General features: G+C 40.5%; 51 protein-coding genes, 10 tRNA genes and 1 pseudogene (1 of these 62 running past the window's edge). 33 read left to right on the top strand and 29 right to left on the bottom strand.

Annotated elements, in window-relative coordinates; all coding sequences use genetic code 11:
* Positions 1-149, top strand: partial view of an exonuclease domain-containing protein gene (locus ACSSVW_RS06960; protein ID WP_454179058.1) — the 3' end only. 2,026 nt of this gene lie to the left of the window's left edge; the window shows 149 of its 2,175 coding nt (coding positions 2,027-2,175); its start codon lies beyond the left edge, outside the window; the stop codon is at positions 147-149.
* Between the two features lie 29 nt (positions 150-178).
* On the opposite strand, the gene queC is transcribed toward ACSSVW_RS06960, so the two are convergent.
* A complete protein-coding gene (queC, locus tag ACSSVW_RS06955; protein ID WP_141687275.1) occupies positions 179-850 on the bottom strand; it encodes a 7-cyano-7-deazaguanine synthase QueC in 672 nt (223 codons plus the stop codon).
* 131 nt (positions 851-981) lie between these two features.
* Between queC and queE the strand changes: the two genes are divergently transcribed.
* Positions 982-1,647 (top strand): 7-carboxy-7-deazaguanine synthase QueE, encoded by a 666-nt coding sequence (queE, locus tag ACSSVW_RS06950; RefSeq protein ID WP_036969649.1) that lies wholly within the window; start codon positions 982-984, stop codon positions 1,645-1,647.
* A gap of 94 nt (positions 1,648-1,741) precedes the next feature.
* Here the strand turns inward: queE and ACSSVW_RS06945 are convergent.
* A pseudogene (locus ACSSVW_RS06945) lies at positions 1,742-1,855 on the bottom strand (thioredoxin-dependent thiol peroxidase); the annotation flags it as partial.
* 385 nt (positions 1,856-2,240) lie between these two features.
* On the opposite strand from ACSSVW_RS06945, the gene ACSSVW_RS06940 reads away from it, so the two are divergent.
* Together ACSSVW_RS06940 and ACSSVW_RS06935 are read left to right on the top strand one after the other, a co-directional pair.
* Positions 2,241-2,936 (top strand): hypothetical protein, encoded by a 696-nt coding sequence (locus ACSSVW_RS06940; protein ID WP_454179057.1) that lies wholly within the window; start codon positions 2,241-2,243, stop codon positions 2,934-2,936.
* Positions 2,937-3,184: 248 nt separating this feature from the next.
* Positions 3,185-4,585, top strand: coding sequence for a DUF4145 domain-containing protein (locus ACSSVW_RS06935; protein WP_454179056.1), 1,401 nt, complete (start codon positions 3,185-3,187; stop codon positions 4,583-4,585).
* A gap of 515 nt (positions 4,586-5,100) precedes the next feature.
* On the opposite strand, the gene bcp is transcribed toward ACSSVW_RS06935, so the two are convergent.
* On the bottom strand, positions 5,101-5,583 hold the full coding sequence (bcp, locus tag ACSSVW_RS06930) for a thioredoxin-dependent thiol peroxidase (protein WP_454179055.1): 483 nt from the start codon (positions 5,581-5,583) through the stop codon (positions 5,101-5,103).
* A 10-nt stretch (positions 5,584-5,593) separates the two neighbouring features.
* The gene (locus ACSSVW_RS06925) at positions 5,594-6,127 is read right to left on the bottom strand and encodes a glycine cleavage system protein R (RefSeq protein ID WP_036969643.1); all 534 of its coding nucleotides are present in this window, start codon (positions 6,125-6,127) and stop codon (positions 5,594-5,596) included.
* Positions 6,128-6,494: 367 nt separating this feature from the next.
* Here ACSSVW_RS06925 and bamC point away from each other — a divergent pair, with 367 nt between their 5' ends.
* Together bamC and ACSSVW_RS06915 are read left to right on the top strand one after the other, a co-directional pair.
* The gene (gene bamC, locus ACSSVW_RS06920; protein WP_036969641.1) at positions 6,495-7,556 is read left to right on the top strand and encodes an outer membrane protein assembly factor BamC; all 1,062 of its coding nucleotides are present in this window, start codon (positions 6,495-6,497) and stop codon (positions 7,554-7,556) included.
* A 71-nt stretch (positions 7,557-7,627) separates the two neighbouring features.
* Positions 7,628-8,995, top strand: a complete 1,368-nt coding sequence (locus tag ACSSVW_RS06915) for a YjiH family protein (RefSeq protein WP_036969639.1) — start codon at positions 7,628-7,630, stop codon at positions 8,993-8,995.
* 31 nt (positions 8,996-9,026) lie between these two features.
* On the opposite strand, the gene ACSSVW_RS06910 is transcribed toward ACSSVW_RS06915, so the two are convergent.
* Both ACSSVW_RS06910 and ACSSVW_RS06905 read right to left on the bottom strand, forming a co-directional pair.
* Positions 9,027-9,170 carry a DUF2897 family protein gene (locus tag ACSSVW_RS06910; RefSeq protein ID WP_074988602.1) on the bottom strand — a complete coding sequence of 48 codons (144 nt, stop codon included), beginning with the start codon at positions 9,168-9,170 and terminating at the stop codon, positions 9,027-9,029.
* A 232-nt stretch (positions 9,171-9,402) separates the two neighbouring features.
* Entirely contained in the window at positions 9,403-9,939 is a 537-nt protein-coding gene (locus ACSSVW_RS06905) for an acyloxyacyl hydrolase (RefSeq protein ID WP_454179054.1), read from the bottom strand.
* Positions 9,940-10,176: 237 nt separating this feature from the next.
* On the opposite strand from ACSSVW_RS06905, the gene ACSSVW_RS06900 reads away from it, so the two are divergent.
* Both ACSSVW_RS06900 and ACSSVW_RS06895 read left to right on the top strand, forming a co-directional pair.
* On the top strand, positions 10,177-10,770 hold the full coding sequence (locus ACSSVW_RS06900) for an MlaC/ttg2D family ABC transporter substrate-binding protein (protein ID WP_036969635.1): 594 nt from the start codon (positions 10,177-10,179) through the stop codon (positions 10,768-10,770).
* Between the two features lie 256 nt (positions 10,771-11,026).
* A complete protein-coding gene (locus ACSSVW_RS06895) occupies positions 11,027-12,364 on the top strand; it encodes an ankyrin repeat domain-containing protein (RefSeq protein WP_036969633.1) in 1,338 nt (445 codons plus the stop codon).
* A 280-nt stretch (positions 12,365-12,644) separates the two neighbouring features.
* Here the strand turns inward: ACSSVW_RS06895 and ACSSVW_RS06890 are convergent, their stop codons facing one another.
* The 5 genes from ACSSVW_RS06890 to ACSSVW_RS06870 are packed head-to-tail and all read right to left on the bottom strand — an operon-like array spanning position 12,645 to position 16,184.
* On the bottom strand, positions 12,645-13,106 hold the full coding sequence (locus tag ACSSVW_RS06890) for a DUF2069 domain-containing protein (protein WP_036969630.1): 462 nt from the start codon (positions 13,104-13,106) through the stop codon (positions 12,645-12,647).
* Positions 13,103-13,657: an NAD(P)H:quinone oxidoreductase gene (gene wrbA / locus ACSSVW_RS06885; protein ID WP_074988598.1), complete on the bottom strand. Its 555-nt coding sequence runs from the start codon at positions 13,655-13,657 to the stop codon at positions 13,103-13,105. Before wrbA ends, ACSSVW_RS06890 begins: the two co-directional genes overlap by 4 nt.
* Positions 13,657-14,004, bottom strand: a complete 348-nt coding sequence (gene arsC, locus ACSSVW_RS06880) for an arsenate reductase (glutaredoxin) (RefSeq protein ID WP_074988597.1) — start codon at positions 14,002-14,004, stop codon at positions 13,657-13,659. The genes wrbA and arsC overlap by 1 nt, the downstream gene beginning before the upstream one ends.
* A gap of 55 nt (positions 14,005-14,059) precedes the next feature.
* A complete protein-coding gene (bepA, locus tag ACSSVW_RS06875) occupies positions 14,060-15,517 on the bottom strand; it encodes a beta-barrel assembly-enhancing protease (RefSeq protein WP_075594284.1) in 1,458 nt (485 codons plus the stop codon).
* 1 nt (position 15,518) lies between these two features.
* Positions 15,519-16,184 carry a hypothetical protein gene (locus ACSSVW_RS06870; RefSeq protein WP_036969618.1) on the bottom strand — a complete coding sequence of 222 codons (666 nt, stop codon included), beginning with the start codon at positions 16,182-16,184 and terminating at the stop codon, positions 15,519-15,521.
* A gap of 367 nt (positions 16,185-16,551) precedes the next feature.
* Between ACSSVW_RS06870 and ACSSVW_RS06865 the strand changes: the two genes are divergently transcribed.
* Both ACSSVW_RS06865 and ACSSVW_RS06860 read left to right on the top strand, forming a co-directional pair.
* On the top strand, positions 16,552-17,619 hold the full coding sequence (locus ACSSVW_RS06865; RefSeq protein WP_036969615.1) for an AI-2E family transporter: 1,068 nt from the start codon (positions 16,552-16,554) through the stop codon (positions 17,617-17,619).
* Between the two features lie 118 nt (positions 17,620-17,737).
* A complete protein-coding gene (locus tag ACSSVW_RS06860; RefSeq protein ID WP_454179053.1) occupies positions 17,738-20,008 on the top strand; it encodes an aminotransferase class V-fold PLP-dependent enzyme in 2,271 nt (756 codons plus the stop codon).
* A 261-nt stretch (positions 20,009-20,269) separates the two neighbouring features.
* Here the strand turns inward: ACSSVW_RS06860 and ACSSVW_RS06855 are convergent, their stop codons facing one another.
* Positions 20,270-21,304 carry a LacI family DNA-binding transcriptional regulator gene (locus ACSSVW_RS06855; RefSeq protein WP_036969611.1) on the bottom strand — a complete coding sequence of 345 codons (1,035 nt, stop codon included), beginning with the start codon at positions 21,302-21,304 and terminating at the stop codon, positions 20,270-20,272.
* 349 nt (positions 21,305-21,653) lie between these two features.
* Between ACSSVW_RS06855 and pgi the strand changes: the two genes are divergently transcribed.
* The 5 genes from pgi (at position 21,654) to ACSSVW_RS06830 (ending at position 30,552) form a co-directional block, all read left to right on the top strand.
* Complete coding sequence (pgi, locus tag ACSSVW_RS06850; protein WP_454179052.1) at positions 21,654-23,300, top strand: glucose-6-phosphate isomerase; 1,647 nt, start codon at positions 21,654-21,656, stop codon at positions 23,298-23,300.
* A gap of 267 nt (positions 23,301-23,567) precedes the next feature.
* Positions 23,568-25,040: a glucose-6-phosphate dehydrogenase gene (zwf, locus tag ACSSVW_RS06845; protein WP_036969609.1), complete on the top strand. Its 1,473-nt coding sequence runs from the start codon at positions 23,568-23,570 to the stop codon at positions 25,038-25,040.
* Positions 25,041-25,045: 5 nt separating this feature from the next.
* Complete coding sequence (pgl, locus tag ACSSVW_RS06840; protein ID WP_036969607.1) at positions 25,046-25,756, top strand: 6-phosphogluconolactonase; 711 nt, start codon at positions 25,046-25,048, stop codon at positions 25,754-25,756.
* Positions 25,757-26,418: 662 nt separating this feature from the next.
* Positions 26,419-28,959 (top strand): TonB-dependent receptor, encoded by a 2,541-nt coding sequence (locus ACSSVW_RS06835; RefSeq protein ID WP_180311623.1) that lies wholly within the window; start codon positions 26,419-26,421, stop codon positions 28,957-28,959.
* A 75-nt stretch (positions 28,960-29,034) separates the two neighbouring features.
* The gene (locus ACSSVW_RS06830) at positions 29,035-30,552 is read left to right on the top strand and encodes a tryptophan halogenase family protein (RefSeq protein WP_421419488.1); all 1,518 of its coding nucleotides are present in this window, start codon (positions 29,035-29,037) and stop codon (positions 30,550-30,552) included.
* Positions 30,553-30,611: 59 nt separating this feature from the next.
* Here ACSSVW_RS06830 and ACSSVW_RS06825 read toward each other — a convergent pair whose 3' ends face one another.
* Entirely contained in the window at positions 30,612-31,322 is a 711-nt protein-coding gene (locus ACSSVW_RS06825) for a DUF6445 family protein (protein WP_182396244.1), read from the bottom strand.
* A gap of 248 nt (positions 31,323-31,570) precedes the next feature.
* On the opposite strand from ACSSVW_RS06825, the gene ACSSVW_RS06820 reads away from it, so the two are divergent.
* Both ACSSVW_RS06820 and ACSSVW_RS06815 read left to right on the top strand, forming a co-directional pair.
* Positions 31,571-32,275, top strand: a complete 705-nt coding sequence (locus tag ACSSVW_RS06820; protein WP_036969596.1) for a SapC family protein — start codon at positions 31,571-31,573, stop codon at positions 32,273-32,275.
* Between the two features lie 127 nt (positions 32,276-32,402).
* Entirely contained in the window at positions 32,403-33,437 is a 1,035-nt protein-coding gene (locus ACSSVW_RS06815) for an isoaspartyl peptidase/L-asparaginase family protein (RefSeq protein WP_036969594.1), read from the top strand.
* Positions 33,438-33,555: 118 nt separating this feature from the next.
* Here the strand turns inward: ACSSVW_RS06815 and queF are convergent, their stop codons facing one another.
* Positions 33,556-34,401, bottom strand: coding sequence for an NADPH-dependent 7-cyano-7-deazaguanine reductase QueF (gene queF, locus ACSSVW_RS06810; protein ID WP_454179051.1), 846 nt, complete (start codon positions 34,399-34,401; stop codon positions 33,556-33,558).
* A 59-nt stretch (positions 34,402-34,460) separates the two neighbouring features.
* Here queF and syd point away from each other — a divergent pair, with 59 nt between their 5' ends.
* Positions 34,461-35,000, top strand: coding sequence for a SecY-interacting protein (gene syd / locus ACSSVW_RS06805; protein ID WP_118844162.1), 540 nt, complete (start codon positions 34,461-34,463; stop codon positions 34,998-35,000).
* Between the two features lie 241 nt (positions 35,001-35,241).
* Here the strand turns inward: syd and ACSSVW_RS06800 are convergent, their stop codons facing one another.
* The 3 genes from ACSSVW_RS06800 to ACSSVW_RS06790 all read right to left on the bottom strand — a co-directional run bounded on the left by ACSSVW_RS06800 (position 35,242) and on the right by ACSSVW_RS06790 (position 36,667).
* Entirely contained in the window at positions 35,242-36,015 is a 774-nt protein-coding gene (locus ACSSVW_RS06800) for a Zn-ribbon-containing protein (RefSeq protein ID WP_036969585.1), read from the bottom strand.
* Positions 36,015-36,281 carry a hypothetical protein gene (locus tag ACSSVW_RS06795; protein ID WP_036969583.1) on the bottom strand — a complete coding sequence of 89 codons (267 nt, stop codon included), beginning with the start codon at positions 36,279-36,281 and terminating at the stop codon, positions 36,015-36,017. Before ACSSVW_RS06795 ends, ACSSVW_RS06800 begins: the two co-directional genes overlap by 1 nt.
* A 155-nt stretch (positions 36,282-36,436) precedes the next feature.
* On the bottom strand, positions 36,437-36,667 hold the full coding sequence (locus tag ACSSVW_RS06790) for a DUF2789 domain-containing protein (RefSeq protein WP_036969581.1): 231 nt from the start codon (positions 36,665-36,667) through the stop codon (positions 36,437-36,439).
* A gap of 148 nt (positions 36,668-36,815) precedes the next feature.
* Here ACSSVW_RS06790 and ACSSVW_RS06785 point away from each other — a divergent pair, with 148 nt between their 5' ends.
* Positions 36,816-37,466, top strand: coding sequence for a GNAT family N-acetyltransferase (locus ACSSVW_RS06785; RefSeq protein ID WP_118844163.1), 651 nt, complete (start codon positions 36,816-36,818; stop codon positions 37,464-37,466).
* 696 nt (positions 37,467-38,162) lie between these two features.
* On the opposite strand, the gene ACSSVW_RS06780 is transcribed toward ACSSVW_RS06785, so the two are convergent.
* Positions 38,163-38,462 carry a DUF3301 domain-containing protein gene (locus tag ACSSVW_RS06780; RefSeq protein WP_036969572.1) on the bottom strand — a complete coding sequence of 100 codons (300 nt, stop codon included), beginning with the start codon at positions 38,460-38,462 and terminating at the stop codon, positions 38,163-38,165.
* Positions 38,463-39,491, bottom strand: coding sequence for a DUF3549 family protein (locus ACSSVW_RS06775; RefSeq protein ID WP_036969569.1), 1,029 nt, complete (start codon positions 39,489-39,491; stop codon positions 38,463-38,465).
* A 107-nt stretch (positions 39,492-39,598) separates the two neighbouring features.
* Between ACSSVW_RS06775 and ACSSVW_RS06770 the strand changes: the two genes are divergently transcribed.
* The 11 genes from ACSSVW_RS06770 (at position 39,599) to msrB (ending at position 50,424) form a co-directional block, all read left to right on the top strand.
* Positions 39,599-39,922 carry a YqcC family protein gene (locus ACSSVW_RS06770; RefSeq protein ID WP_454179050.1) on the top strand — a complete coding sequence of 108 codons (324 nt, stop codon included), beginning with the start codon at positions 39,599-39,601 and terminating at the stop codon, positions 39,920-39,922.
* Complete coding sequence (gene truC, locus ACSSVW_RS06765) at positions 39,915-40,688, top strand: tRNA pseudouridine(65) synthase TruC (RefSeq protein WP_454179049.1); 774 nt, start codon at positions 39,915-39,917, stop codon at positions 40,686-40,688. The genes ACSSVW_RS06770 and truC overlap by 8 nt, the downstream gene beginning before the upstream one ends.
* On the top strand, positions 40,675-41,121 hold the full coding sequence (locus ACSSVW_RS06760; RefSeq protein WP_036969555.1) for a flavodoxin: 447 nt from the start codon (positions 40,675-40,677) through the stop codon (positions 41,119-41,121). The genes truC and ACSSVW_RS06760 overlap by 14 nt, the downstream gene beginning before the upstream one ends.
* Positions 41,122-41,388: 267 nt before the next feature.
* The gene (locus tag ACSSVW_RS06755; protein WP_454179048.1) at positions 41,389-42,120 is read left to right on the top strand and encodes a TrmH family RNA methyltransferase; all 732 of its coding nucleotides are present in this window, start codon (positions 41,389-41,391) and stop codon (positions 42,118-42,120) included.
* A 60-nt stretch (positions 42,121-42,180) separates the two neighbouring features.
* Positions 42,181-45,576 (top strand): chromosome segregation SMC family protein, encoded by a 3,396-nt coding sequence (locus ACSSVW_RS06750; RefSeq protein WP_454179047.1) that lies wholly within the window; start codon positions 42,181-42,183, stop codon positions 45,574-45,576.
* Positions 45,577-45,612: 36 nt separating this feature from the next.
* Complete coding sequence (zipA, locus tag ACSSVW_RS06745; RefSeq protein WP_036969545.1) at positions 45,613-46,317, top strand: cell division protein ZipA; 705 nt, start codon at positions 45,613-45,615, stop codon at positions 46,315-46,317.
* An 84-nt stretch (positions 46,318-46,401) separates the two neighbouring features.
* Complete coding sequence (ligA, locus tag ACSSVW_RS06740; protein WP_182396251.1) at positions 46,402-48,423, top strand: NAD-dependent DNA ligase LigA; 2,022 nt, start codon at positions 46,402-46,404, stop codon at positions 48,421-48,423.
* Positions 48,416-48,760: a DUF3392 family protein gene (locus tag ACSSVW_RS06735; RefSeq protein ID WP_036969540.1), complete on the top strand. Its 345-nt coding sequence runs from the start codon at positions 48,416-48,418 to the stop codon at positions 48,758-48,760. The genes ligA and ACSSVW_RS06735 overlap by 8 nt, the downstream gene beginning before the upstream one ends.
* Positions 48,757-49,251, top strand: a complete 495-nt coding sequence (locus ACSSVW_RS06730; RefSeq protein WP_454179046.1) for a DUF2919 domain-containing protein — start codon at positions 48,757-48,759, stop codon at positions 49,249-49,251. Before ACSSVW_RS06735 ends, ACSSVW_RS06730 begins: the two co-directional genes overlap by 4 nt.
* Before the next feature lie 2 nt (positions 49,252-49,253).
* Positions 49,254-49,712, top strand: a complete 459-nt coding sequence (locus tag ACSSVW_RS06725) for a hypothetical protein (RefSeq protein ID WP_036969534.1) — start codon at positions 49,254-49,256, stop codon at positions 49,710-49,712.
* A gap of 268 nt (positions 49,713-49,980) precedes the next feature.
* Positions 49,981-50,424, top strand: coding sequence for a peptide-methionine (R)-S-oxide reductase MsrB (gene msrB, locus ACSSVW_RS06720; protein WP_036969532.1), 444 nt, complete (start codon positions 49,981-49,983; stop codon positions 50,422-50,424).
* A gap of 5 nt (positions 50,425-50,429) precedes the next feature.
* Here msrB and ACSSVW_RS06715 read toward each other — a convergent pair whose 3' ends face one another.
* From ACSSVW_RS06715 to ACSSVW_RS06670, 10 genes are all read right to left on the bottom strand, one after another.
* Positions 50,430-52,379, bottom strand: coding sequence for an ATP-binding protein (locus ACSSVW_RS06715; protein WP_454179045.1), 1,950 nt, complete (start codon positions 52,377-52,379; stop codon positions 50,430-50,432).
* A complete protein-coding gene (locus ACSSVW_RS06710) occupies positions 52,376-53,734 on the bottom strand; it encodes an extracellular solute-binding protein (protein WP_167330958.1) in 1,359 nt (452 codons plus the stop codon). The genes ACSSVW_RS06715 and ACSSVW_RS06710 overlap by 4 nt, the downstream gene beginning before the upstream one ends.
* Before the next feature lie 26 nt (positions 53,735-53,760).
* Positions 53,761-55,395 (bottom strand): response regulator, encoded by a 1,635-nt coding sequence (locus ACSSVW_RS06705; RefSeq protein ID WP_065979792.1) that lies wholly within the window; start codon positions 55,393-55,395, stop codon positions 53,761-53,763.
* Positions 55,396-55,849: 454 nt separating this feature from the next.
* Positions 55,850-55,925, bottom strand: a tRNA-Val gene (locus ACSSVW_RS06700).
* A gap of 38 nt (positions 55,926-55,963) precedes the next feature.
* Positions 55,964-56,039, bottom strand: a tRNA-Val gene (locus tag ACSSVW_RS06695).
* A 35-nt stretch (positions 56,040-56,074) separates the two neighbouring features.
* Positions 56,075-56,150 (bottom strand) — tRNA-Val (locus ACSSVW_RS06690).
* A gap of 43 nt (positions 56,151-56,193) precedes the next feature.
* A tRNA-Val gene (locus ACSSVW_RS06685) sits at positions 56,194-56,269 on the bottom strand.
* 38 nt (positions 56,270-56,307) lie between these two features.
* Positions 56,308-56,383: transfer RNA gene (locus ACSSVW_RS06680), tRNA-Val, on the bottom strand.
* Between the two features lie 46 nt (positions 56,384-56,429).
* A tRNA-Val gene (locus tag ACSSVW_RS06675) sits at positions 56,430-56,505 on the bottom strand.
* 34 nt (positions 56,506-56,539) lie between these two features.
* A tRNA-Val gene (locus ACSSVW_RS06670) sits at positions 56,540-56,615 on the bottom strand.
* Positions 56,616-57,261: 646 nt separating this feature from the next.
* Between ACSSVW_RS06670 and ACSSVW_RS06665 the strand changes: the two genes are divergently transcribed.
* The 3 genes from ACSSVW_RS06665 (at position 57,262) to ACSSVW_RS06655 (ending at position 57,656) form a co-directional block, all read left to right on the top strand.
* Positions 57,262-57,337, top strand: a tRNA-Ala gene (locus ACSSVW_RS06665).
* A 38-nt stretch (positions 57,338-57,375) separates the two neighbouring features.
* Positions 57,376-57,451 (top strand) — tRNA-Glu (locus tag ACSSVW_RS06660).
* 129 nt (positions 57,452-57,580) lie between these two features.
* Positions 57,581-57,656, top strand: a tRNA-Glu gene (locus tag ACSSVW_RS06655).
* Positions 57,657-57,671 lie beyond the last annotated feature (15 nt).

The following is a 57,671-nucleotide window of genomic DNA, read 5'->3' as shown; positions in this document are numbered from 1 at the left end:
TTCCGAAACTTCCCTCATACTCGCTTGGTAATTTAGCTGCGCATTTTGAACTGAATTTAACGAATCATCACCGTGCGCTGGCTGATGCTACCGCCACAGCCCAGTTGTTAAAACTTATTCAGCAAACACAATCAAAAAAGGCGAGTTAAACTCGCCTTTTATCATTTTGCGTTTGCGGTTATTCGTACTCAATAGGGTCTGTTACGTTATTAAGTGCGAAGGCTTCTAAACGCTCTTGGCATGCACCACATTTACCACAGGCTTTGTCGCGGCCGTTGTAGCAGGTCCATGTTTGGCTGTAATCAAGGCCCATTTTTAAACCATCTGTCAAAATATCGATTTTCGTATTGTTTAAATAAGGGCTGAAAATTTCAACGGCGTCGTAGTTTGCAATACGGCATACATCATCCATTTTTTTAACGAACTCTGGACGACAATCTGGGTAAATTGCATGGTCACCTGAATGAGCACCGTAATACACTTTGCTGGCTTTTAGCGACACTGCGTAGCCAACAGCCAGTGATAATAAAATCATGTTACGGTTTGGCACGATCGTGCTCTTCATGCTCTCTTCTTCGTAATGACCTTCTGGCACGTCTATATCGTCGGTTAACGACGAGCCGCCAATCAGTTGATTAATCGCAGAAATATCAACGATTTTATGAGGAACACCAAGCTTTTCACACACTTGAGCCGCCACTTTAAGCTCTTTGACATGACGCTGGCCGTAGTCGAACGACAGGGCATACACTTCGTGGCCTTGCTGCAGGGCTTTATTTAATACGGTAAATGAGTCCATACCGCCGGAATAAATAACAACTACTTTTTGCGTCATAACTGTTTTGCTCATACTTTTGATAGAGGTTTACTTCAGGGCGCGATATACTACACGGCTCGGGCCTAAATAACAATTTTTGCCCGCGATTTTGGTTTTTAGGCGGCCAATTTTTACTGTCCGTCGCGTCGTAAGTGAGATGTCTTTTGTACAAAATTAACGAAGTGTTTGAAACAATTCAAGGTGAAGCAAGTTTTACAGGTACACCTTCAATCTTTTTACGTTTGCAAGGCTGCCCTGTGGGCTGTGCTTGGTGTGATACAAAACAAACATGGGACGTTGATAATGTGTATAGGGTGTCGCTTGATGACACGGTCGAAAAAAAAGCGGACTCTGATCATTGGGCCGAAGCCTCTGCAGAGCAAATATTAGCGCTATTTAAAGAACGCGGTTACAACGCAAAGCATGTGGTGATCACCGGTGGTGAACCTTGCATGTATGACTTAAACCCAGTGTGTGAGCTATTACATGCAAACGGTTATTCTACGCAAATAGAAACCAGCGGCACATTCGAGATTTTAGTCCCTGAGCAAACGTGGGTGACGGTTTCACCAAAAATTAATATGCGCGGCGGTTACAAAGTACTGCGCAGTGCAATGCAACGCGCCGATGAAATTAAACACCCAGTGGCCATGCAAAAGCATGTCGAAGAGCTTGAAGATTTGTTTTTAAAAACAGGCGTGAATCCGCGTTTAGTTTACCTTCAACCCATCAGCCAAAAAACATCAGCGACTAAACTGGCCATTGAAACCTGTATTGCAAAGAACTGGCGCTTATCAGTGCAAGTGCATAAGTATTTGGGAATTAGCTAAACACATAATTTTTGTGTACAGAAACAAAAAAAGCGTTGCACCATGGCAACGCTTTTTTACTATGTTCTCGTAACTCGTAACTCGTAACTCGTAACTATTTATTCTGCGCTAAATAATCAAGCACAACCTGATGATGATCTTTGGTTTTAAACTTATCAAACACGTGCTTGATTTTACCATCTTGGCCTACTAAAAAGCTGATGCGGTGCTGATTTATACCCCTAATAAAATGCACACTTAACTAAAATCTCTGCGTATGGCTAGATTTTATTGTGTGTGCAGGTTAATTTAAGCACACTTTTATTTCACAACTAAGAAACTTCCATTTGACTTGAACTTGTAAGAGCACACATACATTAAGAAATGTTGCTTTTAGAAGTAGGTATTTGAAAATTGACTCAATTATTTGAGGCTCAATGGAAAAATTGCTTATAAAAATATCTAAAGAAATAACAGTCATATTAACCTCCTAAAAATTGTTACTGTATCTATAGGGTAGGTTTAATGGTTTCACACTGTGAAACCTGACTATGTCTGTACTGTGAAATTTAGCACTGTAATTTATGGATAGATAAAATTTGAAGGAAAGGCTTATGAGCGGAATAATTACGATAACTGCACCATATTACTCAGAACTCAGTTACATCAGACCTTTAATCAAAAATGTACTGGAGACAATTGAAGAAACATACATAAAAAATACTAAAATCCCATGTTGTTTGTTACCAACATCAGGTAGAGAAATTTCAATTACCCCTTTGTTTTACCATGCAGCCTTTGAGGCTTATTCGGCAAAAAAGATTAGTTATATTCCATCAGCAGAGATACAAGTCAATAGAGGCAACAGTAAAGGCCGCTTAGATTTGGCTTTGATTGGAAAAAAGCATATTGAATTGATTGAGTTAAAAGCTAGTAGAGTTAAGCTATTTGGCCATATTACTACTATTACAAATAAAATCAGAGACAAGTTGAAAGAAGCGAGCGATCAGCTAGAGCAAATTGAGCAGGACGAAATATTGCAGTCTACAGAGTTAAATCTAAAAGGGCTCGCTATTGCGAATATTTTTTTATTAGTTCCTGAATCCAAGTCTAGTAATGCTGATTTAATACATGCAAGAGTAAACGAAATCATGAACGAAATAAAAGAGACTTTCATATACGCTTTAAGAGCGTCTCTGATATATAGTTATCAACATCATATTAATTTGGACAGTAGTAAAGGAAAGGGTGAAAGTTCTGTTGGTATGATTACTGTCGCTTCTCGTAAAGTGGATATAGATCAAATGTAATTTAAGAGGGTTGTCTATTTCAAGTTAACTTAACTCAAGATTTTCTGTTTAAATACTTCAACAATAAATTTATAGTTCCGTAAGAGGTACGTAGAACCTTGAGAGTATCTAGAAGTGTTTACAAAATGTAGCATCAAAAAATCATTATAAGGATATTGTTTGAAGTAATGTTTGCAATGGAAGAATATCATTTAATAAGAGCTTTCAAACTTTATTGTTTAATTAACTCACATAAAGAATAAGTTCATATGCAAGAAAAAATTACAGATTTGGAGCTTAGTCTAAAGCTTTCCAAAGAAATACAAGAATCTTATACCACAGCTTTAGAGTTTATCACTGCAAACCCTGACTATGCCCTTCAAAAATTTAGAGAAATAGTTGAAATGTTAGTTTTAATGCTTGAGAAAAAAAACCACCTTGAGCTTGTTACCAAAAACTTACAAGAGCGTATCAAAAACCTTAGTGTATGCCAGATCATTAGTAACCCACTCCAAAACCAGTTTCATGAAATTAGGAAGCTTGGAAATAAAGCAGTACATTATTCCAATGAAAACTCTGATGATAGTAACTTTACTAAAGAGAGGAAGCAAATCCTAACAGAAAAAGCTTTCGAAGCTAGGAAGTGTCTAATATCAGCGTTTGAAAACGTTTACTTTTGTATTAATGGTCATATTGCTGCAAAAGAAACAGAAGCAGTAGCTGCAGGACAGCAAGAGTTCAAAGAGCTTATATATAGTGCTTTAATAACCGACTGCTACAAGACAAAACTTAACGCAGGGGTGATGTGCGAATCAATATATAATGAGATCTATGCTGACTCCCCTTTACTTGCTTCAGAGTCAATAGTTTTACAGCTTAAAGGCATAGAAAACCATGCAATCCAGTTTTATGATTCAGCCTGTAGCATGTCGGCAAATTTTGACTTGCAGTTTCGGCTTGGTAGTAATTTAAAAGATAAAGAAAAAATAATTCAAGAAAAAAGCGATGTAGAAGCTCTTTTCAGATTTGCTTCGTTATCTTTAGGTAAAGAGGGTTTTATAGATAAAACCTTATCTTTGAATAGACTTAAATCATCAGCAGAGCGAGGGTTTGTTCCTGCACAAGCATTTTTAGGCACGTACTATTACGCTGAGGGGGAATATAGTCATGCAATAAGTTATCTGATAAAAGCTGGAGATCAAGAGGAGCCATTAGCTCTTAGATATTTATTTTATTATCATTCTGAGGGAAAAGCTTGTGATACGAATAGAGAAAAAGCATTAAGCTTTCTTTTACGTGGTATAGAGTTAGGTAATGCCGATTGTGAAGCGTTATTAGGTATAGAGTATCATAAGGGAAGTTTGATGGATAAAAATGACATTAAGGCAAGGGAGCTATTAGAAAAGTCCATAATCGCAGGAAGTATTATTGGTAAGAACTATATGATACTTCATTTTAATAACCTAGCTAAGAAAGTCGCTGGAGAAGCTTCAAAACTTGGTGAAAGTCTTCTAAAAATTATTGAAGAAAGAAAACCAAAACCTTTCAGAGCTGAGGGTAAAATTCCACCCAATTCATTATGTCCATGCGGTTCTAAATTAAAATACAAGAAGTGTTGCAAGAACGGCGTTTCAAAGAAAGGCTCTGATATACATCTTCCTTGGATATAAATTAATTATTATAGGTTCAATTTTTTGCAGTTAAATACAGTTGTAAATTAACAGTAGACACCTAGTTAGCCGATTTATATCGGATTTCATATTCTTGGGGATATTTATTTCACATAACACCTCCTATCTTACTTCATTTTGAAAATAAAAGATGTCTAGTTGTTTGAGGGAAGATCATGACAGTACTTTTATAAATAGAATCTTTGAAGGAGGTGGGCATAGTCATTACTTTGATCAAGATGGTTGCTTCATAGAAACTTACTGGTTACCTCTTTTTTATTAAGATTATGAAGTAGAACTGATTGATAATAGGAGAGATAGCTTTTTTCGACTTGGGATTCTTGATAAAACGAATACACTTCTTGGTGCTATTAAAGAGCTAACTTATATTTTCTTTATATTATGGGGCCTATATATTTTTTTAGTTAATAGCTCCTGCATAAACACCTAAAAGAGTTAGTGTGTTTATGCAGTTCACTCTAAATTTTTAACTTATCAAGAAAATGAAATCGTTTTCATAATTCGGTTTTCAAATAGTTTAGCACTACTTCATGATGATCTTTGGTTTTAAACTTATCAAACACGTGCTTGATTTTACCATCTTGGCCAACTAAAAAGCTGATGCGGTGAATACCTTCGTACTCTTTACCCATAAACTTTTTGTAACCCCAAATACCGAATGCATCGGCAATGGCGTGATCTTCATCGGCTAACAGATCAAAGTTAAGCTCTTTCTTTGTTTCAAAATTCTTTAGTCGTTTGATTGGATCAGGGCTAATACCAACAACGTGCGTATTGAACTTAGCAAGCTCTGCTTTTTCATCACGAAGGTTTTCAGCTTGCACTGTGCAACCAGGAGTTGATGCTTTAGGGTAAAAATAAACCAGTACTTGCTGCTCTTTTAAAAGATCAGCTAAGACAACGGTTTCGTCGTTTTGGTTTTGTAAACTAAAAGCAGGGGCTGTGTCGCCAGCTTGTAGTGGATTAATTTTCTTCATGCTTTGCTCCTTAGCGAATGCGTCTGAATATATAGTCTACGTTCAAACTACGAGAAAGATCTTCAAAGCTCACTTTAAAGTGATCAATATCGACTTCTACAGGGATATTAAACTCTAGTTCGCAGCGCATTTTAAGTTCGTCATTCTCTTCATAGGTATCTGATTTAAGAGAACAAATACTGATATGATTGTCAGCAAAAAAGCGCGTTACTTTGCTTAGTGTTCCCGGTGTGTCAATACCTGTGTATTCGAGGGTGTAACCAGCACAAAATTCACACGCAACATGACTTGCTGTGCGTTTCATCATGGTTAATAAGCCAAGCTCCATGCCTTTTGTAGGCAATGTATGCTCAATGCGGCTAATTGCTGACATATCGCCAGCCAATAACATGATAAAGGTAAATTCGTTGCCCAAAATAGCAATGCGACTGTCAATTATATTGCAATGGCAATCACTCACTAACTGAGTCAATTCGCTAACGATACCGGGTCTATCTTCGCCAATCGCAGTGAGCACTATCTGATGATTTGTAAAAACAGTCATGGAATTTTAAGTACCTAGTAATTAATAATACCAATAGATATAAGCCAGAATAAGCCTTGATTTCACGTGAGTTTAATAACGCACGGCGGCAAAGTTTAACATAATTTACTCAGTTAACGATAGCGACGATTAATTAAGCCGTGAATAAAGTGCGCTCTTTCTTGTTTTTAGGGGCATCAGAAAGTACCATAGTTAAAATTTTGCAAGGTGATAAGCAAACACATACGTTACGCTAACCCAAACCATTCGGGTTTTTTGCATAAAATAAAAAATGTAAAGTTAAAAGTGATTTTACAGTGAACCAAATCGGCATTACCCACTCATATATTTGTTAAAAAAATTAAGGGTTTGCTAAGGAGAAATATCTGTGCAGTATTGGATCTCAAAGGCGCTTGCTGTAAGCGTATTGGTAAGTTTAACTGGGTGCGGTGTATTTACCGATGAAGCACACCATAAACGTAATTATCGTGCTAACGAACCGGTTAAAGCGCCTGAAGGACTTGCGCAACCAGCTCAAGATCCGACTTATAAAATGGAAGTGGCTCAGTACGACAATAATCCTGAAGCGAAAAATTATCGTCCACCGGCGCAAGTGATCACCATTGCACAAGGTAGCTGGGTTGAAGAAGGCGATAAAGACGCACGTGTTTATTTTGATAAAAATGACGGTATCGTTGATTTAGATGAATTTATTTGGGATTCCGTTCACGCGGTACTGAATGAGAGTAATACCCGTGCCGTTAAAGAAGATAAGTTATTAGGCAGCATAGAAACTGATTGGTACACAATCATCAAGCCTGAAGATAGCTGGTTTTGGGAAAGCGAAACGGAAGTGTCACAGCAGCGTTTTCTTTTTACAATTGAAGAGAAATCGCATCAACGTACTGCATCTTTAAATGCAAAACTGGTTGATTATAAAAGTGACTCACAAGAATTAACACCGCTTCTACAACAACAATTAGAAGTGCGTGCTTTAAACCAAGTAATCGCTGAGTTTGACTATCGTTATCGTCAACTTGAGGTTGAAATGCGTAAACAACAAGGCATTATTTCGCTTGAAATGGGCTTTGATAACAAAGGTAACGCCGCATTAGTTACTGAGCAAGATTACTTTGTTGTGTTTGATCGTTTTTCTGGTTTCTTAGAGCGTTTATCTTTCACCATTGTTGAAATTGATCAAGAGCGCGGTTTGATCACGGCTGATTACAAAAAGCCAGAGTCAAGCGTGTGGGATTCTATTTGGGGTGAAGAGCTTGCAGAACTGCCTATTGAAGATGGCCAATACCAAATTCTTGTTAGTCGTACCAATGAAGGTGGCACAAGCCTGACTTGGATGGACTCAGAAGGCAATACACTTGAGCCGGGTACAATGAATGACCTACAACAAGCATTAGAAAATGCGCTGCGCCAACGCGGCATCAATATTTAATAATTAAAAAAGTTAAAACCACCACAAAAAGAGCCTAGCCGCTCTTTTTGTGGTTTTTACAGGTTGAAAATATGTCTAACTTAAACGCTGCAAACCGCAGTAACTTGCGAACTTTGTTTACCTTTTTCGTTCCTTCACTTATAGGTGTCTTCTTGTTTATGACGCCGGTACCCATAGGTGAAGCAATGACAATTCCAATTGCTGTTATGGCAAAAGCTGTGCAGGAGTGGATTGCGCCATTTGCATTGGGGTTAATTACCACAATTGTGTGTATCACAGGTGTTATGTCGTTAATAATAAAGTTTTTTAAGCCAAGAGCGCTGTTAAAAATATTTATTATTAAACATTTGTTTGATGTAAGTTGGCTGTGGTTGACTGTGCGTTTGCTCGGTATGATATTTATTATATTAACGTACACGAAGCAAGGTCCCGAAATGATTATTTCGGGTGATACAGGGGCATTAGTTTTAAACGACCTCCTGCCGGTACTTTTTTCGGTGTTTATTTTAGCGGGTTTACTGCTGCCATTATTACTCAACTTTGGTTTGTTGGAGCTTGTTGGTACGTTACTGACAAAGGTGATGCGCCCTTTATTTGGTGTACCAGGACGAAGCGCAGTTAACTGCGTAGCGTCGTGGCTTGGTGATGGTAGTGTCGGTATTTTAATGACCGCACGCCAATATGAAGACAAGCATTATACACAACGTGAAGCTGCGATTATTGGTACCACATTCTCTGCTGTATCAATTACTTTTTGTTTGGTTGTTATTGGCCAAGTAAAATTAGAACACTTGTTTGCTCCATTCTATTTGACCGTGTGTTTAGCGGGTTTTGTTGCCGCTTTAATTGTTCCGCGTTTACCGCCTTTACGTTTTAAGAAAGATTTGTATGTTGACGGCACAGAACCCGACAAGCACGCAGAGTCAGTGCCAGAAGGGAAAACTCTTATTACGCATTCTCTCGATGTTGCTTTAGCTAAAGCACGCACAGCTCCAGGCGTTGTAGGTACGCTTAAAGAAGGCTTACACAACGCATTTGACATGGTTTTTGCTGTATTACCCGTGGTGATGGCTGTGGGTACATTTGCCCTGATTATCGCTGAATACACTGCCATTTTTGAATACATGGGCAAACCATTTGTGCCATTTTTAGAATTACTGCAGGTCCCTGAAGCAGAAGCAGCGGCGCAAACTATTATGGTGGGTTTTGCCGATATGTTTATACCGTCAATATTAGCGGCGGGAAACATTGAGAGCGATGTCACCCGTTTCATTATTGCTGCTATGAGTGTCACGCAGTTAATTTACATGTCAGAAGTAGGGGCATTGTTATTAGGCAGCAAAATCCCGGTGAATATCGTTGAATTGTTTTTAATTTTTATTTTAAGAACATTGGTGACGCTGCCGGTCATTGTATTGATGGCGCATTGGTTAGTGTAAACTCGTTAGCGCATGATCAAAAAAGCCCTGATCAATCAGGGCTTTTTTGATCATTTTCGTCTTTTTTTTCGGGCTTTTTAAAGTCCATTTTTGCTGCATGTTTTAATAAAGCAAGGTTGCCAATGACAACCCCAAACACGGCCACGACGATTGCAATTTTTTGCCAGGTTTCCATAGGTACACTCAGCTAATTCACCAACCTAGATAGTAGCACTTATATCAATCCGCAAAAATACTTAATCATTTTGAGTGTTCAAACCAGTCGCTACCTGCGTTAAAAATGTCTGATTTACGACTGCATGGATGCAGGAGCAATTGCCGAGAACAACTAAATAACTAAATTTTTGCCTTGTTATCAACGCGGTTTTATTACCTCAAAATAGACCTCTTAATTAAGCACAATGGTATTAAAAGCGTTTTGCATAAGAAAGAGAAATAAAATCAAGTCCAGGGTTTGGGCTTTTGAATCCTGCATTAGAGTAGTGTAAATAGCGTAGTGCTAACGAACGGTTGTCACCTAAATCAGCAACCAAGCCTAACCTATCTTCAAACTGGTAGTGAGTGCTAACATTTTTTCCTGCAAAGTGGGTGTCATCTAAAATTGAGACGCCTATACCAAACTCAACCGACACCGGTATACCTTTAACATTGAACACGGGGTATTGAATCACGGGTGACATTGCTAACACTACGTTAGTTTGATGATTGTTTTCTTTACCGTATTGCCAAATGTTAAAACTCGATTCGAAGTATAAACGGCCGTACTTGAGTGGTAATTTCTCGCTCGGGATATGATATTGGTAGGCTAATTTAATGCCTCTCACGTCGCCTTCACCTTGAATATAATCAATTGCATAACCATGATTTGAAGCTGCATAAAGCGGGCCTGCGACCAAAGCCGTTGCGCAAAGTATGAGGGTTTTTAATTGATGTATTTTTTTCATATCGGTACTTCTCTTTGTGACTGTGAGAATGTAGATAAGGGCAGGGGGTAGTCGTTTTCAATGTGCGAAAATACACAGACGCTGTGCAGGCTCGTGGTTTTAGAAGTAATTATATGAAAATGCTAATAAAAACTGATTGGTGTCATTTTGGCATTAAAAAGGTGTCGTATTGGTTCTTTTTCTTTGGGGTAGTAATCGGTATATTAGCGAAAATTTTTTGATCCAGAAGCACACACAATGACCAGATTAGTTAATTCATTCTTGCTAATTGCAACACTCTTTACGGCCAGTGTAAGCGCCAGTAATGTGAGTTCGCCAAAGCAGTTATTAGAATCAGTAACAGCCGATTTATTTGTTGATATCGCCAATGTGAATGCCAAAGGTGATGCAAGCCCTGAAGCAATGAGCAGTATTGTAGAGCAACGTTTACTGCCACACATGGATATTAAGTTTGTATCTTACAAACTGCTAGGTAAGCATATTAAAGGTTTACGCCGCGAACAGGCTGTTGAGTTTATTGCTGCTGTTGAGCATTATTTAACGGTGACTTATGCGGGTGCGCTTATGAAGTACACCGGCCAAAAAGTTATTTTCGATCAATCTCAGTTAGTCGATGGTGATTATGCAACAGTGAAAACGCAAATTGTTGACGATAATGCCCCAGCCATTGATTTACACTTTAAGTTGCGTCAAGGCAAAGACAAGCAATGGAAAGTTTACGATATCGTTGCTGAAGGTATTTCGCTCTTAAGTGCAAAGCAAAAAGAAGTATTGCAACGCATTAGCCAAGTAGGCATCGACCAAGTAACACACGAATTAGCCAGTAAATAAGTTTATATAGTCTCCAACCAAGCAGTGTGCTCCGTGTGTGTGCCACTGCTTTTCTATTTTCTTTAAAAATCACCTACTTTGCGCTAGCACCTCGTACCCTCTGTGGTAGAATCAAGCTACTTTTCTTATTAACCTAAGTATCTGTCAAGATACTCGTTTTTTGGTCGCAATATTAAGCTCAGTGTCAGTTATATTTTGTTATAACTGAGTGCTTAATAAGACCTCGAATAATGTGCAGCGGAGTTGTGTTTTTTTAATGGAAAATGTACTGATTTGGCCGAAGGAATACCCGTTACTGATCAAAGGATTAGCTGAGCAAAACGGGGCTTATATTTTAGATGCTTTAGAAGCTTGGCCTGCATGTCGTTCAACAAATGAAGATGACGGTGTGTGCACGACGGTTCTGCCACCTATTTATTACCTTACTTGGTTAACACCGCTTGAGCCTTTTGAAGAGTGCTACTTTCAGCATATTTCTGAGTTTGATGAATCTGCGCAGCACTATATAAATGCAATGAAAACGCATTTTCTAGACAACGATTACACCCCAGAAAGCCTTGTACTTATGCTCTGCCAGCGTCTTGAAAAATACGCCAGTGCATTTGCGCAATCAGCGGTTAAAACACCGATTACACTTATTCACCAGCTATTCAATCGTCGCTATTTTACGGTGATTGAGCATGTGCTGAATCAAGGTGCAAAAATGTCTGCACAAGACGTGCTTGAGCTGTGGACTGAAGTGGATTTTAGAGATCGTCTTAGTGGCTTTATCCCTGAAACGGTTGCTGACCTGGAACATTTAACCAGCCTTGCAGCAGATAAAGTCGCGCAAGGGGAAGACTACTTTACGTTATTGAAGTTGGTCTCGCCAGACGTTGATTCTGTCGCGTTACTTGAGCAAGCGCTGTTAGCGCATTTAAGTCATGAAAGTGCAAAGCAAACAATGGCAAAGCGCTTTATTGAGCAAGGGGCAACAGGCACACTTGCTGACGAAAACGGTAAAACTGCGTTTATGTGGGCGATAGAAAAAGGCTACGTAAATGTTGTTGAAACGATACTCGAACATCAAGATAAAACGCGACAAGATAACAAAGGTAATACCGCATTACATTATGCCGTGTTTGCCCAAAGTGAACCTTTGTTAGTGTTTTTGTTAAAATCGGGGTTTGATTTTCGTGTCCGTAATAACGAAGGTTTAAGTTGTTATCGCTTAGCCGTCAGTATAAAAGCAGATAACTTGGTAAAATGCCTAGAGCGCGATTTTGGGATTAAAGAACTTTCACCAGAAGGGCAGTTCGAACGTGTGAAAAAAGTGCATTTGCTGCATGCCATCGTCACTTTGCTTTTCCCTGTGCAGTTGTTCTTCTTTTTTGATGATAGCATTGCTATAAAAAGTGAATTAACGCTGAGCTTTACCTTGCTTGCCATCATGTGCTTTTTCTTTGCAACGAGCTTAAAGCGTTGCGCGCTTTACCCACATTTACGCCACCCTTGGGGACTCTTTCTACTGCGTATGTTTTCGTTGTTTAGTTTGGTCGCACAAGTTGGTTTGGCAAGCATTGTGGCATTAGCGACACTTTCAGAGCTTGTTTAATACCATTAATTCGTAATAATACTTAATCATTTTGAGGGTTTAACCTGTCGCTATCTGCGTTAAAAATTGCTGATTTACGACTGCATGGATGCAGGAGGTAGAGCAATGCAGGAGCCATTGCCGAGAACAACTAAATAACGATTTTTTTGCTTTGTTATCAGCGACGTTTTAGCCTCAACACTGCTCATTTAATTAACCGAATTGAATTGGGATAAGTATAGAAGTGTGGAGTTTCCGCTTTTATTTCAATAAAAAACGGCAACCTTGGTTGCCGTTTTTGCTATTTTTTAGACTCGCTTTCGTGGGCGGCTTTTTCTTCTGCTAACTCTTCTTTGAGCTTACGAATTTTCAATCCTAACTCTTGCCCTCTATGGCGTGCATAATAAGTGCAACCAATAAACATGAGGCTTGCAAAGGTTAACTCAAGTAACACCCAAATAAGCTGATCTTGGGCTACCCAAAGCAAGGTAAAGCCATGAATAAAATAGAACATGACAATAAAGTTAGCCCATGCGTAGGTGTAGGGCTTGTCTTGAATAATTCCTTTTAATGGCAATAGCAATGGCACAATATAAACAACAAATATAAATGCGTTGCTGTGGCCTTCTCGTGGTGCAATTAAAAACAACCAAATTGGCATTAAAATTAATAAACCAATGTAACCAATTAATGCAAAACGTTGAAAACGCTTTGTAATCGGTTTTTTGGCTACAGGGTGGTTTAACTCAGACTCTGAGCTCATTGTAATTTACTCGCAATCAGTGCCAGACGTTTTCCAACACTCTGACAAATTTTTATTTCGTCTTTACTTAGAATATTGCTGTTATTACTACCCGCGACATGTGTTGCGCCATAAGGCGTACCCCCTGTTTCGGTGCCAAGCAGTTCAGGTACGTCATAGGGAACACCAAGCAACATCATACCGTGATGTAACAGTGGTAATGATAAATTAAGCAGTGTGGCTTCGTTTCCGCCATGCATACTACTTGATGACGAGAAGACACAAGCAGGTTTATCAATCAGCTGGCCTTTAAGCCATAAATCGCTGGTTGTTTCCCAAAAGCTTTTTGCTTGTGAGGCCATCATACCAAAGCGTGTAGGAGTGCCAAACGCAAGGCCATCACAGTTAATCAAATCCTCTTTACTGATCACGATGTCGTGCGGTTGACGTTGTACAAACGTACGCAATAAGGCGTTTGCCCCTTGCTGCTCAATAGCATCGCAAATCTCATGGGCCATGGCTTCTAAAGAACCATGGCTTGAGTGGTATAAAACAACAATATTGGTTGTCATTAAAGCACGCTTAATACGTTTTCAGGTGGACGACCTAGGGCTGCTTTGTTGTTATTTACAACAATTGGACGCTCAATTAATTTAGGGTTAGCAACCATTGCAGCACGCAGTTTGCTTTCATCTTGCTCGTTCTTTAAATCAAGTTCTTTATAGATATCTTCTTTGGTGCGCATTAATTCTCGCGCAGAAGAAAAACCAAGCTGGTCTACAAGCGTTGCGATTTGCGCTTCATCTAGTGGCGTTTTTAAGTATTCAACCACGGTAGGTTGTACGTTATTGCTTTCGAGTAGGGCAAGTGTCTCACGTGACTTTGAACAACGTGGGTTATGATAAATAGTAACAGACATGGTGTGTTCTCTAAATTTATGAATTTGGTTTATTTTAGGGCAAGCGTGGCGAGACTTAAAGTCTCGCTAGTTCTTTTTGCAGTTGACGATATTGTGTTAGAAGTGCTTTTAAGCGTTGTTGCTTAACGAGCTCTTCAGGCTCAACAAAATTAAGCGCTTTTTGAATTTCGTCAGCGGCTTTTAAATAGGCTCCATACTGGGCAAGTACATCGGCATTTGCTTCATGATATGACGCCATATTTTCTTGTTTTTTATAAACAGAGGCAATTAATTGCTTCCCTAAGTTATGTTCTGGCTTTGCTAATAAAAACGATTTTAAAATACGCTCAGCGAGTTCGTATTGTTCTGCTTCAATTGCTGCATTTGCGTAGTTTAGGGTAATTACTTGATTGTTTGGCCTATCAACATCCAGTTTTGCTAAATACGTCACAGCCTCAGCGGCTTTGCCTTGCGCAATAAGTAAATCAGTGTGGGTGTCGATATAAAATAGGTTTTTAGGGTCTTCCTTCAGTAAAGGCTCAAGAATACTGGCCGCTTCATCCAGCTTTTTTTGATCTAACAAACTAATGCCTAATCCGTATTTCAGTGCGGTGTTGTGTACGGTATTTTCACGCATTAACTTACGAAATAAGTCCTCAGCAGCTTTTGATTTCTGGTAATAGCGAGCAATAACTCGGCTTTTTGCTAAATTGAACTCGAGGCTGTCTTCGAAATGTTTTTTTGGATATTGCTCGGCACGTAGGCGGACATCAGACACCCTGCTTTCAGGTAATGGGTGAGTTAACAAAAACGCCGGTGGCTTATACTTGTAACGAATTTGTGCAGCCAGTTTAGTTAAAAATTCACTCGATTGGCGCGGATCGAAGCCGGCATTATTGAGTGTTTGCATACCAATACGGTCTGCCTCTTGTTCTGCAGCTCGGCTGTGTGTTAGTTGGCTAAATGCCGCTTGTGTTTGGTTAGCTGAAATAATAGCAATACCGGCATCGGGAGCAACGACGGTTGCTAAAATACCAGCAATCATACCGGCAATGGTTAAAGCATTATTGTCTTGTTGTTGTTGAATACGACGCGCTAAGTGGCGTTGTGTTACGTGTGCAATCTCGTGACCTAGTACCGAGGCAAATTGACTTTCATTATCGGCTTGTGCAATGAGACCCGTGTGTACACCAACATGGCCACCGTAAAAAGCAAACGCATTTATTTCGGGGTTGTCGATCCAAAAAAATGAAAAGGGGAAACGCACATCATTGGCATTGGCCACTAATCGACGGCCTAAAGTGGTGAGGTATTCATCAAGTACCGGATCAGATACGACAGGGGATGAACCGCGAATTTGCATCATCATAACTTCGCCGATTGCTTGCTCTTTTTCAATCGGCAATGCTTGCAGTGCTGAGGTACCTAAATCTGGAAGCTTAAAATTTGTTTGTGCCTTCAACGGCTCACTATGCAGTATCGAAAACGTTAATAATGCACTGCATAGTGTAATAAAGGCTGATTTTATTCGCATTTTATTCCTTGTTGATTTGTTCACCTAGCATGACTTTGGCTATATCAATTTCGTCGCTGCATGCACGGCTATCTTTTTCGCACAATTGATAGAAATCTTTTATTGTGACTCCATCTAGCTTAACAACGTTCAACTCCCGTTGTAAAAAAGTTATGATTTTATGCACAACTTTATGAGCATGAAGGATCAGTGCTTTATCTGCTTTATCGCCTCGTTCAAAGTAAAATGCAATAAATTTATGTAGCTGATTGATACGAATCAGATTTTTCATAGTATGTGGATCCCACACACGAAACTCCATAAAGCGATTATCTTTAATATACTGATCGACCGTGACATCTTTTGCATAAGGATAAGCCCACAGCTCGAACCCTCGGTCCGTGAAGCTTTGGTGCAAAGCAAGGCGCGGCTTATTATTACACACTATTTCGCCTAATTCTGTTTCGTGTCCATCAAGTATATCAAGATTCCAATTTCGCGGGTCGATAAGCCGCTTTACTGCATTGTCAAAACCATGATCTAAAATACCTTCCGATTCGCTGACCGAAGATGCCACCATGTGATAAAATGGAGGCAATTCCCCCCAATTTATTTGTTTTTTAAACCAATTAATCTCTTTAAGAGTTGGATTCGCTGGTAATTGCGCTTTATTATGCGAGCCAGGCATCGTGTTTCCTTTACTATCCGGTATCCGATAAGGATAAACTATTGCTTTGCGTGTTTTAAGAAAAAAATGACTTATTACTCATTATAAAGACTTATTTTTTAATGAGTGCTGTGATCTAATACTTATTATTCATATTAATTACGTAGTTGATTCGTTATGTTGATGTGTGATTTGCGGCCATTTAAATGCCCGCAACAGTTTATTCAGTTTAAATTAGGGTTAAATAAGGCAGTATCTGCCAATCAATCAGTTACTTTTACATTTAATGCTGCTGAGTCGAGTGAGGATATGCAGCGATTTTTAGAAAAACATCATTACCATTTTAAAATTGACCTAAAATTAGGTGTACTCATTGTGGAGCCAATTCGTGTTTGAATATGTAAAAGCTTGGTACGAAAATAAATTTTCCGACCCCCATTCGGTCACCTTATTGTTGCTGCTAATTGCAACGGTGGCGCTGTTTTACTTTTTTGGCTCTCTTATTGTGCCGGTGTTGGTTGCGCTGGTCATTGCATATTTACTTGATTGGCCTGTTGTTCATTTAGAAAAGCTAGGCATGAAGCGCTTTACGGCCTCTATTTTAGTGATGCTGTTATTTAGCGGTTTGATGATCATGATTTTAATTGGGATGGGGCCTGTACTTTGGCAGCAAACCAGTAATTTAGTGCAAGAAACCCCCTACATGATAGAAAAAGGGAAAGCGCTGCTGCTACATTTACCTGAAGATTACCCCAGTTTAATTACCTCTGAACAAGTTAAGTCGATAGTCAGTAGCGTTGAAGCAAAAGTGATTGAATTTGGTCAACTTGCGCTGTCGGTTTCGTTAACGTCGTTAAAAGATGTGGCTGCTTGGCTTATTTATCTGATTTTGGTGCCACTGTTAGTTTTCTTTATGCTTAAAGACAAGCAAGAATTAACACAAAGTGCTGAACGATTAATTCCAAAACAACGCCGCCTTATTATCCAAGTATGGCAAGAGATGAATCAGCAAATCATGAACTACATTCGTGGCAAGGTGTTTGAAATTTTAATTGTTGGTACTGCTTCATTTATTGCATTTGCGGTGCTTGATTTACGTTATGCAGCATTACTTGGCGTTTTAGTGGGCTTATCGGTGCTTATTCCATTTGTTGGCGCTGCTTTGGTGACGATTCCGGTTGCGGCTGTTGCGCTATTCCAATTTGGTTTAGAGACTCAATTTTGGACAATCCTTATTATTTATGGGGTTATTCAGGCGCTCGATGGCAATGTGTTAGTTCCGCTGTTATTTTCGGAAGCTGTTGATCTGAATCCTGTATTTATAATCGTTGCGGTTTTATTTTTTGGTGGCTTATGGGGATTCTGGGGCGTGTTTTTTGCGATACCGCTGGCATCGCTTGTTAAAGCACTAATTAATGCTTGGTCATCGAAGCAGGTCGACCTTACTCCTAGCTAGCTTAGTATTAAAAGCTATATAAAACGCACTTTACTGACTAATTGATTATTATAATTTACACGTGAAAAATGTAAAATAGGTTATAAGATATATCTTTTAGTAATATGGTGCGTTTTTCATGGCAAATTTTTTTCTTCCAGACGATGCTAATCAGCAGATTTATTTAGATGCAAACGCAACGACACCGGTACTTCCACAAATTGCAGATGTTGTGTCTCATACTATGCAAGTCTGTTTTGGTAACCCATCGAGTTCACACATCACAGGTATTCAAGCAAAATATCTATTAGAACAAACACGAAGCAAAGCACGTGATGTGATTGGGGCGTCTGATGGCGACATATTGTTTACCTCGGGAGCAACCGAAGGTATTCAGACTGCTGTTGTATCGACATTAATAGCGGCAAAAAATCATCAAATTGAAAATCCAGTGTTGCTTTATGGCGCCACAGAGCACAAAGCGGTTCCAAATACACTAAAGCACTGGAACAATGTGCTGGATATTAATGCGCAAGTGTTGGCTATTCCGGTTGATAAATACGGCATTTTAGATCATGAGTTCATCCGCAAGCATGCTGCAAATGCTCTAATGATCTGCACTATGGCAGTCAATAATGAAACGGGTGTGTTTCAAGACTTAGCGGCTATCGAGCAAGTGATCCGCAGTGAAAACACGCGCGTCGCTTGGATGGTCGATTGTGTTCAAGCTTTAGGTAAAACCCGTTTGGCTTTAAGCCAAACCACAATAGACTATGCGCCTTTTTCTGGCCATAAACTGTATGCACCCAAAGGCATTGGGGTGCTATATATTCGTAAAGGCAGTGCATACACTCCGTTTATTGCCGGTGGTGGTCAAGAAAGCGGCATGCGGTCTGGCACAGAAAACTTACCGGGTATTGCTGGCCTGAACGAGTTGTTTTCGTTATTGCTTGATAAAGATAATCACACCTTTAAACCACTAGAGCAGTTACATGCTTTTCGCAAGCAGCTGCATGAAGCACTGATTGATACGTTTGGCAGTATTACGTTTAATCATGAATTTGAGTATTCAGTGCCAACGACATTAAATTTTGCTGTGAACGAATTAACCAGCAAAGAGGTGATGGACTTATTTGATGCTGCGGGTATTCGTGTTAGTGGTGGATCTGCGTGTAGCTCTGGTGCGAATCGCAGCTTTGTACTTGATGCAATGGGCGCATCTGATTGGCAGAGTGAAAATGCAATTCGGATGTCATTTGGTCCAGCGGTAACCGAGCAAGAAATTAATTATGCCTGCGATAAGATCCGCTCGCTTAAACCTATTCTTGAAGCAAATTGCTTGGTGGTTTCGGACAGCACTTCACCGCAACAAGAGGTCTGTGCAATTGGTTTGACTCAATTGCGTCATCAAGCGGCTTGTTGTTGGTTATACGTTGATAGCAATAAGCACGCAGTTGTGATTGATCCAATTATTGAGCTGATACCGCGAATGGCTAAAATTGTCGCAACACAAGGTTTGTTAGTTAAAGCTATTTTAGATACACACAAACATCAAGAACGCTTATCTGCTCGCTGTTTACTTGCTAAAGAACTAGCAGAGCAGTACGTAGGCAATGAAACAGACGAATTAGGCTGGCCTGTTAATGATGAAACAATACCACTTAATACCGCGCGTTTACGTAAAGTTGCGACACCGGGTCACAGCCAAGACAGTGTGAGCTATTTACTCGAAAATAGCCTAACAAATGATGTTAGCTATTGTTTCTGCGGTGATTTAATTCTTCCTGGTGGGTTAGGTAACACAGTAATTAGTGGCAGTGATACGGCACAAATGGTGCAATCATTAAAATCTCTCGCTACGCTGATTGATGATACTACGCTGATTTGCTCGGGACATGATGACCAGCAATGCTTTGCGATGGATTGGCATGCACAAAAAGCGACGACTCCTTTATTAGCGACGTTGCTTAATGGGCAGTTAAGTGAGGCTGAATTTATTGAATTAAAGCAGCAAGCCGATCAACAAAAGCAGCACACAAGTCACCCATTGTGTGGTTACGTTGATGTGCTTGAAAGCACGCCAATGAAACAGCTTACGTCAACGGATGCTAAAGCTATGTTAGGCGATCAAGCAACCTATTTGATTGATACCCGTGAACCTTACGAACATGGTGTGGCTAATCTTGCTGAGGTATTTAATGTTGAGAACGCGAAAGTTATCAATATTCCATTGAGCCGTATGGCAAATGCGATAGTGCAAGGACAACTCGATAAAGCGAAAAATTATATTTTAGTGTGCCGCAGCGGTAATCGCTCAAAGCAGGCTGCAAATAATTTATCGCAATTAGGGTTTGAACATGTTTATAACTTGAATGGCGGACTCGCACTGATCAATTCCAATCAGCAATAATACTTAATTTTTGAGGAATTAAACCTGTCGCGACCTGCGTTAAAAATGCCTGATTTACGACTGCATGTATGCAGAGCAATGCAGAAGCAATTGCCGAGAACATCTATATAACGACATTTTTGCCTTGTTATCAACGCGGTTTTATTGCCTCAAAATAGGCCACTTAATTAAGCGAATTGCTATTAGCGCGACACAGCACCATTGAGTTATAAAAAACAAAGCCGCTATTTATAGCGGCTTTTGTATAGTTGATGTGTTTTATCAGGAGGCGCTGTTAGGCCCTGAGCTTTCACGTATCACCAACGAAGGGGTGAATGTGGTAATAATGTCTTTATCTTGATTGCGCGCACCACGTGTTTTTCTGAATAACAGGCGCGCTGCATGTTGTGAAATCACATCATTAGCCTGATGCGCGGTTGTTAGTTTAGGCCATGTCTGGCGCGAGAATGGTGAATCCTCGAACCCGGTGATTGATAATTGCTCTGGAATTTCAATTCCCATTAGCCGAGACGCGAACAACGCACCGGCTGCCATTTCATCGTTTCCGCCTAAAAGCGCAGTAATTTTCAGTGGGTTGTTCTCACCAAGTAACGCTTTGGCTCCTTCAACGCCTGATTCAAATGAATATTGGCCTTCATAAACCAGTGCATTGTTGAGCGTGATGTTGTGATCTTTTAGCGCAGCTTGATAGCCTTCTAAGCGCTCAGTGGTTGACTTATGCTCTTTGTCGCCGCATAAAAAGCCAATGTTTTTATGACCAAGCGATAATAAATGAGCAGTAATTTCATACGCAGCTTCATAATCGTTCACATAAATACACGTATCTTGGTCTTCGTCTGTAGGGCGGCCAGATAATACACGCACATAATGGATACCCATTTCATCGAGCATATCAATAATACTATTTTGCTCGGATAGTGGGGGAGTGAGGACTAAACCAGCTAAACGAGAGCGTTTTATCATGGTCTTAAAATCTGCTTCCATATTGCTGTCTGTGTAGCTACATGGGTGGATTACAAGTTCATAGCCCTCTTCTTTACAACGAGATAAAACCCCATTTTGCATATCGATAACGTAATAGGCATTCGGGTTGTCATACACTAAGCCGACAGTGAAAGAAGATGTACCCGCAAGATTTCGAGCTGCAAGATTAGGTTGGTAGTTAAGCGTATTAACAGCGTCCATCACGATGTCATACGTTTTTTTTCTGACCGATGGCTCTTTATTGATCACTCGCGAAACGGTTTTCATAGAAACACCCGCAAGTTTAGCTACATCATTTATGGTTACTTTCATACGGTTACTTTATAGTTCGTTATAATTGTATTATAATATTACTCGAAAGATGTGCTCCTGCACGCTTTTCTTACTTAAGTACATTAATATTTAATATAAGTTGTTTAGTGTATCTAATGTTCTACCAAATTAGCAGTAAAATAATTGAGATAATTTTTATGATACCGGTGTCAAAAGAGAAAAATTGCGCTATTATCTCGACTATAAAATGTAAAAGTAGAACATTGACAGCGTTGTCATTTTAACTTAGTGTTATTTTACTTCGTGTTTTTAGTTGCTGTCTTTATTCTAAATTAATAAAAAGATAGTTTTAAATCAGTTTGTTGCAAGTTTTTAGGGGATTATGTTTATGAGCAGCCGTTCGCAATTAGCTAGTTGGCAAGCACTGTCAGAAAGTGCAAAGAAGATGAAACAAATTCATCTTAAAAATTTATTTGCCGAAGATAGTGCGCGTTTCGAACAATTCTCTACTCAAATCCCAGGCTTATTATTTGATTATTCAAAGCAACATATTGATAAAACGGTTTTTGAGCAGCTCATTTCATTAGCCAAAGAGTGCAATGTGAGTGCATGGCGTGAAAAAATGTTCAGTGGTGAAAAAATTAATATCACTGAAGATCGTGCCGTACTTCATACCGCTCTTCGTAATCGTGCAAACACGGCTATTGTGGTTGATGGTGAGAATGTGACCGATGCAGTCAACGCAGAACTGGCTAAAATGAAGACCTTTGTAAATAAGGTGCGCAGCGGTGAGTGGCGTGGTTACACTGGCAAAGCAGTGAAAGATGTTGTCGCGATTGGTGTCGGGGGTTCTAACTTAGGACCGCAAATGGCAACTGAAGCATTGGCCGCTTACGCTGACGATACGTTAAACGTGCATTATGTATCGAATGTTGATGGTGTACAGATTGCATCTGTTTTAAAAGAATTAGACGCAGAAACCACGCTTTTTGTGATTTCTTCGAAAACATTTACAACGTCTGAAACGATGACGAATGCTAAAACGGCTGTTGAGTGGTTTTTACAAGCGGCAGAGGCACAAGCGCATATCGCTAAGCACTTTGTAGCAGTGAGCACAAATTTAGAAAAAACAGCTGCATTTGGTATTGCTGATGAAAACGTATTCACAATGTGGGATTGGGTCGGTGGTCGCTTTTCTTTATGGAGTGCGATAGGATTACCAATCGCGTTGTACCTAGGCTTCGACGCGTTTGAAGCGATATTAGAAGGTGCGTTTGAAGTTGATGAGCATTTTAAAAATGCTGACTTTGAAACTAATATTCCTTTATTAATGGCACTTTTAAGTGTGTGGAATACAAGCTTTTTAGGTCATACGTCGCACGCTATTTTACCGTATGATCAAGCACTGCATATGCTACCTGCGTACTTACAGCAAGGCGAAATGGAAAGTAACGGTAAGCATGTTAACTTTGCAGGGGACACTGTACCGTATACAACCGTTCCAATCATTTGGGGTATGACAGGTATTAATGGCCAACACGCATTTTACCAATGTTTACACCAAGGTAATGTGATTGTGCCAGCTGACTTTATTGCGTCAATTGAGCCGCAAGTGAATGTTGGCAAACACCATGATATTTTATTATCAAACTTCTTTGCACAAACAGAAGCCATGATGGCCGGTGTCGATGCAGAGCAAGTAACAGCAGATTTGACCGCGAAAGGTAAATCTGAAGCCGAAATTGCAGAATTACTGAATCATAAGATTCATCAAGGCAATCGCCCAACAACGTCAATGCTACTAGACAAAGTAGATGCAAAAACAGTGGGTCGTTTAATTGCGCTTTATGAGCATAAGATTTTCTGCCAAGGCATTATTTTAGAAATTTGTTCATTTGACCAATGGGGCGTTGAACTAGGTAAAGGACTTGCCTCTAAAATTGAAGCTGAATTATGTGATGACTCAGTGAGCCATCCTCATGACAGCTCAACCAACGGATTGATCGCTTACTACAAAACACATCGTAAGCAGTAACAGATTCGCAGCATTGCTGCAAAAAAATACCTTTGAACGGGTAGCGCTGGAGTTCTTAGGGCCTGTATTTTTGTGAGAGGATTTACAGAGCCCCTAAGACTCATTTACTTCAGCACACTATAAGAATAATGAGTAAGCTACTTACAAAAAATTCAACAGGCTTTGTTAAGGGAACCTGCTAACACGGCCAAATCATCCGTATAACAATACGCACTGCCATACAACATGAAGTGAACTAAATGGCATTGCCAATGTAGAGAGTGATATATGCTAAATCCATTTGATATCGTAATTTTTGGGGGCGGTGGTGATCTTGCGTTACGCAAATTACTTCCTGCCATGTATCGCGCTTATCAAGAGGGCAACCTTCCTCAAGGTTCACGTATCCTTCCTACCGTACGTGAGCAAAGCAAATGTGAAGAATACATAGAAACTGCGCACAAAGCATTACAAGACTTCTTAGGAAAAGGCGAGTTTAACGCAAAAGACTGGAAAGCCTTTTCAGCATATTTAGTACCCGTTGTCTCTAATGTGACAGAAGCCGATGATGACTGGGATAAATTAAGAGATATTTTAGATGAACACGATACCGACAAGTCTCGTGTTTTTTATCTTTCGCTTCCTCCTGCCGTGTACGGTAGTTGTTGTGAAATTTTATCTAAAAAAGGGCTTATCACGGAAACTTCACGTGTTGTTGTAGAAAAGCCAATTGGTTATTGCGGTGCGTCTGCAGAAGAAATTAATGCCAAAATCGCTGAGTATTTTACTGAAGAGCAAATTTTCCGTATCGATCATTATTTAGGTAAAGAAACCGTACAAAACTTAATGGCGCTGCGTTTTTCAAATTCATTATTTGAAAATATGTGGGATGCAAAGTCTATCGACAATATTCAAATTAGCTTATCTGAAACTGTGGGTCTTGAAAGCCGAGCTGGTTTTTATGATAAAGCAGGTGCTTTGCGTGACATGGTACAAAACCACTTGTTGCAGTTACTTTGCTTAGTGGCGATGGAGTCACCAAATAAATTAACAGCGAATAGCATTCGTACTGAAAAATTAAAAGTACTTGAATCACTGCGTCCATTGGTTGCAGAAGATGTTGATGCAAATATTGTTCGAGGACAATATGTACCAGGTAACCTTGACGGTAAAATCGTCCCTGGTTATTTAGAAGAGTTAAACGAAGGGGCAAGTAAAACAGAAACTTTCGTTGCTATTCGTGCACACATTGACAACTGGCGTTGGGCGGGTGTGCCATTTTATCTTCGTACAGGTAAACGCATGAAGAAGCGTTGTGCTGAAATTGTCGTTGAATACAAAAAAGTATCGCACAATGTGTACAGCGATAAAGTCGGAAATATTGAGCCGAACCGCTTAGTGATCCGACTACAACCTGAAGAAACAATTCAGTTAACCTTGATGTCGAAGCGTCTTGATAACCTTGAAATGCAATTAGAGCCTGTGACAATGAACATTGAATTATCACAAGCTTACAGCAATGGTTTCCATTCTGATGCTTATAAACGTTTAATGTTAGATGCAGCAGCAAATAATCCATCACTTTTCATCCATCGTGATGAAGTTCGTCAAGCGTGGAAATGGATTGATCCAATTATCGAACGCTGGCAAGAAAAAGGGGCACCATCGTTATACCGTGCAGGTAGCTGGGGCCCAGAAGATGCAGATGAGCTACTCGAAGAAAATAACCATGTATGGTTTAACACTGGCGACAAGGCATAATTAAGATGGCTACAATTGTTGAAAAATTCTTTGCAAGCAAAGACGAATTAACAGCTGAGCTTTCAGCAAGTTTAGAGCAACGTTTAGTTGCAGGCATTAAAGATGATGGCCGTGCTGTATTAATGGTATCGGGTGGTTCTTCACCTGCACCTGCGTATAAGCATTTATCTAACCTTGATCTTGATTGGCAAAATATTGATGTTGCAATGGTCGATGAGCGCTGGGTTGATGCCTCACATGACAAAAGTAACGAAGCATTTATCAACAGCACCTTATTGCAAAACAAAGGCGCAGCCGCTAATTTCATTACAATGAAAAATGATGCGTTAACAGCACACAATGGCGTTGCTCAATGTGAAGCTGCTTATCAGACATTAAAGCGCCCATTTGATGTAACCATTTTGGGAATGGGGCCAGATGGCCATACTGCATCGTTGTTTCCACACGCTGATGGATTAGAGCATGGGCTTGCCACTGATGATTTGGTGTGTGCAATAAATGCGATTGAAAGTGATGTGACAGGTAAAATTACTGAAAGAATGACATTAACGCTTGCAGCGATTGCTCATTCAAAAGTGGTTAAGCTGTTGATCAGTGGTGAAGAAAAACTGGCTGTATACAAACAAGCGAAAGAGGGTGGTGATGTTGCAGACATGCCACTTAGAGCAGTTCTTAACCATCCAACAATTAATATTGAAGTTTATTGGGCACCTTAGTTTCTAATCAACATCTCTGTATTTAAAGCGAGCTTAGGCTCGCTTTTTTGTTTCAATAACAAAATATAAAAACGATAGACATCGTAAGAATGACTCGTTATACTTTAAATGACAACGCTGTCATTGATATTGATTTTTATTATCATAACCCTTGACTCTTTCTGCCCTGAAAAAAGTTAACATTTCTTTTCCAGTGACAGTGCTGTTCCAAAATAGTACGTTTTTTTAATTCTAACATATTGTAAAAACAGTGGTTTATTATAACTTTTTGTTATGGTTAATAAGTGGTCACTGGCAAGTTAAGCTTACAAAAAAGTCCAAAAAATGATGTCAATTTCACAAAGTTATCATTTGTGACTTGTCATCAGCCTCATTACTCATGTTATATTTGCGCCGTTTAAATGTAACAATTCTTAAATATCTAATAATTAATTTTCTTCTATATCAATAACTTTGTTTATTTGTTGCCAATTTTTTGCACAAATTCACCAAAAAGATGTAGCACAAATGTAATTTAGAGTGTATGGTTTGTTACTAGATGACAGCGTTGTCATCATCACTGGGCAGAAGTGATATAAAAACCAACAAAATGATTCAAGGGGAATCCTGTGTTAGCTAAAAATTTTAAGAAAAGCTTATTAGCAGTTAATATCGGTCTTGTAATGAGTGCCGGGTTCACTGGTGCTGCATATGCAGCTGATGAAACAAAAGTTCAAGAAGACGTTGAAGTTATTGAAGTACGTGGTATTCGTCGTTCACTTGAAGCGTCAATGAATACTAAGCGCTTTGCTGACAGCGTTGTCGATGCCGTGTCTGCTGAAGACATCGGTAAATTTCCAGATGGTGATGTGGGTGAAGCATTAGGCCGTATTTCGGGTGTTGCCGTAAACCGTCAATTCGGTCAAGGTCAGCAAGTTTCTATTCGTGGTGCGTCTAGTCAATTAACACGTACACTTTTAAACGGTCAAACTGTTGCATCGACAGGTTGGTATGATCAGCAATCAATCGACCGTAGCTTTAACTACACACTTTTACCACCAGAATTAGTTGGTGAAATTCAAGTGTATAAATCATCTCAAGCAGACATTGTTGAAGGTGGTGTTGGTGGTACAGTAATTGTTAATACTCGTAAACCGCTTGACCTTGATGCTGGTACAACTTTCTTAAGTGCGAAAGCAGATTACGGCACAATCTCTGAAGAAACAGATCCACAAGTTTCTGGCTTATTTAGCTGGAAAAATGATGAAGAAACATTTGGCCTGTTAGGCTCAGTGTCTTGGGCTGAAACAAACTATCAACGTAACGGTATTGAGTCACTAATCGGTTGGGGTGATATTGTTCCTACAACGTTCCAACAAGAGCGTGAGCGTACTGCATTAAATGCAACTTTCCAGTACCGTCCTACAGAAAACCTAGAATTAGGTTTAAATATTATGAGCCTTGAGTTAGATGCAAACAACGCAAATACCTCAAACTTCGTAATGTTCCCAGACGATAAAGAAGCAGCATGTGAGCAAAAAAATGCATCAGGTACATGTACTTTCTATCGTCGTACAGGCGAAGGCGCTAACCCAGGTTGGGTTCAAACGTGGGCACGTATCGCTAGCATGACATCTGATACAGCTGATTTCAGCCTTAAATATGAAGGTGAAAACTTTACGCTAAAAGGTCGCTTAGGTACAACTGAGTCTGAAGGTGGTACAGATCTTACTGCAAACTATGGTAACTTTATTGGTGTTCCATCTGATTATGCCGGTACATATGATGCAACGGGCGAAGTAATCAAAATTGATATTAATAACAAATACTTTGAAGCGTCAGACTTTGCTGGTCCATTATCGCCAGCTGGTTGGGCACTTAAAAAGCAACCTAACACAGATGAAGAAACTTACGCACAGTTCGACCTTTCTTTCCCTGTAGAGTTTGGTGCTATTACTGCGATTAAAACAGGTTTCCGCTGGGCTGACCACGAAGTTAAGCAAGAAACTTATTCAACAACGTTAGTTGATACATTACCAAGTGGTGATGGCGAGACATATTACTCTGGTACGATGTCATCAGGCGCTGGTTTTACTTTACCTGAACCAGACTTTGACAAAATGGTTGCAGATGCACGTGCAGCAATTTCAAGTTTTGATAATGATTCAGCAGTATACCGTTCAGGTTACGGCACTATCGAAGAAGAAAACTTTGCAGTTTACGCAATGGCTGAATTCTCTGCGGAATCTATTCGCGGTAACTTCGGTTTACGTTATATCTCGACAGATGCAGAATCAGATTATTATGGCTTTGCAAACGGTGAATACGAAAGCACTCTGAGCACAGATAAAGCAAGCTACAACGATATCTTACCTAGTATCAATATTGCATTCGATATTGCTGAAGATGTTATTTTACGTACTTCTGCTGCACAAGTTATTGCGCGTCCTAATTACACTGATATGTTCTCTGCATCATCATTTGCAGGTTACTCAGATGGCACAGCAAATAACGAAGTACTAACAAAAGGTAACGTTGGTCTTAACCCATTCAAAGCAACACAAGCAGATTTAGGTATCGAGTGGTACTTTGATGGCGACGGTATGGTAAGTGCAACTTACTTCTTTAAAGACATCACTTCATTCGTGACTTCAAGCCAAATCTTGAATCAACAAATTGGTGTTGTTGACCCAGATACCCAAGGCGACAACTGGACTTTATCAACTAAGCTAAATGCAAGTGGCGGTCAAATCGAAGGTATCGAGCTACAAATCCAAGATGGTTTCGACAGTGGCTTTGGTTACTCTGCAAACTATACATTTGTAGATGCACCATCAGAAGCTGAAAATTACCCTGATATGATTCCATTATTCTCGGATTCGTCTAAGCACACAGTTAACTTAGTAGGTTACTATGAAACAGATACCTACTCAGCTCGTTTAGCTTATAACTGGCGTTCAGAGTATATGATCCGTGAGCTTCCTGGTTTCTACGGTAACCGTGAACACCAATCTTACGGTACACTTGATTTCAGTGCGAACTACAGTGTGACAGATAACATTGACGTAACGTTTGAAGCTGTTAACTTAACTGAAGAAGATAGCGTACAAATTGGTGTTGCGCCTTCAGATGCTGAAGTTGTTCCTGAGCTTCGTAATGGCTACCCAGCATGGAGCTTCGAAGGTGAAGCACGCTATAAGCTAGGTGTATCACTTCGTTTCTAATTTAAGTTAGGTAACGAAACTATAAAGCCCAGCGTGTTCTGGGCTTTTTTGTGTGTAAATGATAGCGAGTTAATAATGATTAAAAGAATCGCAATTGTCGGCGGGGGAACTGCAGGGTGGCTGGCAGCTAATCACTTGGGTCACGCTCTCGTTGGATCTGGTATCGAAATTACCCTAATTGAGTCACCCACAATTCCAACGATAGGTGTAGGCGAGGGCACGGTTCCTTCTATGCGCAATTCACTAAAAAAATTCGGTATAAGTGAAACTGACTTTATAAATGAATGCGATGTGACCTTTAAGCAGTCTATAAAGTTCGTGAATTGGCTCGATAAATCAAAACATGGCAGTAATTTTTATCATCACTTGTTTGATCACCCTCATGTATTCGGTGAGCAATTAACCGACGCATGGCTCAGACAAAGTAGTGATTCAGACTATGCTTCATTTGTTTCAAAGCAACATGCCTGTTGCGAGCATAACCTGGCACCAAAAACAATTGCCACGCCAGAATATGCAGGAGTTAATGGTTATGCTTATCACTTTGATGCGAAGAAGTTTGCTGCTTTTTTAGGGCGTCATGCGCAGAAACAATTTGCAGTTAAGCATCGTTATGCTGAAATTGAAGAAGTAATAACAGACCAAGATGGCTACATTACTCAGCTTATTGATACTGATGGAAACGCCACAGCGTTTGATTTTATTATTGATTGTTCAGGGTTTTCCGCGGCATTTATTGGTCAGAAGCTGGGCGTTGGGTATATCGATAAGTCAGACTACTTATTGACGGATACTGCAATTACGATTCAAGTTCCAACCAATCCTGAACAAGAAATCCCACCTTATACTATTGCCACTGCACACCAAGCCGGGTGGATTTGGGATATTGCTCTCACACAGCGAAGAGGAGTTGGCTTAGTCTATTCATCAAAGTACATGACGGAAGAACAGGCTTTAGTTAAGTTGCATCGCTATTTAGGTAATCAATTTACTCACCTTACTCCTCGTAAAATACCGATTAAAGTGGGACGGCGAGAAAAAATGTGGCATAAAAACTGTGTTGCTATTGGTTTGTCACAAGGCTTTGTTGAGCCCCTAGAAGCCACGGCGATACTCATCGCTGACTTTTCTGCTAATTTACTTTCAAAACGTTTTCCTCGGTGCAGAGCCGATATCGCTTTAATCGCAGATGACTATAATCGCCAAGTAAATTATGTATGGGAACAGACTTTTGATTTTATAAAAATGCACTACTGTGTCTCCGATCGTACTGATTCGGGTTTTTGGCGTGAAAACCGAAATAAAACACAGATATCAGATAAGCTTAAACATAATTTAGCGCGTTGGCAGCGGTTTGCACCGCAACGCGAAGATTTCGAAAGTAAGTTTGATCTGTTTGATCTTGAAAATTATTTATATGTGCTTTTCGGTATGAAATATTTGCCGACGTTAAACACCGGTCACTCTGACAAAAAGGCACATGAACAATTAACTCAGTTAAAGCAACAACGTGTTAATCAGCTACTAGCCGAGTTACCGACGCACCGGGCATTATTAGCCAAAATTAAGATGTTCGGCATGCAAAAATACTAATTTATATCAGGTACATATAACTGGCTGTTAATTTTATGAATTGATGGCCACCTCGGGTTTTAGTCAATTCTAAAAAAAGATGAAATACTTAACCGACAGTTCCCTATTGTGGGCTCATTTGTTGGTGCTTTAATGATGGCAGCGCTATGAAGTAAATTGCTTTTATAGATCACAACACGATTTTCTTTAGCCTCAATATTGACCACTTTTTCAAATAACTCTGTACTGGTATTTAAATAACCTTGATGCGTACTTTCATATTGCTGCATGTCATTGATCATTTCAAAAATTATCTCTTTATTATCGGATCCCACTTTAATTACGTTTGCAGGTAAATACTTGTAAATACCAGTTCCTCCCCATTCTTTACCTGATAAGTAGTGCACCGCAGCGAATGTTTTGTCATCGGTTGAATCGATATGTGGCATACGTTGTAACGGCGAAAGCTCGTTCGGTTTTTGGGTCACGATCGAGAGTTTACACTTGTGTAAATAAAGGGTGTTTTCGCCACTGACTAATATGCCTTTATCAATTAACTCTGCCATTAATTGTTCAAAAACGCGATAATAAGGGGCGGGCATTTCATCACGCTTACCAGGGTATAATGTACCGTCGCTCCCTGGAGGTTGGAAATAGGCAACCTCTGATGCAAAGTGATAAACAGGTGCTAAGCTGGATAAAAAGTCATCAATAATGATTACATTGTCGTTGATTTCATTAATATGAATGACTTGTGTTTTATAGTGCTTATTTAATTGATAACTTTCCATTATAGGCTCAGTAAACATAGTATTATTTATTGAATATACTAACAAAAATAATTACTTAAGCGTGACAATATTTACTTCATTGATGCTGTTTTTTTAGTCAATTTAAAGTGTAAGTAAAAACAGCTCGGTTTGTTAATTAATAATGTACAAACTGCCACAAAATTTTCACTTCCTTTTTGTTGCCAAAACCTATAGGCTTTGGGCACTAACAGCAAAAAACATATTATAAAATTTAATGGAGCAGTATCATGGCGGAGCAACAAGTACAGCCTTTACATAACGAAAAACATGCCAACACTAAAATTCAAAACGGCATCAACATTGAGTTCATGAAAACTCAGCATTTAGTTCCTGTGGTTGCACACGAATTTGCACGTATCGCAAATGAATTCCCAATGGCATTTGTTAAAAACAACGAGTCAGGTCAATTTCAAGCCGTTGCGTTATTTGGTCTAGAGCCAGGTGAAAACCTTTTCATTCAAGACGACAAGTGGACAGCTGCATTTGCACCAATGGCAATGACTCGCTACCCACTGGGTCTTGTTAAGCACCCAGAAGCTGACCAATTTGGCATCGTTATCGACGAAGCAAGCCCTTTAGTTAGCGAAGAAACTGGTAATGCACTTTTCGAAAATGGTGAAGAAACTGAGTACCTTAAACGTCGTAAAGAAGCGCTTGTTTCTTTCATCGAGTTTTCTCAAGTAACTGAAGCATTCACTAAATACCTTGCAGATAAAGAACTACTTGTAGCACAAACGCTAACAGTAGAAATCAAAGGTGAGAAGAAAGACATTAACGGTATCTACCTGGTTGATGAGAAAAAACTTAACTCATTAAGCGATGAAGAGTTCTTAGACCTTCGTAAACGTGGTTACCTAGCACCTATCTACTCTTTCTTAACGTCTACTCATCAAGTAGCACGTTTAGCGCGTTTAAAAGCGGCTAAAGCTTAATTTTAAACAGCAAACAGAAAAGCGCCGTTAGGCGCTTTTTTTGTTTCTTTCGTCGGTTAAAGCTTGAAAAACAGTCGTAAATTATTCACATTGGGCTTACAAACTACACTCAATTTAAGTGCCCACTATGCTAAGAACATTACTCACTTCAGTCGTTGCATTCAGTGCGTTAACGACAAGCACGTTTGCTTACTCAGCAGAGCAACCATTCGCTATTGCCATTCATGGTGGAGCGGGAACCATCGAGAAAAGCCGTTTTACCCCAGAGCAAGAAAAAGCCTACCGTGCAAAATTAAAAGAGGCGGTTGAAACAGGCTATTCTGTGTTAGAAAAAGGCGGAGAAAGCTTAGATGCCATCACTGCGGCAATCAATGTACTTGAGAATTCACCTTATTTTAATGCAGGGCGTGGTGCGGTATATACCTACGACGGGACACACGAATTAGATGCGTCAATCATGGATGGCCGTTCTCGTCAAGCCGGTGCCGTGTCTGGTGTAAAGCATATTGAAAATCCCATTAATCTAGCGCGTTTAGTGATGGAAAAATCGGTGCATGTGATGTTAAGTGGCCAAGGAGCCGAAGAGTTTGCAAAAACTCAGGGCATGCCATTGGTCGAAAATAATTTATTTGATACCGAAGACCGATATGAAGCTTTACTAAAAGCCAAAGAAAAACTCGATAAAGAGAAAGTGACCAGCAAAGATTACCAAGCAGCACATAAAGCGTTACCTGTTAATTACAAAATGGGCACGGTTGGTGCCGTTGCACTAGATAAAAATGGCAACATTGCGGCAGGTACTTCAACGGGGGGAATGACAGCTAAACGCTTTGGACGCGTTGGTGATGCGCCTGTGATTGGTGCGGGCACCTTTGCCGAAAATGCATCGTGTGCTGTGTCGGCAACCGGCCATGGCGAGTACTTTATTCGCTACAACGTTGCCGCAGATATCTGCGCACGTGTGAAATACCAAGGTAAAACGATTGCTGAAGCGGGTAACGAAGTCATCCACGATGTATTAATGCCTGTTGGTGGCACTGGCGGCGTAATTATTATTGATACGAAAGGCAATATTAGTTTGCCGTTTAATACTGCTGGCATGTATCGCGCGAGTAAATCAAATACAACACCAACGTATGTTGCGATCTTCAACGATGAGTAATGAAGCTGGGCTGTTAAAAAAGAAATCGACGCGTTAATCTCTTCTGCAATGCTGCTTAACGATTAGATAAGCAATAAAAAACCGAGTTCTACTCGGTTTTTTATTGCTTGAGTTTTGCTTATTGGCGATTAATTTTCACGTTAAAGGGGGTTGCGTCTTGATTCGTCGAGCGATAAGGATTGATATCTAAACCACCTCGGCGTGTATAGCGAGCATACACTTCAAGCTCATCAATGTTTAAGTGCTGCATTAAGTCACAGTAAATACGCTCAACACATTGTTCGTGGAACTCATTGTGAGTTCTAAACGAAATCAAATACTTTAATAAGGCTTCGTGACTGATTGCTTGGCCTGTGTAACGAATGATCACGCTGGCCCAATCTGGCTGAGAGGTGATTAAACAGTTCGACTTTAAAAGGTGGCTGTGTAAGGTTTCAGATACCTTTTCATCATGGCTATGGCAAAGCGATGTTGCATCAATGTCATAACTTGAGATTTCAATATCGAGATCATCAATACACTCACCCGGTAGCGCACTAAATGGTAAACAATTATGATCATCTGCACGATACAAAGTAACGTTCACGTTTGCATTCACTGCCGCTGACAAATCGCGTGTAAGTGCTTGGTGCACTTCTTCAATCGATGCAAAGCGAGTTTGGTTAAAACTATTCAAATAAAGCTTGAATGACTTTGATTCAATAATATGACTACTTTGGCAAGGAAACACGAATGTAGCGACAGCAACCATCGGCTTACCTTTACTATTTAGCCATGATAATTCATAGCCTGTCCAAATATCTTGGCCCTTAAAAGGTAAGTTATCTTCGCTCACACCGAGTGCATCGCGGTTTAGTTTACGGGCAATAGGAAACAACAAGCTAGGTGTATAGGTATCAACATAGTCCGTTGACTTACCAAGCACGCTGTTTTTCAGTTCGGGGGAGTTGCTGTAATCTGTCATCTTTACACTTTTGTGGTTACAATAACGGCATTATACCTAAAGCTAATGAGTTTCGCAGTATGTCTGTTTCTTCAAAACTGGATAAGTTACACCAAGCATTTAGTGAAAAATGCCTAGAGCGTACAGGAAAGCTTCCTGTCATTGAACATGACACCGCTTGGCCAAGTCCTTGTGAACACGGTGAAGTGGACGAGCAAGGTTTAATTCAATGGCGTGCCGTTGCGCAGCAGCCAGCAGGTTCTTTAGATGACCTAGCCAGTGCGCTTGAGCTTCGCTTCCCTGAAGGGTTAAATGCGTTATTTGGCCACCTTTATGCGGGCAACGTGCTGTTAAATATAAACGATCATCATATTGAGTTATTACAAGCATGGAATGAAGACGATTTTAGCCGCCTGCAACAAAATATTACCGGGCATGTGCTTATGAAACGTAAGTTAAAACAGCCTGAGACCGTATTTATTGGCCTCACAGAGCAAGATGATTTGCTGATTACGGTGTTAGTTGAAAACGGTCAGGTGTGTTTAGAATACGTGGGCAAAAAACCGCACCATGTACTTGCTAACAGCATTAGTGAGTTTTTAGATATGGTAACGGTTTAATACCAACCTGCAATAATACTTAATCATTTTGAGGGATTAAACTTGTTGCTACCTGCGTTAAAAATGTCTGATTTACGACTGCATGGATGCAGAACAACACCTAAATAACGACATTTTTGCCTTGTTATCAACTCGGTTTATTGCCTCAAAATAGACCACTTAATTAAGCACAGTGGTATTAATTAAGCGCATTGCATTGGTATAGTTTAATAAACAAAAAGGGGCTGTGTGCCCCTTATGTTTACTGAAAATCCCACGATATATTCGATACAAGGCCACAGGGCTCACATCTAAAATCAAATAAGCCAAACCATGGCTCAGGCAGTTTCCAGTCACCATCACAGCTAGGACAACGTCGTTTGAGTTCTGATTCTTTATCAATACCACCAACACGATATAAGTAATAGTAGACAGGTTTTTTAGTCAAATAACTTATTCGCTTAGTAATGTCTTTACCACGACGATACAAATCACTTTGTGTGCTCGCCATTTCCTCAAGGGCTGGAAACTCGCAACGCGTAGCGCCATTGATCTGGATTTGATCGCATGCTTGCCAGTCTTCTTGCCATTTTATCAGTGTTTTGTAATCACCATTAGCAATGGCTGGAATACGAAACAGGGGGACAGGCAAAAAGTCATCACCACAATAAAGTGGGCTGCAGGTATGCACATAAGTGGTGTATAAAATATAACACGATGGGTCCTGACACGCGTCAGCCCCATTTGAATGTATATCTTGGCCGATCACTTTAACTTTAGGCGCTAACAATCCCGCCGAGTGCAGTTGCTCAATGCTGTGTTTAACAAACGGGCTGTTGTTAAGCGGGTGCATCGCATCTTCGGTTGGGCACATAACACGCGTAATAAAATAGCCATCTTTTAAAACAGTGGGGAATTCATCACCGATTATTTGGCCATTAAATCGCAATGCATTCACAAGGCGGTTTATTGCCTGTTCAGCAAGCTCTAGGGTGGTATCTTGGTAGCAATCAAAAGTCAGATCGACAACAAACATTATTTTTTCTCAAGTAATGCTAATAACCTATCTAGTTTTGCTTCAATACGATCTAATTGACTTTCTTTTGGCGCACTAACATGTTCATTTGACGGGTTATTAATGAAATTTTTAATTGAATCCGGATTGTTTTTATACTGACTAACAGCTGCAATAATTACAGGCATTGGCATCGGTTGTGATAGTTTGCTTTTTGTTAGCGCAACTGTAGGGGTTTTACCTTCATCAAGAAGGGTTTTAATTGCATCAAATACAACGGCATTCATTTTTGTATAAACTCTTATTAAAGAATAAAAAGCACTGTAGCGTATGGGCTGCAATGCGCGCGTATGGTAGCAATAATAGAGGTGATGTGAAATTACTTTCCTTATCCATAACCCAAAATTGGCAGATTTTAGGCTATGGATAACTAATCGTGTGTTTATTGACGCAATCGGGCGTCTAATTCATCAATAACCTCACTCCACGCCCCATCTTCAGCTAAAGATTCTGCTAGAAAATGTTGCTGAGCTTCGTCCCAGAATGGAGCCTCCTGTAGTAGGGTGGTATCAGACAGCTGATGCGAGGCAATAAATGCATCGATTTCACTTTCTTTGCTGGGTAAACCTAATTGTGCAAATAAGGTCGAAATATCATGTTTTGTCGTATCCATAATTCTGCTCCTTGTGTATGGCGGTCTTTATTACTGCTCAACCATAATAATGATGAACAGCAGTTTAACTCACGCTGAATTTGTCTTTAATCGCGCTTGGGTATATACCTTATAGTCTAGTACTAAAAATAATAAAACACAGAAAAGGATGAGTATGACAACTGTTGCTGAACCCGAGACCTTACGTGTGCAATACCTAAGTGCTGAAGATATCAGCACGGCCGCTAGTCTTATTTACCAAGCCTATCATGATGACCCCGTACTTCAGAATGTGCTGGGCTACAAAGAAGATAATCCCAGTAAGTATGAAACCAAACTACGCGCTTTAGTACGTGAAGAGCTCGCGAGCTTTTGGCAAGAAAAACAACCTTTAATTGGTTTGTACTCGCAAAGTCGATTAAAAGCTATTGCATGCGTGTTTGATTCATCCAGTGAGTTACAAGCAGAGCGCTATTGGCACTGGCGTTTAAAGTTAATGCTTAGTGCAGGATATTTACAGACAAATCAACTTATTGAAAAAGAGCGCACAATTCGTGAAATGTTAGCTGAAAAAGGGCAGTATTTGTTTTTAGCGTTTATCGCTGTAGACCCTCATTTTCAGGGACAAGGTTTAGGGCGTTACTTACTTCGAGGACTAGATGATTTAGTAGACAGCCACCAACAAGTATCGGGTTTAGCCGTCTTTGTCACACGTGGTGAGCAGCGTGAATTCTTTAGTTCCGAAGGGTTCGAAGTCTTTAAAGCATTAAGCTTTAATCAGGTCGAAGGTGAGTTAATGTTCAAAGCGGCGAAAGAGTAATTGGGACGTTTTGGAAAGTAGCGTGTGCGATTTCTCTTACATTGCTGTGAGTATTATCACTTTAATACAGTTATTTTTGTACCTAAAATGACTTATTTAAATGATTTATAAGGATTTATTGTTTTTTGCAATTTTGTGACTTAAGAAAAATTACTTTTTATGCCTATCTACATCTCAGGAATTCTCTAAACTTAACCATGTCAAGAAGACACAGGTTCAATGAATGAACTGATGCCAAGGATTAGGATTATGGCACACCAAGCATGATGCTTAAGCAGGAAGCAAAAGGACAAGTTCTAAGGAAGGCAAGGACGAACAAGGACACTGCCAGGACGCAGTACAATTGCGGAGCAATTGAAAAGGATTGACCAAAGGATGATATTAGCAGGAAGCTAAAGGAGCGTTTGGAAACGTAGAGGATAGCCAGTGAAGGCAAGTGGACGACACTAGGATGTGTTAAATGTGACATGATGTTGCATGGTGGGTGTATCGGATGTATACCCGTTCAGGGGATAGATGAAAACGGCAGCTTCGGCAAAAGTACGGATACTTTATCATGGAAGTAGCAAGATTGGGGCGTGGCTTGAAGCTACGCCTTAGTTCTTTATGGGGTTGTATTTTTAGCTGAGCAACTTAGTATTGTTAACTCGCAACTCGCAACTCGCAACTCGCAACTCGCAACTCGCAACTCGCAACTTAAATCTTATGCGGTGGTATCACCACACTTTTCAGCATTTCATTTTCCATAAACAGCACACCTTGATAGACACTTTCCCCATCACTTGAGAATTCAAAAATAAACTCGCTTTTGATACCAGGTTTGCCATTTTTTAGAATGCCAATACGTCGCTTATTACATGCAACACTCACCAATTGCACATTTAACTGTTCAATTTGCCTTTGTGCATGAAGATTGGCGGCCTCAGCTACTTTTCTGTTCAACCAAAAAAAGTAGATAATGCTGCCAATAATGATGAGTGTCCATAAACCTGCCATTTACGAAAATAACCTTCCTATTGCACGCGCGAGTGTTTCGCTGCGATTTTCTAAACGTAACAAACCTAATAAGTGAGGTCGAATAGTTGGAATTGCAACTAGGTCTGTGAAAATACTCACAAACAACTGTTCGATATCGGTGTGATGCGCACAACAATCCATAAACACATGTAGGCGCGCAGGATCTTCTAAGGTACTAAAGCAACGTCCGGCAATGGTTAAAAGCACATCTGAATGCGTGTTCATTTCAGAGTTCAATACGGCATCAACCAGTTGGGCTGTTAAACCTTGTGCTGATGCTTTTGATATACTGCGAAGTGCGGCAACGAGTGCTATCTCATCTTTTTGCTCTATGGCATTTAAGCCATAAGCTAAAAGTTGCTCCGCAAAAGCGGGAGGAATTGTAACGTGTTCAAGCATAGCGCTGAGTGGTTGTAACACTTCAACAGGCAGTTGCGGCCACGCTGATTGCAAGTTAGTTAGGTTTTTATCGTTGTCTAATCGCATTGCAAAATCAGCAATGCCTTGTACAGCAACACTTTGCCAATTTTCAAAACCTAGGGTGCCAGAAAAATAAAGTTGTGCATATTCATAATATTGCGATGCACTTTGTTTGAGTAAGCACTTAACTTGGGCATTAAATGCGGCCAATTTATTGGCGTTTGGTGTAAATACATACGGGTTATTGTCGAGCTTGCCTTCGGCATTTTCACCGGTAATTTCGGTACCTAATGCTTCGATGACCATGTTCGCAAAATGATCACGGCTGGCACTGACTAAACGGCTTTGTTCATCGAGTGGGAACTTCAAAAACCAGACATAAGGCTCTTTGGATGCTTTGACATCCCAAAACTGAATCGCAAGCCAAGCGTGACCAGCAAGTGGGTAAGGGTAAGGGATTTTAGTTTCTTCAATCGCAAGAAATTGTTTTTTGTCTAACTTAGTGATGTGTCTACCAATATCAAAAGCACGCCATGTAGTGCCCGCAGCATCAAGAAGTTGCCCTAAAGTAGCAATTTGCTCTGTCATAAAATCCCAATCGTCGTTTATAAATCGTTATAAGATGCGAATTATACGCCATACCATGGCGCCTTGGAACAGGGTATAATAAGTCCAAAGGTTTTAAGAGTTATATAATGTATCAACAGACTTTGGCGCTGCTGCGCGAATTACAAACGACACTCCAACGTCATGAACTATGGCAAACAGCTGCAATTGATCCTGCAGCATTAAATTCATCTGTTCCGTTTTGTCATGACACCATGGCGTTTGAGCAGTGGTTACAATTTGTATTTATTGAAAAAATGCAGGTGTTAATCACCAATAACCAGCCATTGCCTCGAAACTTTGCTATTGCGCCTATGGCTGAAATGATGCTGGCACAACATGCCGGTGGCCATGATGTTATTAGCGTTTTACTAAAGCTTGATCAGCATTTGAGTGATAACCAAGATGAATGAAATTGTTAAACCGCACTATGAAGAGTTAACGGTTTTATATCGCGACGAAAATTATATCGCAATAGACAAACCGTCTGGTTTACTGGTGCATCGCTCATTTTTAGATAAACACGAAACACAATTTGCCATGCAAATGCTACGTGATCAAATTGGTCAACATGTGTTTCCGGTGCACCGTTTAGATAGACCCACCTCAGGTGTTTTATTGTTTGCATTGAGCTCAGAAGCGGCTCGAGACATGAATCAATTGTTTATTGATGGGCAAATAGAAAAGCGTTACTTAGCCTTGGTTAGGGGCTTTTTAAATGAGTCAATCTTCCTTGATAAGCCTTTAAAAGAAGAACTCGATAAAATAGCCGATAAGTTTGCTGATCAAAATAAGGCTGCACAAGAGGCGCAAACTCACTTTAACTGCTTGCACCAAGCTGCTTTGCCGATCCCAATTGGTAAATACCCCACTGTGCGTTATTCGCTAGTGGAGTGTTTTCCTAAAACGGGGCGAAAGCACCAAATTAGACGGCATTTAAAACATTTATCGCTACCGATCATTGGTGATGTAAACCACGGTGATAACCAACATAACCAATTTTTTAGAGAGCACTTTCAGCTGCGTCGTCTGATGTTATTTGCGTCTGAGCTAAAGTTTGTGCACCCTTATAATAAACAAGTAATAACGATTAGAGCCCCCCTTGGAGAGGCGATGTTAACGATTTGCCAGCAACTAGGCTGGCCAACAGAAGAAAAGGATTATTATGGCAACCATTAGTATTTTTGTCGGCAGTGTTTACGGCGGTGCTGAGCGTTTAAGTGAGCAAGTAATTGAGGTGATTGAAAAGTCACCGCACCAAGCACAGCTTATTGAAAATGGCACAGTAGAAGACATGCTGGCTGCATCACATATATTGGTGATTACCTCGACCACAGGCCAAGGTGATATTCCTGATAATTTAGTGACATTGTACAGCCAGTTAAATGATCAATTTCCCATGTTAACAGGCAAGCAGTATGGCATTATCGCTATGGGTGACCGCAGCTATGGTGATACATTCTGTGGCGCAGGGCGTAGTTTTGATGAACTATTTCGTGATTTACAGGCAAAGCCTGTTGGTCATCGCCTTGAAATTGATGCCTGTGAAGACTTTGAACCGTGGCCGGTAACTGAGCCATGGTTAAATGAATGGCTAACAAAAATTAGCTAATAGCTTATAGCCTATTCACACGTGCCGATTGGGGAAAGCAATTGGCACGGTCTGCGACTTTAAGTGCGCTCTTACTGTGCGATACATCATTCACCGCGAGACACCCCCTGTAGTCGGTTTAACGGTGATTTTTATGATTTAAAGATTTAAATATCGGAATAATCACACTTTGCAATTAATGCCTGCCTAAATCGCGTTTAATTCTAACTGAAACTCGCATCTTTAGGTGGTTTGGGTATACTAACGGCTTCATTTTATGAGGCTGTTATGATTTCAAAAAACCAACTGAAACTTATTCGAGCATTAGGTCAGAAGAAATACCGCAAGCAATACAACCAGTATTTAGTTCAAGGTGAAAAAAATGTCCTTGAGTTATTAAACAGTGGTTTGAGTATCGCAAATATATTCGCAACACCCGCGTTTATTGCCGCGCATCGCTCAGCACTTGCAGCCCATCAAATTATCGAAGCCGATGAAGACAGTCTAACGAAAGCCAGCACCTTGGTGACCAATAACGCAGCCATTGCTGTTGTTGATATGCCAAAGCAGCAAGCATTACCCACTTCGGGCCTTGTTTTAGCGCTAGACGGCGTATCAGACCCCGGTAACTTAGGCACAATTATTCGCGTGGCGGACTGGTATGGAATTAACCATATAGTGACAAGCCAAGACAGTGCCGATGCATATAATCCAAAAACCATTAGTGCAACCATGGGGTCATTTGCCCGTGTGACAGTGTCGCAAACTGATTTAATGTGCTATTTACCGAGCTTAAACCTGCCCGTTTATGGGGCTTTTTTAGCGGGTGATAATATTCATCAAGCAAAGCTTAAACAAGATGCTGTTCTTTTAATGGGCAGTGAATCGCACGGTATTCGTCCAGATTGTGAAAAGCTGGTCACTGATAAAATAACCATACCAGCTTATGGTCAGGCTGAATCGCTGAACGTAGCCATGGCAACAGGCATTATTTTAGATAATTTTAAACGTCACGCTTAACCTTTTGTTATAAAATGAGTTAAATTGCAGAATAATAATAAAAATCGGTAAAACAACTAGATGCGCTTAAGCACCATAAAGTTAGCGGGTTTCAAATCGTTTGTTGAACCCACTAAAATCCCATTTCCTGATCAAATGACTTGTGTTGTCGGGCCTAACGGCTGTGGCAAATCAAATGTTATTGATGCGGTGCGCTGGGTGCTTGGTGAAAGTTCAGCGAAGAACTTACGTGGCGATGCCATGACCGATGTTATTTTTAATGGCTCAACCAATCGTAAGCCGATTTCACAGGCCTCTGTTGAGCTAATTTTTGATAATACCAGTGGTCATTTACCGAATACATTTGCAGACAGGAACCAAGTTGCTATTAAGCGTTTGGTAACGCGTGATGGGCAATCTATTTATTTTCTTAATGGCAGCAAATGTCGTAAGCGCGACATTACTGATATTTTCTTGGGAACAGGGCTTGGGCCGCGAAGCTATGCCATTATAGAACAAGGCATGATATCGCGACTAATCGAGAGTAAGCCTGCCGATTTGCGTGTGTTTTTAGAAGAAGCCGCCGGGGTGTCTAAATACAAAGAGCGCCGACGCGAAACACAAACCCGTATTAAAAGTACTCGCGAAAACCTTGAGCGCTTACTGGATGTTCGTAAAGAGTTACAAACGCAACTCGATAAACTTGCTGTACAGTCAGTCGACGCGAAAAAATACCGTGAGTTAAAAGCCACAGAGCGGACTCTAAAAGGGCAAATTGCGGTTTTAAAGTGGCAAAAGCTGCATCAACAGCAAGTTGATAAGGCTGCTGAAATAGATAAGCTTAAAGAACAAATACAGTTTTTTAAAGAAGCCCACTCTGGTCATGATGATGTTTTAGCGAGCCTTGAGAATCAAGTACAGCTTGAGCAGCAAAAATTACAAGACGCACAACACGCGCAGCACCAAACTCACACTGAGTTAACGCGTAAAGAGCAGCAACAAATCAGCTTAAAGCAACAGCAGCAAAATATTAGTCAAAACTTGATTAAGCAGCAGCAACTGCAATTGCAAAACAAAGAGTTGCAGGCTGAGCAACACGCTGCGGCTTCTTTATTGCAAGAGCAGTTACAAGAAGCGATAGAGCAAAGTTTATTATGTGCAGAGCACGTGGCCGAAGTTGAACTTCACGCATCAGAACAACATCAGCACAGACATACTGCTTCACAGGAATACCAGCGTGCATTAGAGCAAAGTCAAACGCTCAGTAGTGAGGTGACAGTAGCCAAAAATCAGCTGGCGCATTTTTCGCAATCCATCGACCAACTAGAGACACAGCTTAAACAGCTTACGGACGAAATCAATGAGCTTGAAGCGACTCCTGTTGCGACGCAGATTACTGAGCAGCAAACTCATATCCAAGCGCTCACCAAGGAACTTGCTCAACAGCAAACGGCTCTGAATCGGCTGACACAAAATCTAGCGCAAACAGAGACTGAGCAAGCACAGTTAGCGCAAGCACTACAACGGGTGCAACAACACAGCAATGAAAATAAAGCCAGTATTGCGGCACTGAGTTCAGTCCTGAGTGAGCATGCTGACAGTGACCGCACTTCTTTATTATCGCAATTAAAAGTAACGCCAGGTTTTGAGCCTCTCGTTGAGCAAGCTTTACTGGGTCTTGAGCATTTACAGGTCAGCAAAAATGCGCAGCCTAATAGTGTTTGGTCACAGACCCTTGCTGTGCCTGATCATTCATTAGCACAATACATTGAACAGGGGATTTACCCTGAATTGCTGACACGATTTGCATTTCAAGCAACGTTTGATGAAGCGATTCTAGCGGATCCATATTGGCTCGCCGTGATTGATGAAAAGGGCTGTATTTATGGTCGTAATTTTCAAGCTGATGCAAAAAAAGACACGGACAACTCACTGCTGTTAAAACATGCCCAGTTGAGTGATGCAGAGGAACTTGATGAAGAGCTCAATGAGCAAATCGCAGACAAGCAACAGCAGCTCGACAGTCACCTTACCAAAAAGAACACGCTCATCGCTGAAAAAGAGCAACACAGAGAGCGCATTCATCACGTTGCGCAGCAAATTGCCTCAGCAAGTACTCGCAGAGACATGCTCCTTGAGCAGCAAACGCAGTGGCAAAATCAACTGGCTAAATTACAGCTGCGCAAAACGTCGCTTAAAGAGCAAATGCAAGGTGTCGTTCAGCAACAAGAAAACCAACAATTGCGCCTAGAAGATTTGCTAGAACACCACGCAACGCTTGAAAGTAACCTTGAACAGGCTAAGCAAGTGCAAATGGATGCTGACAATCAGTATCGCCAAGTTGCGTCTCAATTAGAGCATTACAAGACACTTGCCCATCAAGCGAATTTAGCGGAACAAAAAGCCCGTAGTGAGTTTCAACTCAGTGAAACAAAATTACAACATGCTGATGCAGCACATACAGCCGCAAGTGACGCTGTTTTAGAATTAACAGCGCAGTTAGAAGAGTTAGTGATCCCGCTTGAAGAGACGGCAGAGCATATTGTGTTATTGCTTGAAAAACATCAACAAAGTGACGTTGAGCTAAAAAACTTGCAAGCGTCACTGACTCACGCTAAAAAGGAACTAGCGGATAAGCAGGCATCGCTTAAATCATCGCAATCAGAGCTAGTTACGTTGCAAGAACAACTGCAATCACTGGCGTTAGATGAACAAAGTTTGCTTGTAAAAGCGCAAGCGGCGCTGGAGCCACTTGAAGAGTTGGATCAACACTTAAAAACAGTGCTTGAATCACTGCCAGACAATGCCAACTTAAATAGTATGCAAAGCATGCTATCTAAAACGACGCAGGGCTTACATGAACTAGGGGCGGTTAACTTAGCCGCGATCGATGAGTTTGAGCAGGCTAAGCAGCGAAGTGACTATTTAGATCAGCAACTTGATGATTTAACTCAAGCACTTAATACGCTTGAGGGCGCGATTCAAAAAATTGACCGCGAAACGAAAAATCGATTTAAGGCGACGTTTGAACAAGTAAATAGTGATTTTGGTGAGTTATTTCCAAAAGTATTTGGCGGCGGAAGCGCTTACTTAGAATTAACCAGTGATGACTTGCTTGAAAGTGGTGTTAGTATAATGGCACGGCCTCCTGGCAAGAAAAATTCGACAATTCACCTGCTTAGTGGTGGAGAAAAAGCGCTGACCGCATTATCATTGGTGTTTTCAATATTCAGGCTCAATCCAGCTCCATTCTGTATGCTAGATGAAGTGGATGCGCCATTGGATGATGCAAATGTGGGTCGTTTTTGCCGTTTGGTAGAAGAGATGTCACAATCAGTGCAATTTATTTATATCAGTCATAATAAGATTGCTATGGAAATGGCAGGCAGATTGACGGGTGTAACTATGGCTGAACCAGGCGTTTCACGTATGGTTGCCGTAGATATCGAACAAGCTGTGCAAATGGCACATGCATAAATTTAGTTAGGCATATCAAATAATAAAGGTGAGGGGATGGCCGAAGAATTAAGATGGGCTTTAATCGTAATCAGTGTATTTGTCATTGGTGGTTTATTAATTCATGGTTTATGGTCTGTGCGCAAAAAGGATAATCCTGATGTTGAGCAGCAAGAACGGGTTGAGCCAAATGAAGCAAGTGCAGAAACGAGTGAATCTTCACAGCCTTATGCGCAAGAGCGTGATGAGCCTGAGTTTGGTGATTTAAGCTTTACTGCTGAAAACACCGAAGAGCCAGACGTTGAAGTCGAAGAAGCGGCTGACACTGAAGAGCAACCAGAATCGCCTGCACCGACAGACTTTATAATTGTGCACTTACAGATGCCAGAAGGCTTAGCAATGGAGGGCAGTCAATTACTGCCAGCTGTTAATATGCTAGGTTTCAAATACTCGGATGAAGGCTTCTTTAATCGCCATCTAGACCCTGCTGGAACAGGCCCTGTGTTATTCCGTTTAGTGAATATGTACAATCCTGGAACGTTTGATATTGATAATATGGAACAGTTCAGCACAGCGGGTGTCAGTTTGTTTATGACATTACCATGCGATGGTGATGGCCTAAGTGCCTTTAATATGTTGCACAGCGCTGCTAAAAAGTTAGCGGATGAGTTTGGTGCGACTATTTTAGATAGCAACCGTGAAGAAATGACGGTTGATAGCGTACGTGAATATGTTGAAAAGGTAAGAAGCTTTTCAGCGTAATCCATATTCGCAAGTAAATGATTGTTAGGCCACTTGGCGTTAAGTCGTCTAAGTGGCTTTTTTATGTAGATTTTTGAGGTTTTCATGTCCAGCCCTATCTTTGAGCAAATTAGTCAACTACGTGCCCAGTTAGAAGAGCATAACCATAATTATTATGTGCTGGATGCACCCAGTATTCCCGATGCTGAATATGACCGCTTAATGCGAGAACTAAGTAGCTTAGAGCAAGCAAATCCTGAGTTTCAGAGCCCTGATTCACCCAGCCAAAAAGTGGGTGGAGCCGCACTTGATAAATTTGAACAAGTAACCCACCAAGTTCCTATGTTGTCGCTTGATAATGCTTTTTCACAAGAAGAGTTTGCGGCGTTTAATCGCCGAATCAAAGAGCGCGTGATGGATACCCGCGAACTCACATTTTGCTGCGAACCAAAGCTTGACGGTTTAGCTGTGTCGATTATTTATCGTAATGGTGTGCTGGTTCAAGCTGCAACACGTGGCGATGGTATGGTGGGTGAGAACATTACACAAAACGTGAAAACGATTCGTAATGTGCCATTAAAACTTCGCGGCAATGACTTTCCTGCTGAACTTGAAGTACGCGGCGAAGTATTTATGGACAGTGCAGGCTTTGCAAAACTGAACAGCGACGCTGAAAAGCGAGGCGAAAAGGTATTTGTTAACCCTCGTAATGCTGCAGCTGGGAGTTTACGTCAGCTCGATTCTAAGGTAACGGCAAAACGCCCATTAATGTTTTATGCATACAGCACAGGGCTGGTGGCTGATGGGCAATTGCCAGAAGATCATTACCAACAACTAGCAAAATTGACTGATTGGGGATTACCACTTTGCCCTGAAACTAAGTTAGTTGAAGGTCAACAGGCGGCGCTTGATTATTACCAAGACATCTTAGCGCGCCGAAGTGAGCTTGCCTATGAAATTGACGGTGTGGTTATTAAGGTCAACGACAAAAAGCTCCAAGAGCGCTTGGGCTTTGTTGCCCGCGCCCCCCGTTGGGCTATTGCGTTTAAGTTTCCAGCTCAAGAAGAAATTACACAACTTTTAGATGTTGAATTCCAAGTAGGCCGAACGGGTGCAATTACACCGGTAGCACGTTTGGAGCCCGTATTTGTTGGCGGAGTGACTGTATCGAATGCCACTTTGCATAATGGGGATGAAATAGCCCGTTTAGGCGTTAAAATTGGCGATACGGTGATTATTCGCCGCGCAGGCGATGTAATCCCTCAAATTACCCAAGTGGTACTGGAACGTCGTCCTGAGAGTGCAAGAGAGATTGTATTCCCAACCACTTGTCCAATTTGTGACTCGCATGTAGAGCGTATCGAGGGTGAAGCAGTTGCACGATGCACCGGTGGGTTGGTGTGCCAAGCACAACGTAAACAAGCAATTAAGCATTTTGCTTCACGTAAAGCGCTTGATATTGACGGGTTAGGAGACAAAATTGTTGACCAATTAGTCGATCGTGAGCTTATTAAAACGCCTGCTGATTTATTTATTTTAAAACAAGGTCACTTTGAGTCACTTGAACGAATGGGGCCAAAGTCTGCTAAAAATTTGGTGAATGCGCTGCAAGAGGCAAAGCAAACTACCTTAGCTAAATTTCTTTACTCTTTGGGTATTCGTGAAGTCGGTGAAGCAACAGCTCAAAACCTCGCTAATCACTTTTTAACCTTAGAGAAAATTACTCAAGCCAGTGTTGATGCACTAACAGAAGTGAGCGATGTGGGTGAAATTGTTGCTAAGCATGTGCGCGGGTTCTTTAGTGAAGAGCACAACATGGCTGTTGTTAATGCGTTAATAGAGCAGGGAATTCATTGGCCAGCTTTAAATGCACCAAGCGCTGAGAAGCAACCTTTAGCTGGGCTGACGTATGTTTTAACAGGCACCTTAAGTGAGCTTAATCGAAACGATGCGAAAGCGCGTCTGCAAGCTCTCGGCGCAAAAGTATCGGGGAGTGTGTCGGCTAAAACAAATGCCCTTATTGCAGGTGAAAAAGCAGGCTCTAAACTAACAAAAGCACAAGAGTTGGGTATTGAGGTGCTTACTGAAGCCGATTTAATTGCTTTATTAAGTGAACACAATGGATAGTTTGCAGCAAGCTGTCTCGTCAGTCGCTTTAACGATAGGTCAGTGGATTCAACCCCATTTGTATAATATTTCTTTATTGTTAGTGGTGTGTTTTATCTCATTATATGCCAACGATATTATTAAAGTGACTAAGCGCTTTGTTGCCAGACGTCACTTTATTATTCGCGTGTTATGCTTTGTTGCCGTGACAGGCTTTGGTATGGGGCTTTTGGTGGTGTTTGTGACGCCATTTTTAAGTAAGCTACTGATGTTATTAGGTATAAAGTGGTTAGGTTTAACGTTAACCGGTGCATTCTTGGTATTGGGTGTTATCGCAGATAAGAAGAATCAGCTATGATGCGTTACGGGCCAGAATATTGGGATAAACATGGCGCTTATCGAACCCCCATAGCGTTTCATTTAACCTTGTTAGTACTGCTTCGTAGTTATTTTATCTGGTTAATGGCCGCGTTAAGTCGGCGCCCTGATTTAGATATTATGTCGTTGTTTTTTAGCTCTAAATCAGAGTTTTTTATGGCGATAGGCATTGCAGCAATTGCGCTGTTACCCGCGGTTGTTTTTTGTTTTAGAAGGCCACAAGAAAACCCTGAAACCGCTAAGTGGTGGGCAACTGTGTGGCGTTTTATGCGGTGGCCTTTGATTGTGTGTGCTGTGATAGATTTAGGCTGGCTGACCTACCAAGCCGCGCACAGTTATTATCAATTCTCATTTTTTTTGGCGTGCCAAATGGTATTGGTGCTTTGGGTGCTACTTTATCTGGTAAAAAGTCGCTATTTATCCGTGTTTTTCAATGATTGGCCCGATCCAATCGTAAAAAAAGGAAACTAACCATGCTGGCTATTAATCAATTACTAGCAAAAATTTCAGCATTGATTGCAGTGGTATTGATTGCCCTGTGGTTTTTTACTCCACTTTGGCACAGTGTCGCGTTTTCTTTTTTTGTTCTTTTGTGGGCTTTTATTACAGTATCAAGTCTGTACCGTGTGACACCTTTATTCGTGTCACGCAATCCAATTGAAGATTCATTAAAGCGCGATGTTAACCAGTTAGCATTGATTAGCCTTTCCGGTTTGTTTGATTTTAAACGCAAAGCGGAATTTGTATTAATAGGGCAGATTAAAAAGATAAAAATTGGCGATGGCATTATTCATGTTACCGATATCAATGAACAGACATTGACCGCAGTTTTAAGCGTTGCAGAGTCGAAAATTGACGCTTATTTACATACCTTACTGTCTGAACGAGAACGCGAAAATATAAAAATAATTAAGCAGTCTAGTACCGACTAGCCATAATACAGAATCATTTTGATGGATTTAACCTGTTGCTATCTGCGTTAAAAATTGCTCATGAACGACAGTTTCGTTGTGGGCGTTAGAGCAAGGCAGGAGCAATGGCCGATAGCAACTAAATATCATCGTTTTTGCCTTGCGACCACACGGTTTTTTTTGCATCAAAATAGATCATTTAAGTAAGTAAATTGGTATAAGGTTTAATTTGCTTAACTATTTTTTAAGCAGTATTTTGAACGTGGGTTTATCAATCCTAGGAGAACAAATGTTAACTTGGCAAGATATTTTAGAGTTTGCCCACAACGGCAATCCAACACCTCCCCGTAGAGTTGAAAAAACGCCATTAGAGTGGCAGCGTGAACTTGCGCAAGATACTTTCTATGTAACACGCCAAAAAGGCACAGAGCGTCCGCACAGCTCTGATTCATGCACACTCTTTGAGCCTGGGAAATATGCGTGTGTATGTTGCGATAATTTATTGTTTGATGCCGATGAAAAGTTTGACAGTGGCACTGGTTGGCCTTCATTTACCCAACCAAGCAGCGTCGAAAGCATTGCGTACATAGCCGATACAAGTCACGGTATGCAACGTATTGAGGCTATTTGTAATGTCTGCGATGCCCATTTAGGTCATGTTTTTCCTGATGGTCCGCCGCCAAGTGGTTTGCGCTACTGCATGAATGCGGTTGCAATGAAAAAATGCGATTAGGTAAACTAATCTAAATATTGCGCAATAATAAAAATAAGGTGCTCTCGGTAAATTGGCTTACTGATAGTGTAGTCTGTCAAGATACTTGATTGTGCCTTATCATCCTTTAAAGCCGAGGCTGTTACAGCAATAATCGGGATATGTTTAAAACGATCATCACTGCGAATTAACTGACTGGCTTCAAGCCCTCCCATTACTGGCATCTTCAAATCCATTATGATTAGGTCAGGCTGATGTTGCTCTATTTTTTTCAGTGCATCTTCACCATTAATTGCCGTATCGATAGTAAAACTCCAGCGCGATAAGAACGATTCTAAATAATCACGGTTATAGGGAATGTCGTCTACGATTAAAATGCGCGCAGGATTAAAGTGATAACTAGTGATTGCAGGGTAATTACGGTGCTCAATTTCTGTTATTGATTCAGCTAACTCGACGTTGGGAATTGAAACAATAAACTCACTGCCTTTGCCTTTTTCACTGATAACCGATAACTCGCCGCCCATCAATTTTATAAAGCGTAATGAAATAGCAAGGCCTAACCCTGTACCACCAAACTCAGAACTGCGTTGTCCTTGAACTTGTTCAAAGTCATTAAAGATTAAATCTTGTTGATCTTTTGGAATGCCTTTACCGGTATCTTTCACATGAATTTTTATATCAAGGTGGCTGTCGTCATCATGTGGTTTAAAGTCAAAGTATACGCTTACACTGCCTTGTGACGTAAACTTAATAGCATTACTTATTAAGTTGGTAAGTACTTGACGAAGCTTGTTACTGTCGAGCAATACAGGGGGAGTGAGTTCAGGGTGTGCGGTTACTTTAAAATTGAGATCTTTTTGTGCGCTGAGCTGTAAAAACATCATATTTAATTCATGGCACATGGTGGGAATTTCAACCCGCTCAATATCGAGCTGCATTTTACCTGCATCGACTTTTGATAAATCAAGAATATCGTTTAGTACGTTTAATAACGAATTGCCTGAGATGGAAATCGCTTCAAGGTAGCGGCGTTTGTTTTTGTCGGTTTCGCTGTCTTGCAATAATTGGCTGAAGCCTAACACGGCATTTAAAGGTGTTCTTAACTCGTGAGACATATTGGCTAAAAAGCGACTTTTTGCTTGGTTTGATTGTTCTGCTTGTTCTTTTGCATCCAAGTATTCTTGAGTGCGCTTAGCCACGGTTTCTTCGAGTTGGCTGTGCTGTTCATGCATGCTGTTAATTTGTTGTCTAACCGCGGCTCGCATCATTTTAAAGCCACTGGCAAGTGTGCCTATTTCATCTTGGCTTTTAATATTAATAGGGCAATTTAAATCGCCTGTGGTCACTGCATGGGAGAACTCAACAAGTTGATCAATGGGTTGCAAAATTATGCGCCTAATAATGATATAAGCAATAATGAGTGCAGTTAGCAGATAGATTGCAAATAAAGAGACGGCGTTACTGATAATAGATTTGGTTTTTTGGGATAAATCGATGTCAGAAAACGTGACAATAACGTAACCAATATTTTCACCGTAATGATTTTTTACTGGCACTGTTACAGCGTACTGGTGATCAAGCGCGATAATATTATTTCGTCTCGGATTGAGTTGCTGCAATATCGTTTGATTCGTCTCTAAGGTATCGACTTTGCTGTTATCGGGGTGAGCTGCAATAAAATTATTTTGATCAATAAAATAAATAGTTTTGAGGTCATCAAAGGTATTATGTTTGAGAATATTTTTTAATGTTATCCCCTGAATTTTTAAGACCCAACTGCCAGCGGTGTTATCTGATGTTAATGAGTTTATTTCAGACAGCATCGGCGAAACAATCGCGTCTGCTTTTTCACTCATATTAAGCAAGGTTTGCTCTTTTAATTCCAAGACATGTATAGCCGTGCTCACGCCTAAAATTAGCGTGATAGTAAAGCCGATGATTATCAGAATTTTATGCGCAATACTGATTCTCATTGGCTGCTCTTAGTTTGTGTTTTTAAAGCGTGCATGTTTGCATTAATTTTTGCATCAGTACTTTTAATTAATTGTTTAATGTCGGCACCATAAAATATTTGGCTAAATGTTTGCGAAATAATTTCACCAATGACTGGAAATTCAACCATACCTGCTTGCAGTCGATCAGGCGTGGCATGCTCAAATACCCATAGCATTGCGTTGTTAAAGCCGGGTTTATTGACTAAAGTAAATAGCTTTTCGTGCCATACCTTTTGTCTTGGTGGCGACCCCCCGGTGCTGAGTAAAGCGGCCGTTTGCTCACTCGTTGCCCATTGAATAAATAACCAGGCTGCAATTTTTTTATTAGAGTGACTATTAATCGCAAATGCCCATGCCCATGGTGATGTTTCTCTGGCAACAGGTCCTTTTGGAAGGGGAGCGGCTTCCCATTTATTCCAAATATCGGATTCTTCAGCCGTATCTATTTCATTGTAAAAGTGAGACGCAAGGATTGCTGAAGCCAGTTTGCCGTGCTTAAACAATTGACGTATTTCATAAAAATGCAGTAAGCGGCTATTTTCCGGATTACCGTAACCTGTAACTAAGTTTCGATACATTTTAAGGCTTTGTGCCGTCTGTGGACTATCAAATGTTGATACACCTTGTTCATTGAGCACTTCTGCGCCATAGGCACGCATTACGGGTAACACCGTCCATGTATTAAGCCCCGCACCGGGTAGTGTGCGTGAAGCAAACGCGTGCATGCCGGCGAGTTTAGAGTCGGCATCAATCGCGCGCTGTAATTTTATTTTAGTTGCGTGTAACTGCTCGTAAGTATCTGGCACTTCAAGATTAAAGCGCTCAAATAAATCTTTGCGATAAAAATAAATAGGGGCTGAAAAATCAAAAGGTAAAGAATAAAGTTTGTTATCTATTTTGCAAAGAGTGAGGCTTCTTTCGCTAATATCTTCAAGTTGATACCACGTTTTATCAGTTATGAGTGGGTTATCTAGATAAGGTTGTAGGGGCTCTATCCAGCCTTGATTTTGTGCTTCACCTAAAAATGTAATGCCCATAGGCAATACATCGTATAGGCCTAAACCTTCGCTTAAATCTTGATGACGACGAGAGCGCATTTGAGATTGTTCCAGCGCATGAAAACCAACAGAAATCCCGGTAAGTTGCTCAAACAGGGGGATATAAGGTTTAAGGGCCAAAAATGCGGGCTGCTCGTCAGCCAGTATATTTATATGACTGCCTGCTTCACTTTGCCAATTTATATTAGCTTGCTGCCAATACTGCAAAGTAGCAGAAGCAATACTGACTGGACTGAAGAGTGCTATTGCAGCTAAAAGAAGCTTAATAGATTTCAAAAAAGGGCGCTCCATAATGAGAACATTTACTCAGATAGCTGAAGATTCATTTTTGCAGCTTGCGCTTTTATTTTTTCGAAGCGAGTGGCTTGCTCATCGTGTAATGTGTATTCATTAAGTAAAGCGTAGCATTTTTTTGCTAGCAATAAGTTAAATGATTGCCCTTGCGCATTAGAGTCGAATAAACATTGTAAAAGATTCAATGCAATACTGGCGTTTTTAGGCATAATTCTAAAGGCCTGTGTAAACGCTTCGAGCGCAATATTTAGCTGGCCTTTATTAAATTGCGTAACAGCATGGTTATTGAGTTCTTTCGGCCCCATTTTGATATCACGACGTTCAGTTTGCTGTTGTTGAATGTAGCGAAGAAACACAGGATCACTTACCGAAGGATGGCGCTCACAATGGCTTATAATTTGATTAAAGAGTGTTTGCGCTTTGTTGTGAAAACCGAGCTCGTGGAATGCCTTTGCTTTATCAAGCGCACCATCAACAGAACGAATTTGACTGTCACTCTCATCAAGCTGCTCGATTAGGGCCTTTGCTTTTTTATGCTCGTCTTTCAAATAATGTAAACGTGCGTTGAGTACATCAATTTGGGTTTGATTATTACTATTTGGAAACTGTTGTTTTAAATCATTTAAATATTGATTTGTTTGTCTCGCAATACGATTAACTTGGTCCGTTTGATCTGTTGTCAGAGCAAAATCGATACCTGCCCGTGCTGCATTTAAGTATATATCAGGGTGATCGTGTATGGAGTGCTTTGCATAACTGGCGATATCTTTTTGCGTTAAGTAGCTTTTCTCGTAGTCATGATTTAACAGTGATACATGGCTGAGTGTTTTTTGTCGCTCAATGTTTCTTGGTGCTATATCAACAGCTTGACTAAAAAATAGTTGAGCGTCATCAAACTTATTAAGTTTAATGTCTAAACGACCTAACAAATCAAGAGCCACAAGGCGAGTTTCACTGCGCTGTAGCATGGTTTTTAACATGCGTTGAGCAAGAATATGCTCATTATTGGCAATAAGCGCTTCTACTAACCCGACTTTAGCCCACGTAAACTTTTGTATATCGAGTACGGATTTAAAAAAAGTTTTTGCATCTTCATTTCGATTTAAACGAAGTAGGGCATCACCTTTTAATCGTAATAAAATGGCACTGTAGGTATTGCTTTTATTTTGTAGTAATTCATCGATTTTCTTTATTGCTTTCGAGTCATTTTCATCATCAATTAGCTGATAAACACTGTAAAGGTGGTGCTTACGAAGTAGTACTTTCTCAATACGGCTTTTTAATTCATAAATGGTAAATGGCTTTACTAAAAAATCGTCAGGCTGGAGCTCTAACACACTGTGAACTAGAGAACCGCTTGTTTCGGCTGAAATGAAAATAAACCCTGTGGAGTTTTTAATTAAGCGTTTAACTTTAAGTTCTTCGTAAAGTTGGTAGCCATCTTGGTGCTTACTTAAATTGAATGAGCAAACAATGAGATCAAATTGTTCGTCCTGACATTGTTCTTTGGCTGAAATGGCATGGTCAGCAAAGCGCAGTTGTCGAAAACCTAATCCTTCGAGGGATTGTTTCATGTAGCTTTGAGCGAGTGGTTGCTCTTCAACTATTAAAATTTTGGCTTTCGAAAAAATCTTTGCAGGCATTGGACTTGCGATCGAGTGATATTAACAGTGACTATAATAAACAGTCTAGCTGCTGACAAGGCAAATTACAGGTTTTCAGTTAATTTAAAAACCTGACTCATGCTATAGCATGACTTATGTCGTATTTTTTATTTCCTTTTTATCTCAAAGAATTAGCTTAGCAATCAGCTACAAACGTGATGATATTTATATTAGTGAATATCAAAAATGGCACAACGACTAGACGTGTTTTGCAGGTGCTGGGTCGTACTGGACTTGCAGCATCGAGCCTTGTCTTTGTAGAGAGTAACGATGCTTTTAGAAAGTTTAGAATATAAAGTATGGAAAAGAGTGTTTTATTTGTGGTGGGTTGCACTGGACTTGAACCATCGAGTCGAGTCTTTGTAAAGAGTGGCGATGCTTTTAGAAAGTTTAGAATATAAAGTATGGAGTATGGAAAAGAGTGTTTTATATGTGGTGGGTCGTACTGGACTTGAACCAGTGACCCTCGCCTTGTAAGGGCGATGCTCTCCCAACTGAGCTAACGACCCACATATAATTGCCGAAAGGCTAATTTGTAAAGATTAAATGGTGGGTCGTACTGGACTTGAACCAGTGACCCTCGCCTTGTAAGGGCGATGCTCTCCCAACTGAGCTAACGACCCAAATAATCTTTTTCTTCGCGATACCATTTTTAAAATGGTGGGTCGTACTGGACTTGAACCAGTGACCCTCGCCTTGTAAGGGCGATGCTCTCCCAACTGAGCTAACGACCCGCGAAGAATAATCTAAATGAGAACACCATTAAACTTGGATTAATGGTGGGTCGTACTGGACTTGAACCAGTGACCCTCGCCTTGTAAGGGCGATGCTCTCCCAACTGAGCTAACGACCCATTTAGATTGTGTAATATGAAGTACCATTAAAAGATAATGGTGGGTCGTACTGGACTTGAACCAGTGACCCTCGCCTTGTAAGGGCGATGCTCTCCCAACTGAGCTAACGACCCATATTACATGCAATAAATTCTTAATGTTGAGTTTACACCATTTAAATGGTGGGTCGTACTGGACTTGAACCAGTGACCCTCGCCTTGTAAGGGCGATGCTCTCCCAACTGAGCTAACGACCCATTAAGAACTTTAGATATGAACACCATTTAATAATGGTGGGTCGTACTGGACTTGAACCAGTGACCCTCGCCTTGTAAGGGCGATGCTCTCCCAACTGAGCTAACGACCCATATCTAAAAAACAACTCATTGCTGCGTTGTTGTGGGGCGCTATTATAGATAGAGTTGTAAATGTGTCAACACTTGAATGAGTAAAAATGTGCTAGATGCAGCTTTTATAAACAACGACATGGCTTTTTTACATTTTTTGATGAACAATTATGCAATTCAGTGCTTTTCCTTCTATACGCAAGCTGACTTTTAGGCTGTTTGGGGTCAATTACTTTAGTGGGGATGAGCTGTGTTAGTTTTGTTTATATGTAAATGCATTTGTCGGTTGTATAAATAAGTACAACGCAGTGCTCTTTTTAACGTTAATTAAAAGGGCGTGGGGGAGGGGTAGAATGATCAATTTAGTTATAAAATTAAGATATCGCCGTTTTCCATATAAATGTATACCTTTTAGTAAGCGAAACCTCCTTTCATTGAGGCACAATAAAATCTAAACAGCACGCTAATATGTAAAATTCAGCTATTTATTAGTGGATTGTATAAAATAGCTCCTCCCTGGGGTGTTATTTAGTCAGCTTGTTGAAATTTAAATCATTTAAATAAAGTTAGATAAAAAACTGTTGACTTTATTTGGGGGGCTGCATAGAATGCGCCCCGCACTCAGCGATACACGTCAGCATTAGTTGGTAGTGTGTATGCAAAGTCGGGGCTATAGCTCAGCTGGGAGAGCGCTTCGCTGGCAGCGAAGAGGTCTGCGGTTCGATCCCGCATAGCTCCACCAATTTGCATAGTGTTTGTCCTAGGGTAGCAGTTTTCTGCGTCCCCATCGTCTAGAGGCCTAGGACACCGCCCTTTCACGGCGGTAACAGGGGTTCGAATCCCCTTGGGGACGCCACTTATTTATGTAAGTGAGCTAATACCAAGGCGCTAAACATGTCAATCTCGAGTATTTACATGTTAATTTAGCAACCTTACTCTGATATGAGTCAAACTATCATTTAATGTCCTAGTGACACATTTTTGTGTCCCCATCGTCTAGAGGCCTAGGACACCGCCCTTTCACGGCGGTAACAGGGGTTCGAATCCCCTTGGGGACGCCACTTACTTTAACCGTG

Source organism: Pseudoalteromonas sp. MBR-15, assembly GCF_053628915.1.
Note: the sequence above shows the minus strand (reverse complement) of the source record. Positions and strands in the feature narration are given on the sequence as shown.

Bases quoted from the DNA above. Each gene is read 5' to 3' on its own strand.
- ACSSVW_RS06855 (WP_036969611.1), bottom strand. From the start codon at position 21,304: ATGAAAGTAACCATAAATGATGTAGCTAAACTTGCGGGTGTTTCTATG.
- ACSSVW_RS06825 (WP_182396244.1), bottom strand. From the start codon at position 31,322: ATGGAAAGTTATCAATTAAATAAGCACTATAAAACACAAGTCATTCAT.
- ACSSVW_RS06705 (WP_065979792.1), bottom strand. From the start codon at position 55,395: ATGCCTGCAAAGATTTTTTCGAAAGCCAAAATTTTAATAGTTGAAGAG.
- ACSSVW_RS06895 (WP_036969633.1), top strand. From the start codon at position 11,027: ATGGAAAATGTACTGATTTGGCCGAAGGAATACCCGTTACTGATCAAA.
- syd (WP_118844162.1), top strand. From the start codon at position 34,461: ATGTCTGTTTCTTCAAAACTGGATAAGTTACACCAAGCATTTAGTGAA.
- ACSSVW_RS06735 (WP_036969540.1), top strand. From the start codon at position 48,416: ATGGATAGTTTGCAGCAAGCTGTCTCGTCAGTCGCTTTAACGATAGGT.
- ACSSVW_RS06890 (WP_036969630.1), bottom strand. From the start codon at position 13,106: ATGAGCTCAGAGTCTGAGTTAAACCACCCTGTAGCCAAAAAACCGATT.
- queF (WP_454179051.1), bottom strand. From the start codon at position 34,401: ATGACAGATTACAGCAACTCCCCCGAACTGAAAAACAGCGTGCTTGGT.
- ACSSVW_RS06820 (WP_036969596.1), top strand. From the start codon at position 31,571: ATGGCGGAGCAACAAGTACAGCCTTTACATAACGAAAAACATGCCAAC.
- ACSSVW_RS06830 (WP_421419488.1), top strand. From the start codon at position 29,035: ATGATTAAAAGAATCGCAATTGTCGGCGGGGGAACTGCAGGGTGGCTG.
- ACSSVW_RS06935 (WP_454179056.1), top strand. From the start codon at position 3,185: ATGCAAGAAAAAATTACAGATTTGGAGCTTAGTCTAAAGCTTTCCAAA.
- pgi (WP_454179052.1), top strand. From the start codon at position 21,654: ATGAGCAGCCGTTCGCAATTAGCTAGTTGGCAAGCACTGTCAGAAAGT.
- ACSSVW_RS06835 (WP_180311623.1), top strand. From the start codon at position 26,419: ATGAGTGCCGGGTTCACTGGTGCTGCATATGCAGCTGATGAAACAAAA.
- bepA (WP_075594284.1), bottom strand. From the start codon at position 15,517: ATGCGAATAAAATCAGCCTTTATTACACTATGCAGTGCATTATTAACG.
- ACSSVW_RS06925 (WP_036969643.1), bottom strand. From the start codon at position 6,127: ATGACTGTTTTTACAAATCATCAGATAGTGCTCACTGCGATTGGCGAA.
- ACSSVW_RS06870 (WP_036969618.1), bottom strand. From the start codon at position 16,184: ATGCCTGGCTCGCATAATAAAGCGCAATTACCAGCGAATCCAACTCTT.
- msrB (WP_036969532.1), top strand. From the start codon at position 49,981: ATGTTAACTTGGCAAGATATTTTAGAGTTTGCCCACAACGGCAATCCA.
- ACSSVW_RS06790 (WP_036969581.1), bottom strand. From the start codon at position 36,667: ATGGATACGACAAAACATGATATTTCGACCTTATTTGCACAATTAGGT.
- queC (WP_141687275.1), bottom strand. From the start codon at position 850: ATGAGCAAAACAGTTATGACGCAAAAAGTAGTTGTTATTTATTCCGGC.
- ACSSVW_RS06785 (WP_118844163.1), top strand. From the start codon at position 36,816: ATGAGTATGACAACTGTTGCTGAACCCGAGACCTTACGTGTGCAATAC.
- zipA (WP_036969545.1), top strand. From the start codon at position 45,613: ATGGCCGAAGAATTAAGATGGGCTTTAATCGTAATCAGTGTATTTGTC.
- ACSSVW_RS06760 (WP_036969555.1), top strand. From the start codon at position 40,675: ATGGCAACCATTAGTATTTTTGTCGGCAGTGTTTACGGCGGTGCTGAG.
- ACSSVW_RS06900 (WP_036969635.1), top strand. From the start codon at position 10,177: ATGACCAGATTAGTTAATTCATTCTTGCTAATTGCAACACTCTTTACG.
- ACSSVW_RS06795 (WP_036969583.1), bottom strand. From the start codon at position 36,281: ATGAATGCCGTTGTATTTGATGCAATTAAAACCCTTCTTGATGAAGGT.
- ACSSVW_RS06755 (WP_454179048.1), top strand. From the start codon at position 41,389: ATGATTTCAAAAAACCAACTGAAACTTATTCGAGCATTAGGTCAGAAG.
- ACSSVW_RS06780 (WP_036969572.1), bottom strand. From the start codon at position 38,462: ATGGCAGGTTTATGGACACTCATCATTATTGGCAGCATTATCTACTTT.
- zwf (WP_036969609.1), top strand. From the start codon at position 23,568: ATGCTAAATCCATTTGATATCGTAATTTTTGGGGGCGGTGGTGATCTT.
- ACSSVW_RS06940 (WP_454179057.1), top strand. From the start codon at position 2,241: ATGAGCGGAATAATTACGATAACTGCACCATATTACTCAGAACTCAGT.
- ACSSVW_RS06860 (WP_454179053.1), top strand. From the start codon at position 17,738: ATGGCAAATTTTTTTCTTCCAGACGATGCTAATCAGCAGATTTATTTA.
- ACSSVW_RS06800 (WP_036969585.1), bottom strand. From the start codon at position 36,015: ATGTTTGTTGTCGATCTGACTTTTGATTGCTACCAAGATACCACCCTA.
- ACSSVW_RS06915 (WP_036969639.1), top strand. From the start codon at position 7,628: ATGTCTAACTTAAACGCTGCAAACCGCAGTAACTTGCGAACTTTGTTT.
- truC (WP_454179049.1), top strand. From the start codon at position 39,915: ATGAATGAAATTGTTAAACCGCACTATGAAGAGTTAACGGTTTTATAT.
- arsC (WP_074988597.1), bottom strand. From the start codon at position 14,004: ATGTCTGTTACTATTTATCATAACCCACGTTGTTCAAAGTCACGTGAG.
- pgl (WP_036969607.1), top strand. From the start codon at position 25,046: ATGGCTACAATTGTTGAAAAATTCTTTGCAAGCAAAGACGAATTAACA.
- ACSSVW_RS06775 (WP_036969569.1), bottom strand. From the start codon at position 39,491: ATGACAGAGCAAATTGCTACTTTAGGGCAACTTCTTGATGCTGCGGGC.
- ligA (WP_182396251.1), top strand. From the start codon at position 46,402: ATGTCCAGCCCTATCTTTGAGCAAATTAGTCAACTACGTGCCCAGTTA.
- bcp (WP_454179055.1), bottom strand. From the start codon at position 5,583: ATGAAGAAAATTAATCCACTACAAGCTGGCGACACAGCCCCTGCTTTT.
- ACSSVW_RS06770 (WP_454179050.1), top strand. From the start codon at position 39,599: ATGTATCAACAGACTTTGGCGCTGCTGCGCGAATTACAAACGACACTC.
- ACSSVW_RS06750 (WP_454179047.1), top strand. From the start codon at position 42,181: ATGCGCTTAAGCACCATAAAGTTAGCGGGTTTCAAATCGTTTGTTGAA.
- ACSSVW_RS06715 (WP_454179045.1), bottom strand. From the start codon at position 52,379: ATGAGAATCAGTATTGCGCATAAAATTCTGATAATCATCGGCTTTACT.
- ACSSVW_RS06905 (WP_454179054.1), bottom strand. From the start codon at position 9,939: ATGAAAAAAATACATCAATTAAAAACCCTCATACTTTGCGCAACGGCT.
- ACSSVW_RS06730 (WP_454179046.1), top strand. From the start codon at position 48,757: ATGATGCGTTACGGGCCAGAATATTGGGATAAACATGGCGCTTATCGA.
- ACSSVW_RS06725 (WP_036969534.1), top strand. From the start codon at position 49,254: ATGCTGGCTATTAATCAATTACTAGCAAAAATTTCAGCATTGATTGCA.
- ACSSVW_RS06910 (WP_074988602.1), bottom strand. From the start codon at position 9,170: ATGGAAACCTGGCAAAAAATTGCAATCGTCGTGGCCGTGTTTGGGGTT.
- wrbA (WP_074988598.1), bottom strand. From the start codon at position 13,657: ATGACAACCAATATTGTTGTTTTATACCACTCAAGCCATGGTTCTTTA.
- ACSSVW_RS06815 (WP_036969594.1), top strand. From the start codon at position 32,403: ATGCTAAGAACATTACTCACTTCAGTCGTTGCATTCAGTGCGTTAACG.